This is a genomic window from Micromonospora sp. NPDC005194, from assembly GCF_040608335.1.
Classification (GTDB): domain Bacteria; phylum Actinomycetota; class Actinomycetes; order Mycobacteriales; family Micromonosporaceae; genus Micromonospora.
Map to the genome: position 1 here is coordinate 1 of NZ_JBEXIA010000045.1, position 46692 is coordinate 46692.

General features: G+C 71.1%; 34 protein-coding genes and 2 pseudogenes. 22 read left to right on the forward strand and 14 right to left on the reverse strand.

The features are described 5' to 3' along the window. Window positions 1-352: pseudogene (locus ABZU53_RS27795) on the reverse strand (SAM-dependent methyltransferase); the annotation flags it as partial. A 262-nt stretch (window positions 353-614) separates the two neighbouring features. On the opposite strand from ABZU53_RS27795, the gene groES reads away from it, so the two are divergent. From groES to ABZU53_RS27810, 3 genes are all read left to right on the forward strand, one after another. After that, window positions 615-929 carry a co-chaperone GroES gene (groES, locus tag ABZU53_RS27800; RefSeq protein WP_030330046.1) on the forward strand — a complete coding sequence of 105 codons (315 nt, stop codon included), beginning with the start codon at window positions 615-617 and terminating at the stop codon, window positions 927-929. 70 nt (window positions 930-999) lie between these two features. Beyond that, a complete protein-coding gene (gene groL / locus ABZU53_RS27805) occupies window positions 1000-2640 on the forward strand; it encodes a chaperonin GroEL (RefSeq protein WP_355068452.1) in 1641 nt (546 codons plus the stop codon). A 125-nt stretch (window positions 2641-2765) separates the two neighbouring features. After that, entirely contained in the window at window positions 2766-4442 is a 1677-nt protein-coding gene (locus tag ABZU53_RS27810; protein ID WP_355068454.1) for a molybdopterin-dependent oxidoreductase, read from the forward strand. 175 nt (window positions 4443-4617) lie between these two features. On the opposite strand, the gene ABZU53_RS27815 is transcribed toward ABZU53_RS27810, so the two are convergent. Then, on the reverse strand, window positions 4618-5001 hold the full coding sequence (locus ABZU53_RS27815) for a WhiB family transcriptional regulator (RefSeq protein ID WP_234589302.1): 384 nt from the start codon (window positions 4999-5001) through the stop codon (window positions 4618-4620). A 255-nt stretch (window positions 5002-5256) separates the two neighbouring features. Here ABZU53_RS27815 and ABZU53_RS27820 point away from each other — a divergent pair, with 255 nt between their 5' ends. Beyond that, complete coding sequence (locus ABZU53_RS27820) at window positions 5257-6075, forward strand: response regulator transcription factor (RefSeq protein WP_355068456.1); 819 nt, start codon at window positions 5257-5259, stop codon at window positions 6073-6075. Window positions 6076-6112: 37 nt separating this feature from the next. On the opposite strand, the gene ABZU53_RS27825 is transcribed toward ABZU53_RS27820, so the two are convergent. Further along, window positions 6113-6532, reverse strand: coding sequence for a DUF5319 domain-containing protein (locus ABZU53_RS27825; RefSeq protein WP_354855353.1), 420 nt, complete (start codon window positions 6530-6532; stop codon window positions 6113-6115). Between the two features lie 186 nt (window positions 6533-6718). Here ABZU53_RS27825 and guaB point away from each other — a divergent pair, with 186 nt between their 5' ends. Then, window positions 6719-8281: an IMP dehydrogenase gene (gene guaB / locus ABZU53_RS27830; protein WP_354855354.1), complete on the forward strand. Its 1563-nt coding sequence runs from the start codon at window positions 6719-6721 to the stop codon at window positions 8279-8281. A gap of 27 nt (window positions 8282-8308) precedes the next feature. After that, the gene (locus tag ABZU53_RS27835; RefSeq protein WP_354855355.1) at window positions 8309-9427 is read left to right on the forward strand and encodes a GuaB3 family IMP dehydrogenase-related protein; all 1119 of its coding nucleotides are present in this window, start codon (window positions 8309-8311) and stop codon (window positions 9425-9427) included. A 90-nt stretch (window positions 9428-9517) separates the two neighbouring features. Here the strand turns inward: ABZU53_RS27835 and ABZU53_RS27840 are convergent, their stop codons facing one another. The 3 genes from ABZU53_RS27840 to ABZU53_RS27850 all read right to left on the reverse strand — a co-directional run bounded on the left by ABZU53_RS27840 (window position 9518) and on the right by ABZU53_RS27850 (window position 14170). Then, window positions 9518-10825: a carbohydrate-binding protein gene (locus ABZU53_RS27840; RefSeq protein ID WP_355068458.1), complete on the reverse strand. Its 1308-nt coding sequence runs from the start codon at window positions 10823-10825 to the stop codon at window positions 9518-9520. Next, window positions 10777-12834, reverse strand: a complete 2058-nt coding sequence (locus ABZU53_RS27845) for a ThuA domain-containing protein (RefSeq protein ID WP_355068460.1) — start codon at window positions 12832-12834, stop codon at window positions 10777-10779. Before ABZU53_RS27845 ends, ABZU53_RS27840 begins: the two co-directional genes overlap by 49 nt. Before the next feature lie 214 nt (window positions 12835-13048). Next, complete coding sequence (locus tag ABZU53_RS27850) at window positions 13049-14170, reverse strand: sugar phosphate isomerase/epimerase (RefSeq protein WP_354855357.1); 1122 nt, start codon at window positions 14168-14170, stop codon at window positions 13049-13051. A gap of 393 nt (window positions 14171-14563) precedes the next feature. On the opposite strand from ABZU53_RS27850, the gene ABZU53_RS27855 reads away from it, so the two are divergent. After that, complete coding sequence (locus ABZU53_RS27855; RefSeq protein ID WP_354855358.1) at window positions 14564-15985, forward strand: M1 family metallopeptidase; 1422 nt, start codon at window positions 14564-14566, stop codon at window positions 15983-15985. 107 nt (window positions 15986-16092) lie between these two features. Beyond that, entirely contained in the window at window positions 16093-17553 is a 1461-nt protein-coding gene (locus tag ABZU53_RS27860; RefSeq protein ID WP_355068462.1) for a M1 family metallopeptidase, read from the forward strand. 48 nt (window positions 17554-17601) lie between these two features. On the opposite strand, the gene ABZU53_RS27865 is transcribed toward ABZU53_RS27860, so the two are convergent. Then, entirely contained in the window at window positions 17602-18726 is a 1125-nt protein-coding gene (locus tag ABZU53_RS27865) for an LCP family protein (protein ID WP_355068464.1), read from the reverse strand. Window positions 18727-18871: 145 nt separating this feature from the next. On the opposite strand from ABZU53_RS27865, the gene ABZU53_RS27870 reads away from it, so the two are divergent. Beyond that, window positions 18872-20569 (forward strand): GMC family oxidoreductase, encoded by a 1698-nt coding sequence (locus tag ABZU53_RS27870; protein ID WP_355068465.1) that lies wholly within the window; start codon window positions 18872-18874, stop codon window positions 20567-20569. A 7-nt stretch (window positions 20570-20576) separates the two neighbouring features. Here the strand turns inward: ABZU53_RS27870 and ABZU53_RS27875 are convergent, their stop codons facing one another. Together ABZU53_RS27875 and ABZU53_RS27880 are read right to left on the reverse strand one after the other, a co-directional pair. Continuing rightward, complete coding sequence (locus tag ABZU53_RS27875) at window positions 20577-25154, reverse strand: caspase family protein (protein WP_355068467.1); 4578 nt, start codon at window positions 25152-25154, stop codon at window positions 20577-20579. A 4-nt stretch (window positions 25155-25158) separates the two neighbouring features. Then, window positions 25159-25437, reverse strand: coding sequence for a hypothetical protein (locus ABZU53_RS27880; RefSeq protein WP_355068469.1), 279 nt, complete (start codon window positions 25435-25437; stop codon window positions 25159-25161). A 126-nt stretch (window positions 25438-25563) separates the two neighbouring features. Here ABZU53_RS27880 and guaA point away from each other — a divergent pair, with 126 nt between their 5' ends. Further along, window positions 25564-27120: a glutamine-hydrolyzing GMP synthase gene (guaA, locus tag ABZU53_RS27885; protein ID WP_354855362.1), complete on the forward strand. Its 1557-nt coding sequence runs from the start codon at window positions 25564-25566 to the stop codon at window positions 27118-27120. A gap of 7 nt (window positions 27121-27127) precedes the next feature. Here the strand turns inward: guaA and ABZU53_RS27890 are convergent, their stop codons facing one another. Beyond that, window positions 27128-27484, reverse strand: coding sequence for a PspC domain-containing protein (locus tag ABZU53_RS27890; protein WP_354855363.1), 357 nt, complete (start codon window positions 27482-27484; stop codon window positions 27128-27130). 144 nt (window positions 27485-27628) lie between these two features. On the opposite strand from ABZU53_RS27890, the gene ABZU53_RS27895 reads away from it, so the two are divergent. The 3 genes from ABZU53_RS27895 to ABZU53_RS27905 all read left to right on the forward strand — a co-directional run bounded on the left by ABZU53_RS27895 (window position 27629) and on the right by ABZU53_RS27905 (window position 30895). After that, window positions 27629-28579: an NUDIX domain-containing protein gene (locus tag ABZU53_RS27895; RefSeq protein ID WP_354855364.1), complete on the forward strand. Its 951-nt coding sequence runs from the start codon at window positions 27629-27631 to the stop codon at window positions 28577-28579. A 139-nt stretch (window positions 28580-28718) separates the two neighbouring features. Then, window positions 28719-29609 (forward strand): NUDIX domain-containing protein, encoded by an 891-nt coding sequence (locus tag ABZU53_RS27900; RefSeq protein ID WP_354855365.1) that lies wholly within the window; start codon window positions 28719-28721, stop codon window positions 29607-29609. A 347-nt stretch (window positions 29610-29956) separates the two neighbouring features. Then, a complete protein-coding gene (locus ABZU53_RS27905) occupies window positions 29957-30895 on the forward strand; it encodes a CDP-alcohol phosphatidyltransferase family protein (RefSeq protein ID WP_355068476.1) in 939 nt (312 codons plus the stop codon). Window positions 30896-30959: 64 nt separating this feature from the next. Here the strand turns inward: ABZU53_RS27905 and ABZU53_RS27910 are convergent, their stop codons facing one another. The 3 genes and pseudogenes from ABZU53_RS27910 to ABZU53_RS27920 all read right to left on the reverse strand — a co-directional run bounded on the left by ABZU53_RS27910 (window position 30960) and on the right by ABZU53_RS27920 (window position 35022). After that, a complete protein-coding gene (locus ABZU53_RS27910; RefSeq protein WP_354855367.1) occupies window positions 30960-32213 on the reverse strand; it encodes a phosphatidylserine decarboxylase in 1254 nt (417 codons plus the stop codon). Between the two features lie 650 nt (window positions 32214-32863). Then, window positions 32864-33049 (reverse strand): annotated as a pseudogene (locus ABZU53_RS27915) (hypothetical protein); the annotation flags it as partial. Next, entirely contained in the window at window positions 33046-35022 is a 1977-nt protein-coding gene (locus ABZU53_RS27920) for a PspC domain-containing protein (protein ID WP_355068470.1), read from the reverse strand. The pseudogene ABZU53_RS27915 and the gene ABZU53_RS27920, both read right to left, overlap by 4 nt. 159 nt (window positions 35023-35181) lie before the next feature. On the opposite strand from ABZU53_RS27920, the gene ABZU53_RS27925 reads away from it, so the two are divergent. From ABZU53_RS27925 to ABZU53_RS27960, 8 genes are all read left to right on the forward strand, one after another. After that, window positions 35182-36447: a PspC domain-containing protein gene (locus ABZU53_RS27925; protein ID WP_354855369.1), complete on the forward strand. Its 1266-nt coding sequence runs from the start codon at window positions 35182-35184 to the stop codon at window positions 36445-36447. A gap of 2 nt (window positions 36448-36449) precedes the next feature. Continuing rightward, the gene (locus tag ABZU53_RS27930; protein WP_354855393.1) at window positions 36450-37136 is read left to right on the forward strand and encodes a response regulator transcription factor; all 687 of its coding nucleotides are present in this window, start codon (window positions 36450-36452) and stop codon (window positions 37134-37136) included. A gap of 190 nt (window positions 37137-37326) precedes the next feature. Beyond that, window positions 37327-38490, forward strand: a complete 1164-nt coding sequence (locus ABZU53_RS27935) for a thioester domain-containing protein (protein WP_354855370.1) — start codon at window positions 37327-37329, stop codon at window positions 38488-38490. A gap of 666 nt (window positions 38491-39156) precedes the next feature. After that, on the forward strand, window positions 39157-40797 hold the full coding sequence (locus tag ABZU53_RS27940; protein ID WP_355068471.1) for an ABC transporter substrate-binding protein: 1641 nt from the start codon (window positions 39157-39159) through the stop codon (window positions 40795-40797). A 149-nt stretch (window positions 40798-40946) separates the two neighbouring features. Continuing rightward, window positions 40947-41873: an ABC transporter permease gene (locus ABZU53_RS27945; protein WP_354855372.1), complete on the forward strand. Its 927-nt coding sequence runs from the start codon at window positions 40947-40949 to the stop codon at window positions 41871-41873. After that, window positions 41866-42825 carry an ABC transporter permease gene (locus ABZU53_RS27950; RefSeq protein WP_355068473.1) on the forward strand — a complete coding sequence of 320 codons (960 nt, stop codon included), beginning with the start codon at window positions 41866-41868 and terminating at the stop codon, window positions 42823-42825. The genes ABZU53_RS27945 and ABZU53_RS27950 overlap by 8 nt, the downstream gene beginning before the upstream one ends. A gap of 25 nt (window positions 42826-42850) precedes the next feature. Then, window positions 42851-43879 (forward strand): ABC transporter ATP-binding protein, encoded by a 1029-nt coding sequence (locus ABZU53_RS27955; protein ID WP_354855394.1) that lies wholly within the window; start codon window positions 42851-42853, stop codon window positions 43877-43879. Further along, complete coding sequence (locus ABZU53_RS27960; RefSeq protein ID WP_354855374.1) at window positions 43872-44885, forward strand: dipeptide ABC transporter ATP-binding protein; 1014 nt, start codon at window positions 43872-43874, stop codon at window positions 44883-44885. The genes ABZU53_RS27955 and ABZU53_RS27960 overlap by 8 nt, the downstream gene beginning before the upstream one ends. Window positions 44886-45019: 134 nt before the next feature. On the opposite strand, the gene ABZU53_RS27965 is transcribed toward ABZU53_RS27960, so the two are convergent. Next, the gene (locus tag ABZU53_RS27965) at window positions 45020-45409 is read right to left on the reverse strand and encodes a chorismate mutase (protein WP_354855375.1); all 390 of its coding nucleotides are present in this window, start codon (window positions 45407-45409) and stop codon (window positions 45020-45022) included. A 313-nt stretch (window positions 45410-45722) separates the two neighbouring features. Between ABZU53_RS27965 and ABZU53_RS27970 the strand changes: the two genes are divergently transcribed. Further along, window positions 45723-46692: UvrD-helicase domain-containing protein (locus ABZU53_RS27970; RefSeq protein ID WP_355068474.1), on the forward strand; the 970-nt coding region annotated here is incomplete at its 3' end.

The window sequence follows — 46692 nt, forward strand, 5'->3', positions numbered from 1 at the left end:
CGCGGGCGGCGGCGAGCGCGTCGGCGCCGAGGCCGCAGCCGAGGTCGGCCAGCGTGCGCACGCCGGCCGCGCGCAGCCGCTCGGCGCGGCGGTCGGCGACGACCCGGCGGGTGGCCTGCTCCAGCCCGGCGCGGGTGAGGAACATCCCGGCGGCAGCCGGGCCGAACTTGCCGACCGCCCGGTGGCGCAGCTCGGCCTGGGTGAGCGCCGCCGCGGCCAGCGCGGGCGGCACCCCGCCGGCGCGTAACGCCGACGCCGCCGCCAGTGGATCACCGCCGGCCAGCCCGGCCGCCGCCGTGAGCGCGGCCGACCCCTCGGGGGTACGCAGCGCCGCCAGCTGATCGAGATCCACCCCACCATTCTCCCGGCCGAGGCGGAAATACCGGCTGGCGGGGCGCGACGCGCTGGCACTCTCCTTGACGGAGTGCTAGCCACGGAATAACCTGCGATTAGCACTCTCACCCTGAGGGTGCCAGCTTCCGGGTCTCGCGACCCGGGTGCGCACGCCAGGCGGACCGGCACCCGCGACGACGGCCCCGCCCGGTGGCATGAGGCAGATTGACGCTGGTCAGCCCCGCTGGCCGGCAACGAAACCAGTAGTACCCCAGGAGGGTATGCCCGTGACTACCGCGACCAAGGTTGCGATCAAGCCGCTCGAGGACCGCATCGTGGTCCAGGCGAACGAGGCTGAGACCACCACGGCGTCGGGCATCGTGATCCCCGACACCGCCAAGGAGAAGCCGCAGGAGGGCACCGTCCTCGCTGTGGGTCCGGGGCGCGTCGACGACAACGGCAACCGGGTTCCGGTTGACGTGCAGGTCGGCGACACCGTCCTCTACTCGAAGTACGGCGGCACCGAGGTCAAGTACGCCGGCGAGGAGTACCTGGTGCTCTCCGCCCGCGACGTCCTCGCGGTCATCGAGAAGTAAGCAACCGATCAGTGTCGCTGCCCCGGTCCGGCTCGCCGGGCCGGGGCAGCTTCGCTTCGAAGGGACATACATGGCGAAGATCCTGAGCTTCTCGGACGACGCCCGGCACCTGCTGGAGCACGGTGTCAACGCCCTCGCAGACGCGGTCAAGGTCACCCTCGGCCCGCGCGGGCGCAACGTCGTCCTGGACAAGAAATTCGGTGCGCCGACGATCACCAACGATGGTGTGACCATCGCCAAGGAGATCGAGCTCACCAACCCCTACGAGAACCTCGGCGCGCAGCTGGTCAAGGAGGTGGCGACCAAGACCAACGACGTCGCCGGCGACGGGACCACCACCGCGACCGTGCTGGCGCAGGCGATGGTCCGTGAGGGCCTGCGCAACGTGACCGCCGGGACCAACCCGGCCGGCCTCAAGCGGGGCATCGACGCGGCGGCCACCAAGATCTCCGAGGCGCTGCTCGGCCGCGCCGTCGAGGTCGCTGACAAGAAGTCGATCGCGAACGTGGCGACGATCTCGGCGCAGGACGCCACCATCGGCGAGCTGATCGCCGAGGCGATGGAGCGGGTCGGCCGCGACGGTGTCATCACCGTCGAGGAGGGCTCGATGCTCACCACCGAGCTGGACGTGACCGAGGGTCTCCAGTTCGACAAGGGCTTCATCTCGCCGAACTTCGTCACCGACCTGGAGGGTCAGGAGTCCGTCCTGGAGGACGCGTACATCCTGGTCACCACCCAGAAGATCTCGGCGATCGAGGAGCTGCTGCCGCTGCTGGAGAAGGTCCTGCAGAACAGCAAGCCGCTGCTGATCATCGCCGAGGACGTGGACGGTCAGGCGCTCTCCACCCTGGTGGTCAACTCGCTGCGCAAGACCCTCAAGGTCTGCGCGGTCAAGGCCCCGGGCTTCGGCGACCGGCGCAAGGCCATGCTCCAGGACATCGCGATCTCCACCGGCGCCGAGCTGGTCGCTCCGGAGCTGGGCTACAAGCTCGACCAGGTCGGCCTGGAGGTGCTCGGCAGCGCCCGGCGCGTCGTGGTCGACAAGGAGAACACCACGATCGTCGACGGCGGCGGCCAGAAGGCCGACGTCGACGACCGGGTCTCCCAGATCCGCAAGGAGATCGAGGCCTCCGACTCCGACTGGGACCGGGAGAAGCTGGCCGAGCGGCTGGCGAAGCTCTCCGGCGGCATCGCCGTGATCAAGGTGGGTGCGGCGACCGAGGTCGAGATGAAGGAGCGCAAGCACCGCATCGAGGACGCCATCGCGGCGACCAAGGCCGCGGTCGAGGAGGGCACCGTGCCCGGCGGCGGCGCCGCCCTGGTGCAGATCCTTCCCGTGCTCGACGACGACCTGGGCTTCACCGGCGAGGAGAAGGTCGGCGTCTCGATCGTGCGCAAGGCGCTGGTCGAGCCGCTGCGCTGGATCGCGCAGAACGCCGGCCACGACGGCTACGTCGTGACGCAGAAGGTCGCCGACATGCAGTGGGGCCACGGCCTCGACGCCGCCACCGGCGAGTACGGCGACCTGGTCAAGGCCGGCATCATCGACCCGGTGAAGGTGACCCGCAACGCGGTCACCAACGCCGCCTCGATCGCCGGTCTGCTGCTCACCACCGAGAGCCTCGTGGTGGAGAAGCCGGAGCAGGCCGAGCCGGCCGCCGCCGGTGGGCACGGCCACGGCCACGGTCACCAGCACGGCCCGGGCTTCTGACCCGGTAGCGACACCCGCCCCGGGGCACACCGTCGTACGGCGGTGTGCCCCGGTTCGTCTCCGCGATCATTACCAAGCGCTGACATGGTTGGCGACCCGGCGGATTGATCGCGCACACTGGGCCGATGAGCACCACGTCGCGGCGGTACGCCGCGCTGGCCGGAGTGACCGCCGCCGCCGTCGCGATCGGGATCGCGGAGCCGGTGGCGGTGCTGACGGGCCCCCGGTCGGCGCCACTGGTCGCGGTGGGTGGGGTGGTCGTCGACGCCGTCCCCGAGCCGCTCAAGCAGTTCGCCATCGACGTCTTCGGCACCGCCGACAAGATCGCCCTGCTGATCGGAACGGCCCTGCTGCTGGGCGCCTTCGCCGCGCTGCTCGGAATGGTGGCGGTCCGCCGGCTGGCCCTGGGCCTGGCGGGGATCGCGGCGTTCGGCGTCGTCGGTGTGGCCGCTGCGCTGACCCGCCCCGGCGCGGACGTCTTCGACGCGCTGCCGTCGCTGGTCGGTGGGGGACTCGGCGCCCTGGTGCTCTGGCTGTTCATCGCCGGCCCGTTCGAGCTGGACCCCTGGCCCTGGACCTCACCCGCCACCTCCCGCCCGGCAACCCCGCCGGCTGCCGGTCCTGGTGAATGGCCGGTGTCGCCCGCCGGGCCGCCGGAGGGCCTGCCGGTCCCGGTGACCCCCGCCGCCCCGCCGGTGCCGGTGACCCCGGCCGCGCCGGCCGCGACTGTCGATCCGGAGTCGCGCCGACGGTTCCTGACCGGCACCGGCGTGCTACTCGGCACGGCCGCCGTGGCCGGACTCGGCGGGCGCTGGCTGGCCGGGCGGCGCGGCGTGTCCGCCGCCCGGGACGCGATCCGGCTGCCCGCGCCGGTCGCCCCCGCACCGGCCGTGCCGGCGGGCGCGGACCTGTCGCTGGCCCAGCTCGCGCCGTACGTCACCCCGAATCTCGGGTTCTACCGGATCGACACCGCCCTGGTGGTGCCGCAGGTGGACCCGGAGACCTGGCGGCTGCGCATCCATGGCCGGGTGGGCACCGAGCGCACCTACAGCTACGCCGATCTGCTGGCCCGGCCGTTGGTCGAGCGGTACGTCACGCTGGCCTGCGTCTCGAACGAGGTCGGTGGGGACCTGATCGGCAACGCCCGCTGGCTGGGCGTACCCCTGCGGGAGCTGCTGGACGAGGTGCAGCCGGAGGAGGACGCCGACCAGGTCGTCGGCCGGTCGGTCGACGGTTGGACCTGTGGCACCCCCACCGCCGCGCTCCGCGACGGACGCGACGCGCTGCTGGCGATCGGCATGAACGGCGAGCCGCTGCCGGTCGAGCACGGGTTCCCGGTCCGGATGGTGGTGCCGGGCCTCTACGGCTACGTGTCGGCCTGCAAGTGGGTGACCGAGCTGGAGCTGACCCGGTTCGCCGACTTCGACGCGTACTGGGTGCCGCGTGGTTGGTCCGCCCAGGGCCCGATCAAGACCCAGTCGCGCATCGACGCGCCGCGACGGCGCAACCGGTTGACCGCCGGTCCGGTGACGGTGGCCGGTGTGGCCTGGGCGCAGCACCGGGGCGTTCGCCGGGTCGAGGTACGCGTCGACGACGGCCCCTGGCAGGAGGCGCAGCTGGCCCCGACGGTGTCGGTGGACACCTGGGTGCAGTGGTCCTGGCGCTGGGACGCCACGCCGGGCGAGCACCGGCTCCAGGTCCGGGCAACGGACGCGACAGGCGAAACCCAGACCGAGCGTACGCAGAGCGTCGCCCCGGACGGCGCCACCGGCTGGCACACCGTCCCAGTCAACGTCCACTAACCCCCACCCTGCCCCGCCCCCATCCGCCTGACCCCTGGTGATCATGAAGTTATTGCCCCGATCGACGGCGTGTCGGGGCAATAACTTCATGATCGACGGGGGAGGGGGCAGGCGCGCGGAACCGCGCTCCCGCTGGGCGGGGGCGCGGTTCGCGGTGTTCGGGGTGGGTGCCGGGTCAGGCGACGTTGCGCTGGGCCGGGACCGTCGACTTGTGCGGGCGGCCCAGTCGCGCCTCCAGGCGGGCGACGTCGACCCGGATCTGCCGGCGGTCGGCCAGGTCCTCCCAGCCGACGGCGAGCAGGCGCAGCCGCTCCGACTCGCTGAAGCCGCCCCAGACGCCGTACGGCTCGCGGACCGACAGGGCGTGCGCGGCGCACTCGGCGCGGACCGGGCAGGCCCGGCAGACCGACTTGGCGGCGGACTCCCTGCGCAGCCGGGAGGAGCCCCGCTCCCCGTCCGGGTGGAAGAACTGGGCGCTGTCCCGGCCCCGGCAGGCACCGAGCCGCTGCCAGTCCCAGAGATCGACGATGGGTCCGGGCAGTCTACGTACGTTCGACATCAGCACCCCTCCTCCCGCGCGGCACCGCGAGACTCTTGTGGCCGGCTTCCGGGCGGCGGGCCGCGCAGGCGCACCGTTCCCGGCCTGGACCTCCCGGTACCCGGGCTGCCGCCGGCTCACACGTATGTGATCCAAAACGTCTGGCAACTCGCGGCTTTTGCCCTATCTGTCGGAAAAGTTCAGATGATTGCCGGGAACCCCCTCCCCAGCCGACGCCGTCATGGTCTGCTCGTGTGCGGAGAGGAGACCACCACAGTGCGTACCGTTCTTGTGTGCGTTCGGACACCGCTCGCGGCTCAGCACCTCACTTCTGCTGCCGCGCGGCTGGGGTTGTCCGCGATCGTCCGTACCGCCGTCTCCGATCCCGAGGTGATGCTGCGACTCGCCGAGCGCCCGGCCGACGTGGTCCTGGCCGACACGGCTCTCACCCGGCCGGACAGCGCGGGTTTCGTCCGCCGGGTGCTGGCCCGCGCGCCGCAGGCCGCGGTCCTGCTGCTCGGCGCCGAGGAGTCCGAGGCCGCCGCCGCCACCATCAGCGCCGGCGCCCGGGGTCTCATCCAGAACGCCGACCACGACCTGACCAGCGCGGTCGCCAAGGCCCTGCTGCTGCTCACCGCACCCGGCCGAGCCTCCCGGCAGCGGGTCACCGACCCGGCCCGGGACACCGCGGCGGTCGGTGGGTCGGGCCGCTCCGCGCCATCGGTACGCGGCTCCGCCGAACCCGGCTGGACGGCCGCGCCCGGCGACGGGTCGCCGGGCATGCCGTCGGTGCCGGTGCAGCGGGGTGACGACGAGGTCGAGTCGGCGACCGACGGGTCGGCAGCCGGCCAGACCGATCCGACCCGGCCCGCCCCGAGCGCCCGCCCCAACCGGGCGTCGATCGGGCTCACCGAACGGGAACTCCAGGTGCTGCTGGGCATGGCCGAGGGCAAGAGCAACGCGGAGATCGGCCGGGAACTGTTCGTGTCCGAGGACACCGTCAAGACCCATGCGCGACGGCTGTTCCGCAAGCTCGGCGCCCGGGACCGCGCCCACGCGGTCGCCGCCGGCTTTCGTGCCGGCCTGGTCTCCTGACCCACGCGGCCCCGCCCCCGGCGGGGTCAGCCAGCGGTCACTCGCCGGTGGTGGCGGTGCCCGGTTCGTCCTCGGTGCCCTCGGTCAGGGTGTCGTGCACCCCGTCGGCGTAACCACGGGCGTAGTCCCAGGTCACGTAGTGGTCCGGGTCCGGGTCGTACGCCGGCTCGTGCACCCGGGGCCGCCCCGAGTTGAGCAGGTGCCGCAGGTTGCCCCGCAGCAGGTCCCAGTCGAAGTAGTGCGGTTCCCGGCAGTCCTCGCATTCGATGACCAGCCCGCGCACCCCGATTGGCGCCAGCAGGGCCTGGTAGATCTCCAGGTCGGCGAGGTCCTCCAGCACATCCTGCCGCTCGACGTCGGTCAGCGGATCCGGCGTCGCGTCGTCGCCCGGGTCGTCCAGGCCTGCGGTCGGGTCGGCCGGGTCGCCGTTGAACGGGTCGATGGGCTCGTCGTGCACCCCCTCACCGTAGACCCAACGCGGCGCGAACGTCCGCCCCCCGGCACCGCGCCCACGCGGCCGCCGCCGACGGAGGTCGCCCAGGTCACTGGGTACGATAGGACGACGTGCCGGCACCGTGGCGTGCTCCGGTGCCCGCCCGCGCCACCTCGCTGAAGCCCATCCGAGCAGCTCAGGAGAGCAATCGTGGAAAATTCGCCCAGCACCGATCTTCCGGCCGGCGTCGAGCACGCCGATCTGGGCGGCCACCTGCCCGAGCTGCCCGCCGGCTCGGCCCGGGTCGTTCCGCTCGGGCTCACCTTCGATGACGTGCTGCTCCAGCCGGGCGAGTCGGACGTCGTCCCCAGCCGGGTCAACACCCGGACGAAGCTCACCCGCGGCATCGAACTGACCGTTCCGCTGCTCTCCAGCGCCATGGACACGGTCACCGAGGCGCGCATGGCGATCGCCATGGCCCGCCAGGGTGGCATCGGCGTGCTGCACCGCAACCTCTCCGTGGAGGACCAGGCCCTCCAGGTCGACCTGGTCAAGCGCTCCGAGTCCGGCATGATCACCAACCCGGTGACCGCCAGCCCGGACGACACCCTGCGCGAGGTCGACGAGCTGTGCGGGCGCTACCGCATCTCGGGTGTCCCGGTGGTGGACGGCGATGGCCAGCTGGTCGGCATCGTCACCAACCGCGACATGCGTTTCGTCTCCGAACCGAGCACCCCGGTCCGCGAGATCATGACCCGGACGCCGCTGGTCACCGCCACGGTCGGGGTGAGCAAGGACGACGCGCTGGCGCTGCTGCGTCGCCACAAGGTCGAGAAGCTGCCGATCGTGGACGACTCGGGTCGGCTGCGCGGGCTGATCACCGTGAAGGACTTCACCAAGAGCGAGCAGTACCCGAACGCCACCAAGGACGACGCGGGCCGGCTGCGGGTGGCCGCCGCCGTCGGTGTCGGCGAGGACTCGTACAAGCGGGCCCGCACGCTCGTCGACGCCGGCGTCGACGTGCTGATCGTGGACACGGCGCACGGGCACCAGCGGGCCGTGCTGGACATGGTCCGCCAGCTCAAGAAGGACGTCACGATCGACATCGTGGGCGGCAACGTGGCCACGTACGCCGGTGCGCGCGCGCTGGTCGAGGCCGGCGCCGACGGCATCAAGGTGGGTGTCGGCCCGGGCGCGATCTGCACGACCCGGATCGTGGCCGGAGTCGGCGTCCCGCAGATCACCGCGATCATGGAGGCGGCCCGTGCCGCCCGCCCGGCCGGCGTCCCGGTGATCGGCGACGGCGGCATCCAGTATTCGGGCGACATCGCCAAGGCCCTGGTCGCCGGCGCCGACACGGTGATGCTCGGCAGCCTGCTGGCCGGCTGCGAGGAGAGCCCCGGCGAGCTGATCTTCATCAACGGCAAGCAGTACAAGGCGTACCGCGGGATGGGCTCGCTCGGCGCGATGCAGTCCCGGGGGCAGGCCAAGTCGTACTCGAAGGACCGGTACTTCCAGCAGGACGTGCTCGCCGAGGACAAGCTGGTCCCCGAGGGTGTCGAGGGGCAGGTGCCCTACCGGGGCCCGCTGTCCGCGGTCGCCCACCAGCTCACCGGCGGGCTGCGGGCCGCGATGGGGTACGTCGGCGCGGAGAGCATCCCCGAGCTGCACCGGCGTGGCCAGCTGATCCGGATCACGGCGGCGGGGCTCAAGGAGAGCCACCCGCACGACATCCAGATGACCGTCGAGGCGCCCAACTACCACTCCCGCTGACCATCCCCCAACAACCTGGAGTCCCCCATGCGTGACGTGGTCGAGATCGGGCTGGGCAAGACCGCGCAGCGCGGTTACCACCTGGACGACATCGCCATCGTGCCGAGCCGCCGGACCCGGGACGTCGACGACGTCTCGACCGCGTGGCAGCTCGACGCGTACCCGTTCGGCATCCCCTGTGTCGGGCACCCCTCGGACGCCACGATGAGCCCGTCCTCGGCGGTCCGGCTCGGTCAGCTCGGCGGTCTCGGCGTGCTCAACGTCGAGGGGCTGTGGACCCGCTACGAGAACCCGACGAAGGTGCTGGAGGAGCTGGCCGGCCTCGACGAGGACGCCCGCGCCACCAAGCGGCTCCAGGAGGTGTACGCCGAGCCGATCCGCCCGGACCTGATCGCCGAGCGGGTCCGCGAGCTGCGCGCCGGAGGCGGCACGGTGGCGGTGCGGGTCTCCCCGCAGCACACCCTGGCGCTGGCCCCGGTCATCCTGGACGCCGGAGTGGACATCCTGGTCATCCAGGGCACCATCGTGTCGGCCGAGCACGTGTCGACGACCGACGAGCCGCTGAACCTCAAGGAGTTCATCGCCGACCTCGACCTGCCGGTCATCGTCGGCGGCTGCACCGACTACAAGACGGCCCTGCACCTGATGCGTACCGGCGCGGCCGGCGTGATCGTCGGCATCGGCGGCGACGAGTGGTCGACGACCGAGTCGGTGCTGGGCATCCGGGTGCCGATGGCCACCGCGATCGCCGACGCCGCGGCGGCCCGTCGGGACTACCTCGACGAGACCGGCGGCCGGTACGTGCACCTGATCGCCGACGGCGACATCCAGACCTCCGGTGACATCGCCAAGGCCCTCGGCTGTGGCGCGGACGCGGTGATGCTCGGCGAGCCGTTGTCGCTCTGCGACGAGGCGCCCGCCGGCGGCGCCTGGTGGCACTCGGCGGCCAGCCACCCGTCGCTGCCCCGCGGCGCGTTCGAGGTCGCCGGTGAGCCGCTCGGGTCGATGGAGCAGCTGCTCTTCGGCCCGGCGGACGAGGCCGACGGTCAGCTCAACCTGTTCGGTGGGCTGCGCCGGGCGATGGCCAAGTGCGGCTACCGCGACCTCAAGGAGTTCCAGAAGGTCGGCCTGGTCCTCGACCGCTGACCTGCCGTTCAGACGCCGGAAGGCCGGCCCCGCCACGTTGCGGGGCCGGCCTCCGTCGTACCGGGGGCGTGCCGGGGGTGGGCCGGCGCGTCAGCCCTCGGTGAACTCGACCCAGTTCAGGTTGCCCAGGCCGCTGGTCGGACCGCCCGGTACGGCGGCGTAGACCAGGTAGAGCCGGTGCGCCCCGGCCGGCTGGTCCACCGGCACCGTCGTGCTGGTGAAGGCCGCGTTGCCGGTGGTCGCGTTCAGCGTCGCCGTGGCGACGAGCGGGCCGGTGGGCGAGTCGAGCCGCAGCTCCACCGCCGCCCGGGGAGTGCCGGCGGTGGCCGCCGAGCCGCCGGAGTGCCGCAGGGTCACGCTGGACACCCCACCCAGGTTGATCGGGTCGAAGGCGATGTGGTCGCCCGGGTCGATCCCGCTGACGTGCTGCCCGCCGCCGGTGTCACCCGTGGTGGCGACCTCGACGCCCTGCTTCACCTGGGCGTACGCGGCCTGCTGCCGGGGTGTCTGGATGATCGCCTGGCCGACCGTGGTGAGGGGGGCCTGGCCGCCGCCACCGAGGTCGGTGTACGAGGCGCTGATCCCGCCGTACAGGTACCCGCCGGCGTGGTCACCGCCGTCGGCCGGGGTGGCGAGGGTGCCGGTGCAGCCGGTGGTGGAGCTGTCCGGGTGGCCGTGGCTGTCGTGGCCGAGGACGAAGGTCACGGTGACCCGTGCGCAGTCCACCGGCCCGTCCTCCGGGTCGGTCACCGTGACGGTGAACGGCACGCTCTCGCCCCAGGTGAAGAAGCTGCCGCTCACCGGGGAGGTGACGGTCACCGTGGGCGCGGTGTTGCCGACCACGATCTCCTTGGTGAGCACCGCGGTCTTCCCGCTGGAGTCGGTCACCGTCAGCTTCGCGGTGTACGTCCCGTTCGCGGTGTAGGTGAACGACGGGCTCGGGTCGGCCGAGTCGACAGTGCCGTCGCTGGTGAAGTCCCAGGCGTACGAGATGGAGTCGCCCGGGTCCGGGTCGTAGCTGCCGGCCGAGGAGAACCGCACCGTCAACGGTGCCGTCCCGGAGGTCGGGGTGGCGTCGAGCTTCGCCACCGGCGACCGCTTGCCCTTGACGTAGCGGATCACCGAGAGCTGGGCGTCGGGGTTGGCCCGGAAGAAGCCGTCGCCGTACTCCAGCAGGTAGAGCGAGCCGTCGGGGCCGAACTCCATGTCCATCGGGTTGTCGAACACGACGCCCGGCAGGAACTGCTCCACGCCGGTCAGGGTGCCCTTGCCGTCGGTGCGCATCATGAAGATCTTGTCGCGGGTGAACTCACCGAAGACCACCGCGTTCTGGTAGTACTCGGGGAACTTCACCTCGGAGGTCGACGCCGGGTCGTACGAGTAGATCGGGCCGCCCATCGGGCCGACGCCGCCGGTGCCGATGACCGGCCATGTGAAGTCGCAGCCGACCGGCGGGGTCTCCAGGTACGACCCGGCACACGGGTGCGCCCGTCGAAGGTGTACCAGAACTGCGGCTGCTGGACCTTCGGCAGCACCCGCAGGCCGGTGTTGCGGGGTGAGTCGTTGACCGGGGCGCCGCAGTTGAACGGGGCGCCGGAGGTCCGGGTGACGAAGTCGTAGTCGATGTACGGCAGGCTGGGCGAGTAGCAGTACGGCCAGCCGTAGTTGCCGGCCTTGTTGGTGGCGAACCAGCGGCCGGTGCCGTCCGGGCCGCGGGTGGCGCTGGGTACGCGGGAGTCCGGCGAGTAGTCGCCCACGTAGACCATGCCCTTGGCGTCCACGTCGTACCGGAACGGGTTGCGCAGCCCCATCAGGAAGATCTCCGGCCGCGTCTTCCCGGCGGTGTCCTGCTCCTCGGGGAAGAGGTTGCCCTTGGGAACGGTGTACGTGCCGTTGGCCCGCACCTTGATCCGCAGCAGCTTGCCGCGCAGGTCGTTGGTGTTGGCGGCGGAGCGCTGCGCGTCGTAGCCGGGGCCCTGGGTCGGCGACTCGTTGATCGGGGTGTAGCCGTCGGAGCCGCCGGCGTTGGTGTCGTCCCCGGTGATCAGGTAGAGCAGCCCCTTGCCGTCGAACTTGACCTCACCGGCCACGTGGCAGCAGATGCCACGGTCGGTGTCGACCCGGAGGATCTGCTGCTCGGTGCTCATGTCCAGGTGCGGGGTGGGGGAGTCCACCAGCTTGACCCGGGAGAGCTGGTTGTAGCCCTTGAACCTGTCCCACACGGTCGGGTCGGTGGAGGTGACCGGCGCGTCGCCCTCGTTGACGCCGGGGGTGGCCGGGTTGTCGACCGGGGTGTTCAGCTTCGGCGCGTAGTAGATGTAGACCCACCTGTTGGTCGCGAAGTCCGGGTCGATCGCCACCGACTGGAGGCCGTCCTCGTCGTGTTGGTACACGTCGACGGTGGTGATCACCGGGCTGGCGCCGGTGGCCGGGTCGTAGAACCGGACCTCGCCGCCGCGGGTGTTGTGCAGCACCCGGCCGTCCGGCAGCACGGCCAGCGACATCGGCTCGCCTGGGTCGTCGTTGAGGGTGACCTTCTCGTAGTTGCCGAGCACGGTGGCGCCGCAGTCGCCCTCGACCACACCGGCGGACCACCGGATGCCGCCGAGCAGGTGCTCACGGAACTTCGCCGAGCGGTACGTCTCGATGCTGTGCCCGAGGCCCGTGTAGAAGGAGCGGCCGCCCTGATAGTCCTTGCACCAGGTGACCGGGTGGTCGTACCCCATCGTGCCGCCGGTGTAGGTCTTCTCGTCCACGGTGGCCAGCACGTGCGCGGCGCCCCGGACGTTGCGGTCGAAGTTGTACCACTCCTCGGTGAGGGTGAGCGTGCGGGGCAGCGTCTCGGACGCCGGGTGGGCGCGGTCGGCCACGTCCACCACGCCGCGGCCGACCGGCGAGGCGGCGGCCGCCTTCGCGCCGACGAGGTTCTGGTAGAAGGCCCAGTCCGGCTCGGTCTCCGCCGCCGCGTGGACGCCCACGTAGCCGCCGCCCGCCTTGACGTACGCCTCGAAGGCCGCCTCCTGGCTGGCGTTGAGTACGTCGCCGGTGGTGTTGAGGAAGACCACCGCACGGTACTTCGCCAGCTCGGCGGCGGTGAACACGGCGGCGTCGCGGCTCACCGTGACGGTGAAGTGGTTCGCCTTGGCCAACTGCTGGATGGTGTCGACACCGTCGGTAATGGACGCCCGGCGCTCACCGGCGGTCTTGGTGAACACCAGCACCCGGTAGGTCTGCGGAGCGCGCACGGCGGCGCGGAGCGCGGCCGGCCCGTTCTCGACCACGGACGGCGCGATCGGGGGCGCGTCGTCGGCTGGTGCGGCGGTGGCGGGAACGGCGGAGGTGAGGGGGATGGTCAGGATGAGTCCAGCGGCGACGGCGAACCATCGTCGTCCGGTCGGTCGGGTCATCGTTCCTCCGGTGGTCGGCAGGCGCGTGGCATCCCCGGCCTGTTCGGGCCGGCAGCGCGACTGCGGTGGGGGATGGACCGGGCGCGTCCCGTCGCCGTACGGGAGGCGCGGGTGCGCAGGGCCGGTGCTCGACCGGCCCGTCACCACCTGCCGGCGGCTGGGCCGGCGGGGTGGGACGCGGCCGGCGTCGGACGGACGCCGGCCGCGCCGGAGGTCACTTCTTGAGGTAGATGGTCAGGTCCGACATGTTGCGGTAGCTGAGCGCCGCGAAGTCCAGCGACTGGGCCCGGTTGGCGGTGCCGCCGGGGGCGGTGTCCATCTCCCAGTTGGCGTGGTGGAAGTCCCGCTCGCCGATGGTCTGGAAGAACTGCTGGAAGTTGATGTCGCCCTCGCCGAGCGGGGTCATCTGGTGACCGTTGGGCACGCTGGTGTCCCGGTCGCCGTCCTTGGCGTGGAAGAGCGGGAACCGGGTGGTCCGGTCGGCCACGTTGAGGATCGGGTCGAACAGATCGGTCACCTCGCGTCCGGCCGGGTCGACGTACTTCTGGTGCTTGTAGCGGGCCACGTAGCCCCAGTAGATGTCGAACTCGAAGAAGACGTACCGGGGGTCGGTCCTGCCGAAGAAGTACTCCAGCCGCCGGATGCCCGACGAGCGGGTCGGGCGGCCCTGCGCGTCCAGCGGCCCGGAGTCGAGCAGGAAGCTGTACGCGACGTCGTGGTTGTGCGTGTAGAGGCGCATGCCCCGGGCGTGCGCCTGCCGGCCCAGCTCGTTCCAGGTGTCGGCGGCGGCGTCCCAGTCGGCCTTGTACGCGCTGTTGGTCGGGTCGCTTCCGGTGCCGATGTTCTTCATGCCGAGTTCCTCGGCGATGTCCAGCTGCTGCTGGAACGTGGCCGCCTGGATCGAGGCGTGCGTGCCGTTGGCGACCAGGCCGTTGTCGTCGAGGATCTTGCGAATCTCGGTCGGGGTGATCTGCCGGCCCAGGATCTCGGTGTTCTGGGTGTAGCCGGCGAACTCGATCTCCTTGTACCCGATCTCGGCGAGCCGGGCGAGGACACGCTCGAAGCCGTACGGCACGCCGCTGTCGTCGGGGGCGGCGGTGATCCGGTCCCGGACGCTGTAGAGGATGATGCCGCGGTTCTTCGACGGAATCAGCGGCTCGACCCGCAGCTTGCTCTTGCCCTTGTCCTTGGGGTGGGCGAGCGCGGGGGTGCCGGTGGCGAGGACCGGCAGGCCGGCGGCGCCGAGCGCGGCGGCGGCTCCGGCCGACGCGGCAAGCAGGGAGCGGCGGCTGAGCCGACCGGCAGATGAGGCGTTGGGTGCGGTGTGATCTGGCATTGTTCCACCTTTCGCGACGGTGGTGGCCGTCGATGACGATCAGCAGAGGTGCGACGAGGGGTCAGGTCGCGGGCGCCGCCGAGCGCCCGATCCGCGTCCCGGTGAAGCCGAGGGCGTGCCCGGGTACCGCGAGTCGAAGGGGCAGTTTCCACGCCGTCGCTGCGGCGTGGTGGTGCGGGACGCCGGTCCCGTCCATGGACACGATCGGCTTGAATGTTCCGAGCGCGTTACATCTTGGAGACAGACACTAACGTCGGTCGAAGCCAAAAGAAAGCATCGATCCGCACGAACTTTTGTTTGTTTAAGCGAAAGTAACCGATGATCGTCAATATGCGCGTCGGGTCCGATGACGCTGGCTACGCTCGTCGTGACCGAGGGACGAAGGAGTCGTGCATGGTCCTGACCGGACGCACACCGTCCCGCCGGCTGGCCGCCGCCCTCACGGTGCTGAGCTGCGCCGTCACGCTGACCGCCGCCGGGTGCACGGGCGACGACGACGGCGGGTTCCGACCCGGCGCCGCGGACGTCGGCGACCCGTACGTGCCGGGCCATGGCAACGGCGGTTACGACGTCACGCACTACGGGCTGGACGTCCGCTACGACCCGAAGACCGACCGGCTCACCGGTCGGGCGACCATCACGGCGACGGCCACCCAGGATCTGTCCCGGTTCAACCTGGACCTGGTCGGCCTGGACGTCGGCGCGGTCACCGTCGCCGACGAGCGCGCCAAGCACCGCCGCGATGACGGCGAGCTGGTGGTCACCCCGCGCGACCGGCTTCCGCGCGGCCGGACCTTCACCGTGGCGGTCGACTACGCGGGAGTGCCCACCGCCGTGACCGACGGCGAGCTGGGCAGCGGCGGCTTCCTGCACACCGACGACGGGGCGATCGCTCTCGGTCAGCCCGACTCCGCGGCCACCTGGTTCCCGGTCAACGACCACCCGTCGGACAAGGCCAGCTACGACATCGCGGTGACCGTCCCGGACGGACTGTCCGCGCTGAGCAACGGGGTGCCCGGGCCGAAGAGCAGCGCCGACGGGTGGACCACCTGGCGCTGGTCGGAGCGCACCCCGATGGCGAGCTACCTGAGCACCCTCGTAATCGGAAACTATCGGGTGGTCAATGGCGAGCACGCCGGACGACCGCTGGTCACCGCGGTCGCGGCGAGCCTGCCGGCGAACGGTGGGGCGGCCGGCTCCCTGGCCCGCACCGGCGAGATCGTGGACTTCCTGGCCAGCCGCTTCGGCCCGTACCCGTTCGACTCGTACGGCGGGATCGTGGTCGCCGACGACCGGATCGGGTACGCGTTGGAGACCCAGTCCCGGCCGGTCTACGGGCCCGCCTTCTTCACCGACGACCATCCCAACCCCGGCGTGGTGGCACACGAGCTGGCCCACCAGTGGTTCGGCGACAGCGTTTCCCTGCACCGGTGGAGCGACATCTGGCTCAACGAGGGCTTCGCCAGCTACGCCGAGTGGCTGTGGGAGGAGCACGACGGCGGTCGGACCGCGCAGCGCAACTTCGAGCTGCAGTACGCGTCGACCGACTGGTCCCAGCCGTCGGTCGAGCCGGGACGGGAGCGGATGTTCGGCACCGCCGTCTACAAGCGCGGCGCGCTCGCCGTGCACGCGCTGCGCCGGACTGTCGGTGACGACACCTTCTTCCGCATCCTGCGTACCTGGACCACCGAGCGGGCGGGCGGCACCGCCACCACCTCGGACTTCGTGGCGCTGGCCGAGCGGGTGGCCGACCGGCAGCTACGGCCGCTCCTCGACGCGTGGCTGGTGGGCGGAGCGGCACCGACCCTGCCGTGACGGCCTCGTGATCATCTGTCGATAGGCTGCCGCCTGCGATCAGGCAGGAGCGCCGGTCGCGCGGGGTGGCCAGGCCCCCCGCACCGGGTGTACGGGGAGGGTTCGTGATGCGGGGAACGCGGCGCAGGCTGCGGGTGGGTGCCGGTCTGCTGGTGACCGGGGCGCTCGTGCTGTCCGGATGCGACTCGTCCACGAAGGAGGCTGCGGCCCCGACGCCGAGCGCGTCCCCGACGCCGTCGCGGACCTTCACCGCCGGGGCGGCCGGGCTCGGGGACGCGTACTTCCCGACGTACGGCAACGGCGGGTACGACGTCGGGAAGTACACCGTGAAGGTGCGCTACGACCCGGCGAAGGACCGGCTGACCGGTACGGCAACCGTGCAGGCCACGGCGACGGCGGACCTGTCGACGTTCAACCTCGACCTGGCCGGTCTGACCGTCAAGACGGTCACCGTGGACGGCGCGCCGGCCACCTACACCCGGGACAAGAACGAGCTGGTGATCAAGCCGGCGGCCGGCCTGATCACGGGCAACGGTTTCGTCGCGGAGATCGTGTACGAGGGGGTGCCGAAGCCGCTGAAGAACGAGGTGCTCGGCGAGGGCGGGTTCCTGCACACCGCCGACGGCGCGATCGCGCTGGGCCAGCCGGAGTCGGCGAGCACCTGGTTCCCGGTCAACGACCACCCCTCCGACAAGGCGGCGTACGACTTCGAGGTCACCGTCCCGCAGGGCCTGACCGCCGTCAGCAACGGCGTGCCGGGCGGCAACACCACCACGGACGGCTGGACCACCTGGAAGTGGTCGGAGAAGTCGCCCATGGCCAGCTACCTGAGCACCGTGGTGATCGGCAAGTTCCGGATCACCACCGGCCAGCACAAGGGGAAGCCGGTCTACAGCGCCGTCACCACCAAGGTGGCCAAGGGCGCGTCGGACGCGTCGATCGCGCAGACCGTCAAGGTGGCCGACTACCTGGAGAGCGTCTTCGGGCCGTATCCGTTCGACGCGTACGGCGGCGTGGTCGTCTCGGACAGCCGGATCGGGTACGCGCTGGAGACGCAGAGCCGCCCGGTCTACTCCGCCGGCTTCTTCCGGCGTGGCGAGAACACCGAGGTGGTCGCCCACGAGCTGGCCCACCAGTGGTTCGGCGACAGCGTGGCGCTGGCCAAGTGGGAGGACATCTGGCTCAACGAGGGCTTCGCGACGTACGCGGAGTGGCTGTGGGCCGAGCACACCAAGCAGTACACCGCGAAGCAGGCGTTCGACATCCGCTACGAGCGGGTGCCGGCCGCGGTGTGGAAGACCCCGCCGGGCAAGCCGGGGGTGAAGGACCTGTTCAGCGAGTCGGTCTATCAGCGTGGCGGGATGACCCTGCACGCGCTGCGGGTGGCCGTCGGCGACAAGGCGTTCTTCCAGATCGTCAAGACCTGGGCGGCGGAGAAGCGCAACGGGACCGCCACCACCGCCGAGTTCGTGGCCCTCGCCGAGCGGATCTCCGGCAAGCAGCTCGACGCTCTCTTCGAGGCGTGGCTCAACGGCACCAAGAAGCCCGCCCAACCCAAGAAGCTCTAGGAAGGTGCCCCGGGGGCCTCGGTCGAGCCGAGGGCCCCGGGGCGCGGGTCAGGTCTTGACGACCAGCTTGGGGTGGGCCGCGAGGTACGCGTCCGCGCGGCCGGCCCGGAGTTCGGTGATGAACTTCCGGCCCTCGCTGGTGAGTTGTTCGCCCTGGTAGGCGCTGCCCTTGCCGACACCTGAGCCGGGCAGGCCGACCAGGACGAACTTGTTCTCCGGCACCCCGCTGAGCGCGTACGCCAGGTCGACGATCCGGTTGCCGCCCACGTAGATCAGGGTGTCGCCCAGCGCGGCGACCACCTGGTCGACGCGCTCCGGCTGCCGGGCCAGGCCCTCATCGAGGATCTTGCGGGTCAGCGCTCGGACGAGCTGCTGCTGGTGGCGCTGGCGGGCGTAGTCGCCGCCGGTGATGTAGCGCTGCCGCGCGTAGTCCAGGGCCTGCCACCCGTTGAGGTGCTGCTCGCCCTTCTCGTAGACCTGCTGCGGCCCGGTGTACCCGCCGGGGGCGCTGTCCCGGTACTTGCCGTCCGGCTTGCGGTGCAGGGAGGCGACCCGCTGGTCGACGTAGATGTCCACCCCGCCGAGGGCGTTCACGAGCCGGTCGAAACCGGCGAAGGTGAGCACCGCCCCGGCGTCGATCCGCAGCCCGGTGTATCCGCTCACCGTGCTGCGCAGCAGCTCGTACCCCTGGGCGGTGCTCGGCTGCTTGGGCTTGCCGGGCACCCGGCTGCCGAAGCTCATCGAGTGGGTGAGCTTGGTCTTGCCACCCTTGTAGCCGGCCTTCGGGAACGCCGGAATGTCCACCAGCAGGTCGCGGGGGAGCGAGAAGAGGTACGCCCGGCCCAGCCCCTTCGGCACGTGCAGCACCAGCACGGCATCGGAGTGCGGCTCCCAGCCGGGAACGCTGACCCGGGTGTCCACCCCGACGAGCAGCAGCGTCAGCGGGCCAGTGATTTTCGCGCCCGGAGGCGGGCCGCTCGGGCTGGGCGTGGGGGTGGGCGTGCCGACCGACGACGGGCTCGGCGAGCCGGCCACCGGAGTGCCGGCGGGCGAGTCGCCGCCGGTCAGGCGGGTGATCACCACAGTGCCGCCGGCGATCAGCGCGACGACGGCGAGGGCGGCCAGCCCGAGCACCAGCCACCGCCGGCGCGGCTCCATCGACCCCAAGATCATCTTCGTTTCCTTCCACCCGTATCCGGCACAACGCTCCGACGGGTGCTCCGGGTTGCGGCCGGGAGGCGCCGGGTCGGTCGGCCGGTGCATGATCGCGCGAAAACTGCCGCTGGCGCGAGCGCTACTGACGGGTAATGATGCGTCCATGCGGTACGACGTGGTCGTCATCGGGTCCGGCTTCGGCGGCAGCGTCACGGCGCTCCGCCTGGCCGAGAAGGGTTACTCGGTAGGCGTCCTGGAGGCCGGCCGCCGCTTCGCCGACGACGAGTTCCCGCAGACGTCCTGGCGGGCCCGCCGGTTCCTGTGGGCGCCGAAGCTGGGCTGCTACGGCATCCAGCGGCTCACCCTGCTCCGCCCCGCCGAGCGGCGATCTGGCGGCGGCGTACTCGTGCTCTCCGGCGCGGGAGTGGGCGGTGGCTCGCTCGTCTACGCGAACACCCTCTACGAGCCGCTGCCGGCGTTCTACACCGACCCGCAGTGGCGCGACATCACCGACTGGCGCGACGAGCTGGCCCGCCACTTCGACCAGGCGAAGCGGATGCTCGGCGTCACCACGTACCCGATGGACACCGGCGCGGACCGCGCCATGCGGGCGGTGGCCGACCGGATGGGGGTGGGCCACACCTTCCACGCCACCCCCGTCGGCGTGCACATCGGCCGCCCCGGCCAGCGCGTCGCCGACCCGTACTTCGGTGGCGTCGGCCCGGAGCGCACCGGCTGCCTGCACTGCGGCTCGTGCATGACCGGCTGCCGGCACGGGGCCAAGAACACGTTGGTCAAGAACTACCTGTGGCTCGCCGAGCGGCTGGGCGCCACCGTGCACCCGCTGACCACGGTGACGGCCGTCCGGCCGGCCGCCGACGGAGGGTACGAGGTGCACACCGAGCGCACCGGTGCCTGGCTGCGCCGACGGCGGCAGGTGATCCACGCCGACCAGGTGGTCTTCGCCGCCGGGGCGCTCGGCACCCAACGGCTGCTGCACGGCATGAAGACCGACGGCGCCCTGCCCCGGCTCTCACCCCGCCTCGGTGAGCTGACCCGGACCAACTCGGAGGCGATCCTGGGCGCCTCGGTGGACCACCGGCGGGCCCGGTCCGAGCGGCTGGACTTCACCGAGGGGGTGGCGATCACCAGCTCGTTCCACCCGGACCCGCAGACCCACATCGAGCCGGTCCGCTACGGGCGCGGCTCCAACGCCATGGGGCTGCTCCAGTCGCTGCTGGTCGACGGCGGCCCGCACCGCGTTCGGCGCTGGCTGGGCAGCATCGTCCGGCAGCCGGGGCTGGCCGCCCGGATGCTGTCCGTGCGCGGCTGGTCGGAGCGGACGGTGATCGCCCTGGTGATGCAGTCGGTGGACAACTCGCTGACCACCCGCTGGCGGCGCGGCGTGTTCGGTCGCCGGCTGGTCACCGGGCCCGGCCACGGCACCCCGAGCCCGACCTGGATTCCGGCCGGCAACACCGCGACCCGGCTGCTCGCCGAGGAGATCGGCGGTACGCCGGGCGGCTCGCTCACCGAGCCGTTCGACATCCCGATCACCGCGCACATCCTGGGCGGCGCGGTGATCGGCGCCACCGAGGCCGACGGGGTGATCGACCCCTGGCACCGGGTGTACGGCCACCCGGGGCTGCACGTGGTGGACGGCGCGGCCGTGTCGGCGAACCTGGGCGTGAACCCGTCCCTGACGATCACCGCACAGGCGGAACGGTCGATGTCCTTCTGGCCCAACCGGGGCGAGGAGGACCCCCGCCCGGCGCTCGGGGATCCGTACCGGCGACTCGACGCGGTGCCGCCCAGACGGCCGGCGGTGCCGCCGGACGCCCCCGCCGCGCTACGCCCCTGATCCCGAGCTAATTTATGTCGGCACTGAGGAGCCGCCGCACCTCCAGCCAGCCGCGCTCGTCGATCTTGACGCGGGGTGCGGCGAGCCACTGCGTCGCGCGGTCGGCAAGATCGTCCGGGTCGACGGCGAACGGACGGCACAGGGCGGCAATCTCCGCCGGCTCGGTGGGCGGTGGTTCCAGCTGCTGGGTGCCGAGCACAAGCAGGTCGTCGAAGGCGATCGGTCGGCTGAGGGTCGACGCCAGCTCGTCGAGCAACGTAACGTCCTCGCCCGCCGCGACGAGCAGCGCGCGGACCTCGGCGGTGACGTCCTGCATCGACCTGCCGGTGAGGGCGGACATGCGGAGCGCCCGCACGGCCCAGTTGAGACCATTGCGGGGGTAGTCATCCCAGGGAGACATCTCGAAGAATCGCTGGAGGAGGGCGCTCGGCATCAGGTCCGCGAGATCGGCGGGAAGTTGTACCGGCAGATGGAAGCTCCGCGTCAGGCCCTCATACCGGCGCAGGGCAGTGAGCGCCTGCCCGAGCGTGCAACCCTCCACGAGGGCGAGTGCGACTACCATGTCGATGGTGACGAGGGCATCGGAAAGCTGCTGCTCCAGCAGGTCGGCATGTCGTCTGAGCTGGCCTCTGGACTCCGGCCTAAGGTGAGCTGTCGCGGTCAGCCGCTCGCCCGCGACGCCCGCCTCGACGAAGAGGTTGAGGGCGCGAGACAAGTCGTCCCATTCGGATTCGTCCAGTATTGCCAACAGCGCTTTTAGATTGTTGACCGTGTGGTCGATAGAGCGCCCGTGATAGTTCTGCGCCAGCGCCGGGCAGGCCGCGACGGCCGCCATGACCGGCGACCAGTCCTCGACGGGAGGCTCCACTCGGAGGCCGGCCGCGGCGAGTTCTGCCACAAGTCGCTCGCAGTCTGGTCCATGCTCTCCCAATGCCCGATAGGCGGCAAAGGCGATATTGGCGGCCGGAACGGTGGTGGAATGGAACGGGCTGATGCTGTCGAAGTCGTGGGACGCCGCCAGCATCGCGAAGCGACTCAGTGGCGGAGGGATAAAGGTGTAGCCCGGCAGGATTGTCGGCTTCTGGTCGCCGTAAAGGATGCGACGCGCTCCTTGATTCAGTTCCCTGAGGGAGGGTGCGGCCCTCAGCGAGGCGAGAGTTTTTGTCACGGCCGCCCGGTCGAGCACCGGAACCGGGAGCCAGCTAACCGCAGGGGCGATGCGAGTGGCTGGCCAGCCGGGCACCTCGTCCTCTGCCGCTTGTGTGCTGATCACAGCCAAGGTCAAATCGCGGAGGAGGATCGGCAGGTTCCGAAGTGGCGAGTTGGCCAACGCTTGCCAGCTCTCCGCGTGACGCTTGGGAGACAAGGCGGCCGCCGCCGTGGTGAGGCTGAGCGACACCGGCTGCTCAAGCAGTGCCACGGCCCATCCATAGACCGCGACCGCACCCAGCGTGACCTGCAGATCCTCGGCCAGGGCCTGCAGGTCACCAAGGACTGCTTCCGGCCACTTCATGGAGCGATCGTGACCTCTCCGTCGCAACTCGGGTTCGAAGTCGGCCGGGCGGCGGCGGGTTACACTGAGGAGAGCAGCCAGCCGATCGTCGAATGGCGGTATCCCCGGAGGCGGGCTGGTTCGTTCACCGTCCACGTTCATGTTGGCGCGGGCCACGTCCAGGACGTTGCGTGCGTCGCCATGTTGATGCAGCAGGGCTGGGTCCCGTACATGCAGGCCGTCGCGCGCCGGCACCAGTGACAGGGCCTTGGTGCGAGATGCCACGGAGTCGGGAACCTCCCGGTAGCCGAGCACTGGGCGCACGATCAGCGGCCGGTCGCGCAGCGCCTGCCAGGCCAGCCGTGCTGCGGGAATGTCGGTGCTGAACAGGCTCAACAGCCAGTTGCCCGACACGTCCGCCCAGCCGCCCACCCGGGTGGCGGCCTCCTGAACGCGCACGCTCACCGCCCGTCGGTCGTAGCCCAGCAGTGTCCGACGGTCCACGCTCAGGTTCGGCTGAGCCCACCCGCCGAGCGAGACCGTGCAGCCCGGCAAGCGGATGGATCGCCCGTCGTCGATAGGGATACCGCTGACCAGGATCTCACCCGGACCCTCGTGGAAGAAGACGGCGAGATCCGGGGCCCGGAAACAGGGCGTCACCTCATCGCCGTTCCGGTCGTACAGCCGGTCCGCGTGCCACCTGCGATCCTCGAAGAGCACCGGGATGGTCGGCGCCCGGACGGTCCGGTTCAGCGCCTCCGCCAGGTCGAAGTCCTGAAACTCGGGATTGAGGAACAGGCGAATGACCGTTCCACCCCCGGTGGGCTCGACCTGGCCGCCGTCGCTGATGTGGAACAGGTCCGACCCACCACGGATCCGGACCCGGATCGGCGCCTGAAGACCCAACCGACGATCGACCCGGGTCGTCCGGACCTCCAACTCATCGGCGATCATGAAATAGCTGAGCACTCCGATGCCGAACTGCGAGATCGGCTGGAACTCCGCGCCGCCGTCGGTGGCCCACTCGGCGGACTCCTGGATGAACTCCGGGAGGTCCCGGAACCGACGCCCCGCCTTCGCGAATGCCTCCCGCATCTCGTGGTGCGACATACCGATGCCGTTGTCACGGCATTCGAGATATCGGCGTCCACCGTCGACACCCATCCGAAACTTGATCACCGGACTCCAGTCGTGCTCGTCGCCCTGGAGATGCTGGAGCCGACGCTCCCGGTAACGGCAGGCGTCGACGGCGTTCTGGTACAGCTCACGGACGGCGAGCGACGGGTCCTGGTAGAGGTTGGTGCCCATCAGGAGGTGCCGCGTCTCCGAGGTGGAGACCCGGAAGGTCACGTGCGGCAGACGGAACGAGGCGCGCTCGGGTTGCAGCCGGCTCGCGGCGATCAGATGCGGCGTCTTGGTCTGGTGCAGTGGACCACCCGGCTGGCGGTGCGTCAGCAGGATCTCGTTCGTTTCCACCACGAGCTGCCGGATCGCCAGGTCGATCGGCGCGCTCCGGGTCCAGAGGCTCAGATCCAGGAGGTTTTGCACCCGGTGCCAGCGCGCCTCCTGAAGCCCCGCCAGGGCATCGGCGATGGGCAGACCGTCGTGCGCCAGATGTATGCCGCTGGCCGGCTCGAAGAACCGGGTGTCAAGGCTCAGACGCCATAGCAGTTGCAGGGCGGCGGCCAGCCGTCGGCCGTTGACGCTGGACCGGACCGGTTCCAGGTCGATCTCCAGCTCGGTCGGGTCCAGGTCCGTCAGGCTGCGGGACGGGTCGAGGGCGTAGCGCACCGCGTCGATGAGGTAGTCCACCGTCCGGCCAACACCGGCCGCCGGCAGATCGGGCTTGATCCCCCGGACGATGTCTGCGGTGCCTCCCCGGAGCCTGCCGGTGGTGTCGAGGGCGCACTCCCGTACTGCGGCGAGGTGAGCGGCCCACTGTCGGAGTGACGACGCAGGGTCGTCGCCCTGATCGATGGCCCTGCGCAACCCAGGCTCGGCGGAGAGTACGCACTCCACCGACCAACACGAGTCCGACCGGGCCAGCAGGCTCAGCTCGGCGTTGCGAACGGCCGCGTCGACGACCGCGACCATCCCGACCAGCACCAGCCGTTCGAACGGGGTGGCGAGGATCGCGGGGGCGAGTTCCCGCAGGGTGCGGGCGAGTCGATCGACGAGGCCGGGTTGCAGCCAAGGACTCGTCGGACGGCCGGCCAAGACTGACTCGGCTGACGCCTCCGCCTCCAGCCCGTCGGCAATCTTCAGTAGACGCTCGACCTGCGCGGGCGACGGCTCCGGACGGCCGGGCGGCGCCTCGCCCAGGATGTCAGGAAGCTCGTTACGAAGCAGCCGGCTCCAGCGGTCCTCGGCGAGCAGGGCAGGGCTGAACGCGAACAGTGGGAACGCGGCAGTGTCCGGGTTGACGTTGCTGACCACCTCTAGGCGCTGAACGGGTAGGCCCTCCTGGCCGCAGATCAGCGTCATCCGGTCCTGCACGAGGGCAGCGGCCCGGGCGAGGCGCACCTCCGGTGGGAGGCTGGGCAGCAGTTCCACGAGCCCTCGGGTGAACACGCTGCACCCGTCGGCCCCCGCGACGCTGTAGGCCAGGTCTGTGGCCTGGGTCGCGAAGACGAAGGTGGTCGCGGTGCTGGACGGCAAGGGTGGCTGGTGCGTGCCCTCGACCGGCTCGCCGTCCCGGCATGCGTCGATCAGGAAGGTGACCGAGCGGGCCGGGCTGACCTTGATCTCCTCGTCGAACCGGACCGGCACCAGATAGCTGCGTTGATCCGGAAGACGCGGGTTAGCAGACGAGGGCACCAGATAGCTGATCCCGTCGAAGTAGCGGCCGTGCCCGCTGAAATAGATGATCAGGTCATCATCGACGTCGCAGTCGATCAGAAACTCAGCGATCGCTGTGCGGATGGTGTCGGAGCCGACCTCGGCGTCTTCGGCCAGGATCACCTTCGACACGGTTACCCCGCTGTCGCCAAGACCGCGTTTGAGCCTCTGCACGTCCGCTTTGACGGCTGGACTGATGGCATCGCTGTAACCGCCCGTGTAGTGAGCAATACCGACAAGGAGCGCCCGACGCATTCCGTCACTCGGCTCGCTTGAAGAGCACCCGGACGCCCCCGGTAATGCCGACGGTGGCGCTGCCGAGCAGCTTCACACCGCCTTCGCCGGTCAACTCGACGGTCAGTTCGACCTCGTCCATCCGCCAGCGACGTCGACTGCCGTCGGTGGGGTCGGGGTCGTCCGGCAGGAGAACCTGCAACTCCTCGAGTGCCGCCCGCACCCGCTCGGCGTTGACGGTGATCGTCTTCAACTGCCGGTCGACAAGGCCCTTGCTGTGTTCGTCTATCACCCAGGCATCCACGGTGGCGAGGGTAGTGGTCGCTTTCAACCCTCGATGGTGCCGTCGTCAACGTTGACCGATGCGTACCTTTCTCGCCGCTCTCACCCGACGGCGGATCAGCCTTGACGGCCGGTAGGCTTTGTGCACATGAGCCTGCCTCGCCCTGTCCTCGTGGTGGACTTCGGAGCCCAGTACGCCCAGCTCATCGCGCGCCGGGTCCGCGAGGCGAAGGTCTACTCCGAGATCGTGCCGCACTCGATGCCGGTCGCCGAGATGCTGGCGAAGAACCCGGCCGCGATCATCCTCTCCGGCGGTCCGGCCAGCGTGTACGCGCCGGACGCCCCGCAGATCGACGCCGGCGTGTTCACGGCCGACGTGCCGGTCTTCGGCATCTGCTACGGCTTCCAGGCGATGGCCCAGGCGCTCGGCGGCACCGTCGCGCGGACGGGCAACCGCGAGTACGGCGGCACGCCGCTGCGCCCCCGCCTCCTCGAGCCGGGTGTGCTGCTGCGCGACCTGCCGGCGGACCTGCCGGTCTGGATGAGCCACGGAGACTGCGTCACCGAGGCCCCCGAGGGCTTCACGGTCACCGCCGAGTCGGCGGGCGCGCCGGTGGCGGCCTTCGAGGACGTGGCCGGGCGCCGGGCCGGCGTGCAGTTCCACCCGGAGGTCGGGCACACCGCGCACGGTCAGGAGATGCTGACCCGCTTCCTGTACGACATCGCCGGCATCGAGCCGACCTGGACGCCCGAGAACATCATCGACGAGCAGGTCGCCCGGATCCGCGCCCAGGTCGGTGACAAGGAGGTCATCTGCGGCCTCTCCGGCGGGGTGGACTCGGCGGTCGCCGCCGCGCTGGTGCACAGGGCGGTCGGTGACCAGCTCACCTGCGTGTTCGTCGACCACGGTCTGCTGCGCGCGGGCGAGGCCGAGCAGGTCGAGAAGGACTACGTGGCGGCCACCGGCATCAAGCTGAAGGTGGTCGACGCCGCCGACCGGTTCCTCGGCGCGCTGGCCGGGGTGACCGATCCGGAGCAGAAGCGCAAGATCATTGGCCGGGAGTTCATCCGGGTCTTCGAGGCCGCCGCCCGCGAGATCGCCTCGCACGGCGACGTGGAGTTCCTGGTCCAGGGCACCCTCTACCCGGACGTGGTGGAGTCCGGCGGCGGCACCGGCACCGCCAACATCAAGAGTCACCACAACGTCGGCGGCCTGCCGGAGGACCTGAAGTTCGCCCTGGTCGAGCCGCTGCGCACCCTGTTCAAGGACGAGGTCCGGGCGCTCGGCCTCCAGCTGGGCCTGCCCGAGGCGATGGTCTGGCGGCACCCGTTCCCCGGCCCCGGCCTGGCCATCCGGATCATCGGCGCCGTCGACCGCGAGCGCCTCGACCTGCTGCGCCGCGCCGATCTGATCGCCCGCGAGGAGCTGACCGCCGCGGGCCTGGACCGGGGTGTCTGGCAGTTCCCCGTGGTCCTGCTCGCCGACGTGCGCAGCGTCGGCGTGCAGGGTGACGGGCGCAGCTACGGGCATCCCGTGGTGCTGCGCCCGGTCTCCAGCGAGGACGCGATGACCGCCGACTGGTCCCGGCTGCCCTACGACGTGGTGGCCCGGATCTCCACCCGGATCACCAACGAGGTCGCCGAGGTCAACCGTGTGGTGCTGGACGTGACCAGCAAGCCGCCGGGCACCATCGAGTGGGAGTGACCGCGGCTCACGCGGCCGGCGGCGTGTGGGACGGGGTCGTCGGCGGGTAGGGCGGCGTCGGCGCGTACCCCGGCTGCGGTCCGCCGGGCGCGGGCCCGGCGGTGGGCTGCGGCGCGGCGCCCGCCGGGTGCGGCCAGGCCGGCGCGCCGGTGGGCTCCTCGGGCATCAGGAACCACATGATGGGGTACGCGAACAGCGCGAGCCCGCCGGTGAGCAGGCCGGTGACCGCGAAGGCCACGCGGACCAGTGTGGGGTCGACGTCGAAGTAGCGGCCGAGGCCGCTGGCGACCCCCGCCACCATGCGGTCGGTGGTGGGTCGCCGGAGCTGCTTGTACGGGGCGTGCGGTGCGGCGGTGGATGTCATGTCTCCACGGTCCGCGCCGGTGCCCGGCCCGCCCTCGGTGACCGCCCGGATCCTTACCCTGACCGATCCCTGAGCGGGTAGCAAAGAGTCAGGAATCCGACTCTTTTCCGTCCCGGTAACCCGTCCCGGGGAGAATTTGGTCCCGTGACCACCTTGCTGGAGCCGCTTCGCAGGATCGCGGCATACGCAGTTTGTGCTGATTCAGACGGCCGAGTGTTGCTGGTCCGCGCATCGGAGCGCTCCGGCACCCCCGGCACCTGGTCGCTGCCGGGCGGAGCGGTCGACCACGGTGAGGACCCGAACCACACAGTCGTCCGCGAGACCGCCGCCGAGACGGGCCTCTCGGTCGCCGTCTCGGGCCTGGCCGACGTGCTCGCCGACATGCGGGCGCTGCCCGAGCGCGGCATCACCATCCACACCGACCGGCTGATCTACCGGGTGGCGGTGCGGGGCGGCACCCTCGCCGACCGGGTCGGCGAACGCCCCACCGACCTGGCCCGGTGGTACACGCTCGACGAGGCCCGCGAGTTGCCGCTGCGCTCGTTCACGGCCCGCGCCCTCGGCCTGCCCGCCTCCTCGGCCGACGTGGTGCCCGACGAGGTGCCCGAGTTCCCCTCCTTCTACGCGGTGCCCGGCCCGGACGGGCTGCACCGTGCGCAGCGCTTCGCCGCGTACGCCGTGTGCACCGACCCGGCCGGTCGGGTGCTGCTCACCCGGATCTCCGACGGCTACCCGGGCGCCGGCTGCTGGCACCTGCCCGGCGGCGGCACCGACTACGGCGAGCAGCCCGGCGCGGCGCTCATCCGGGAGCTGGTGGAGGAGACCGGCCAGTCCGGCCGCCTCGTCGAGCTGCTGGGTGTGGCGAGCCACCGCGACGCCGCCTCGCTCGGCCCGGAGGGCTACCCGATCGACTGGCACGGCGTCCGCGCCTTCTACCGGGTCGTCGTCGACGAGCCCAACGCGCCGACGATCACCGACGTCGGTGGCTCCACCTGCGAGGCCCGTTGGTTCGCCCGCGAGGAACTGGGCGCCCTCCCGACCGACCGCCTGACCGAGGTGACCGCAGAAGCAGTCCAAGCAGCCCAACTGACCTAACCCCCACCCCACCCCACCCCGCCCCCGGCCTCCCTCGTCGCGGCGATCATGAAGTTATTGTCGGGACACGCCGGGATGGACGGCGATAACTTCATGATCACCGGCCTGAAGGCGGGTGCGGGGGAGCGGGGGCCTGGTTGTGGAGCTGGTGCGGCGGGTTGCGGCTTATGGTCTGTTGTCGGCCTCGGGGCGAGTTCTGGTTGTTCGGGGGGCTGTGGGGGCGGTGTGGTCGCTGCCTGGGGGGCCGGTCGCGCACGCCGAGCATCCTGAGCGTGCGGCCGTGCGCGCGGTGGGCGAGCAGACCGGGCTGACCGTGTCGGTGGGCCGGTTGCGGGCCGTGGTCGCTGACGTCAGCACCCTCGCGCAGGACGGCGTCTCGCTGCACACCGACCGGTTGCTGTTCGAGATGACCGTTGACGGCGATGCGCCGGGCGACACCGGAGACGGCACGATCGAGGCCCGCTGGGTCAGCCCAGAGGACGCGGCCCGGCTGCCGTTGACGCCGTTCAGCGCCGAACTGCTCGGACTGCCGGTCACCCCGCTCCCGGCCGACGCGCACCCGTCCGCCGAGCCGCTCCCGCCGCCGCACCCGGATCGCCGGCTGCGCTTCGGGGCGTACGGGCTGGTCACCGACCCGGCCGGGCGGGTCCTGCTCACCCAGATCGCCGACGGCTATCCCGGGGCCGGCAAGTGGCACCTGCCCGGCGGTGGCACCGATCACGGTGAGCAGCCGACCACCGGGCTGCTCCGTGAGCTGGTCGAGGAGGGCGGTCAGGTGGGCCGGGTCGTGGAGCTGCTCGGCGTGGACAACCTGCACAACCCGGCCGCGCTCGGCCCGGAGGGCCGTCCGCTGGACTGGCACGGCGTTCGGGTGATCTATCGGGTGCTCGTGGACGTACCCACTGACGCGGTGGTGACCGAGTCCGCCGGTGGCTCGACCGCCCGGGCGGGCTGGTTCACCATCGCCGAGACCGCTGACCTGCTGCTGACCGGCATCGCTGCCTCGGCAATCGGACAGCTGGGTCGATAGCACCCGGCTCGGCGAGCCGAGATGGTGACCCTCCGGTACAGTCAGAGACGGGAATGGTGGAGGAAACGGGCGATGAGGCCCGGGATGGGAATAACAAGGCGGTTCGCGCGGTTTGCACCAGATATAAGTACCGCCGGCAGCTATCGCCAAGCCACGTTCCCCTATGCGATGGTGTACTCCGCAAAACGGCTGCCGGGCCACGCAAGGTCCGGCACGAGACAGCCGGACATCCGCCCCAAACGGCGGCAAGCCGATCCGGTGATGGAGGAAACGTGCCGAGAGCCCCATGGCGCCGGCGTCGTACGACTGACAGTCCGCGCCCCGCAGGGCGTCGCTGGGCGGGCCCGTTGCGCCGCAGCAGCACGTTCGCCCGCCAGGTGCTGCTGGTCCGGGTGGGTCGCCGTGACGGCGACCTGCGGACCACCGACGTGACACTGCCCGAGCACCGGTACGCCGACCGCCAGCGCCGCCGTTACGGCCTGGACCGGCTCGGCCGTCCGTCGCTCGGCGTCAACCGGGCCGAGGTCGAGGCGGTCATGCCGGTCAGCCCGGCGCTGCCGCCGATGGCGCACGCCGACGAGGCGTCGTCCCGGTCGATCCCACTGCTGCCCGGCGAGCGCACCGTCGCCCGCCGGATGAAGTTCGGCCTGGTCAACGCCTGCACCCTGGCCAGCCTCATGCTCGGCATGCTGGCCATCTTCCTCGCCATGCAGGGCGAGGTGCGCATCGCCGCCCTCTGCCTGATCGCCTGCGTCGGCTTCGACGGCCTCGACGGCGCGTTGGCGCGCCGGCTCGGCGTCGCCAGCCCGTTCGGCGCTCAGATGGACTCGCTGGCCGACATGTGCTCGTTCGGCCTCGCCGCGCCGGTGGTGGTCTACGCCTCGCTCGCCGGCTCCGTGTCGACGGCTGCGGCCGCGGTGGCCTGCGCCCTGGTCGCGGCGTGTGCGGCGATCCGGCTGGCCCGCTTCAACGTCTCGCCGAAGGACGGCCGCTTCTTCTGCGGTGTCCCCACCACCATGGCCGCGGCCGTGCTCGCCGTGACCGTGGCGATCGGCCTGCCGGTGCCCGGCCTGGTGCTGGTCGCCGGGGTGGCACTGCTCGCCTTCGCGATGGTGTCCAGCTTCCCGTACGCCAAGCTCGCGCGCCTGGTGAAGCTGCCGCCGTGGCTCTGGCTGGCCCCGGTGCTCGGCGCACTCGTCGACATCCGGCTCACGTTCGCCCTGATCGTGGTGGGCTACCTGGTCAGCGGGCCGGTGCTCTGGCTGCGCCAACGTCGTACCGCCTGATCCGACACACGACACACGAAAAGGGGCGCCGCGGACAGCGGCGCCCCTTTTTCGCGTCTTGGCGTCAGCGCCAGCGGGCGATGACTGTGGAGCCGCCGACCACCTTGTCGCCCGGCCCCACCAGCGGGTCCGCGGCCTCGGCCGGCAGGTAGACGTCGGTCCGCGAGCCGAACCGGATGAGCCCGAAGCGCTCCCCCTTCGCCAGCAGCGCGCCGATCGGCGCGCGCTGCACGATGCGGCGGGCGATCAGGCCGGTCCGCTGCGCGACCACCACCGTGCCACGGCTGGTGTCCAGGACGGTGTACGCGGCGACGTTGTGCTCGGCGTCCGGCTTCATCGCGTTGACGAAGCCGCCGTCGGCGACGAAGTAGTCCACGACCTTGCCGGCGACCGGAGCCCGGTTGACGTGCACGTCCAGCACGGAGAGGAAGACCGCGACGCGCAGCCACTCACCGTCGCCGAAACGCTCGTCGTGCAGGCGCTGCACCGACAGGACCTTGCCGTCCGCGCTGGCCACCACGGCGTTCGGGTCCTCCGGGACGTCCCGCTGGGGATCGCGGAAGAACGCGGCGACCGGCCCGGCGGCCAGCGCCGGCAGCAGCCACAACTTGGACGACGGACGCGCCACCCGGGCCAGCGCCGCCAGACCCAGTGTGATGCCCGCCGCGGCCACCCCGTTGGAGTCGATGTGCATTCCCCGGGTCAGCGGCACGCTCGACGGCCGGTACGCCGGGGCCAACCGGTCGGCCGTGGCCGGGCTGGCCGGGGTGAACCGGAGCCGGTAGACCCGTACCGGCGGTGTGTTCCGCAGCACCAGGTCCCCACCGACGCCGTAGAGGGCGTCCTGGCGGGCCAGCTCGCTGGCCGCGCCGGTCGTCCGGCCCGGCGTCGCGGTGGTCGCCACGCTCAGCACCCCGCCCTCGGTCAGGTACTTGGACAACCCGTCGATGCCGCTCCGGGTCTCCTCGGCGGTGCCGATGAACGCCTCGCCGGCGATGACCACGGCGGCGGCCTCGGCGTCGGCGAGCGAGTCGACCACGCGTACGCGGTCGGCGACCCACCGGCCCTGGGCGGTGACGTGCTCGCGGAGCACGGGGGCGCCGGACGAGTCGGCGGGCACCACGGTGAGCTGGTCACCGGGGAGCAACGCCTCGATGGCCGCGGCCAGCACCGCGGACTCCGGGCTCGCGCCGACCAGCAGGGCGGCCTTCGGGTCGTTCATCCGGGCCAGCTCGGTGACGAGGGTACGGGCGGCTCGCTCGCCGATGCGGACCGGACCGGACCGGCCGGTGGTACGCACGGCGGGGGACTGCGTCATGTCGGGCGGGCTCCTGACGGGGTAGAGACGGGAATCGCGGCGGGGCCGCCATGGCGGGGACGGGCCGGCCGGCGGAGGCGAGATCTCCACCGGTCAGCATATGCGCCTGCCCGCGCCGGCCGCACCGCCGTGGAGGTGGTGCGGGCCGCCGCGGGCAGGTGGCCGGGTCAGGATTCCCGCCGTCGGCCCTCCCGCTCGTCCGCCGGATCGTCGCCGGTCGCCGTGCTCGGGTGGTCGGGCCGGGGCTGCTCGTCGGCCCCGTCGCCGGGCCGGTCGGAGACCGGCGCCGCCTGCGACTCCGACGCGACGTGCGCCAGCCAGGCGGGGTGGATGGCGTCCGCCGACGCCTCCGGTGCCCGGATCTCGGCGGTCGACGCCTCCGGCAGACGCATCTCGGCGGTCGGCGCCTCCGGTGCCCGCAGAGCCACGGTGGGTGCCTCTGGCGCCGGTCCCGGCAGGGGAGCGTCCCAGGTGGAGTGTTCGGCGGTCCAGGCCGGAAGGCCCGCGCCGGAGGTCGGGGCGGGCACCCCGGAGGTCGGCACGCCGGGCTCGGCGGCGCCCGTGACCGGCCCGGACGCCGAGGTCGGCGTGCCGGGCTGCTGGGCCGCGATGGTGGCCGGGTCGGCGACGTCGTTCGGCTCCGGGCGGCCGGAGCGGCCGGAGCGCAACGCGCCGACCAGACCGAAGATCCCGATCAGGATCAGCGCGCCGGCCAGGAACCAGCCGACCGGCGGCAGCGCGAGCCCGAGCAGTTGGGCGAGCAGCCACCAGGCCGACAACGCCAGGAACACCAGCCCGAAGGCGAACGAGAGCAGGTCCGTACGGTGAGCCTTCACCGGGTCACCTCCAGGTTGCCGGCATTGACGTGGATGTACAGGCGCAGCTTCCCGCCGCCGGGACCGTCCGCGCCCAGGTCGGTGGACTCCCGCAGGCGGCCGTCGATCCCGCCGGAACGGTTGCCGAAGATGGTGGCGTCGCCGGCGTTGACGTCGGCCACGGTGGTCACGTCCACGTTCGGCGGTACGACAACCGTCGCCTGCCCGAAGTTGATCGCGACGGTCACCTCGCTGTCCTGCTTCGTGAAGTCGATGCCCCGCAGGTCGAGCACGGCGTCACCGAAGCTGTTCTCGTACCGGTTGGCGAGGTCGCGGTAGTCGGTGGGCGCCCAGGTGACCGCGCCGTCCACGCCACGGATGCGGTCGTAGGACTCGGCGACCGTGGCGGTTCCCAGAGCCGCGGCGGTCACCAGGCCGAGCGCGATCAGCCAGCGGGCCCGCCCGAACCAGGTGCCGACCAGCAGCCCCAGCCCGATCGTGGCCAACGCGGCCGCGAAGTACGCCGAGGCGCCGACGGCGAAGACGTCCAGCAGGTCGAGCAGGGCGACCACGCCGAGGGCCAGGAAGATCAGCGAGAAGGTCACCGCGCCGAGCGGTGAACGCTCCCGGGGCCGCTTCGGCGGCTTCGGTGGTTTGGGCGGCGGATACGCGGCCGGGGCCGGCGCGGCGTACGGGCCGTGTGGCGCGAACGGTGGGCGGTACCCGCCCGGCGTCGCCGCGGTCGGGTAACCGGACGGACCGGCGGGCACTGCGGTCACCGGCGCCGACGGCCAGCCGGCGGTGGGGGTGACCTCGGTGGCCGTGCCGCTGCCCGGCCAGCCCTGCTCGGGTGCCGGCCAGGTGGCCTCCTGCGGCCCCGTCGTGGCGCCGGCCGGCTGCCCGGACACCGGCCCCGCCCCGGACGACAGCGCCGCCCCGGACACCGGCTGCGCGCCGACGAACGGCTGCGTGGCGGTGGCCGGCTGGGTGCCGTGGACGGGCGCGGGTGCGCTCGGCGTCTCACCCGGCGCCGCGGCGGCGTACGCCGGAGCGCCACCGGCCAACGGCGCGGTCGCCAGCGGCCCGGTGGACGGCGCCGCGCCGTACGTCGGAGCGGGCCAGGCGACCGGCGGGACCGGCCCGGGTGGCGTACCGGTCGGGTTGGGCGGCACCGGTCCACCCGGGGCGCCGGGCTGTGGTCCACGACTGTCCCGGTTGAGCAGCAACGCGCCGCCGATCAGGATGGCCGCGCCGAGCAGCACCGCGCGGAAGGCGTCGGTGACGATGTAGCCGAAGCTGGCCGCCACCAGGATGCCCAGCACGATCACGGTCACCGGGGACATGCTGGAACGGCCGCGCCCCAGCATCGACTCCACCGGGGATGCCGTGTCGCCCTCGTTCGGGATGATCAGCCAGGCGGCGACGTACACCAGGATGCCGATGCCGCCGAAGAACCCGAGCACCGCGAGCAGCACCCGCCAGAGCACCGGATCGGTGTTGGTGGCTCGTCCGATCGCCGCGCAGACCCCGGCCAGGTAACGGCCGTCGCGCGGTCGGACCAGCCCGTACCGCGAGGTGAAGCCGGTGCCGCCCAGCGGCCCCACGGACGGCCCCGGCCCACCGGGCCCTCCAGGCGTACCCGCGCCCCCGCCGGGCCCGTAGCCCGCACCGGTCGTACCGCCACCGGGCCCGTAGCCCGCGCCGGGCGTACCGGCGGGCCCGTAGCCTGCGCCCGGCGCGAAGCCGGCGCCGGGCGCGTAGCCCGCGGCGGGTCCCTGGCCCGTGCCGGGCGTGTAGCCGGCGCCGGGCGTGTAGCTCGCGCTCGGAGGCTCGTACGCGCCCGGTGTCGGTTCGGCGGTCGGGCCGGTGTCGGCGGGCGGGCCGAACGTGGTGGGCTCGGTCCAGCCGGCGGGCGTCCCGGCTGGTGCGGGCGGTGCTGAACCGCCCGGCTGTGCCGACCCGGGGCGGGGCGGCGGGGCAGCTTCCTCGGTCATGCCTCGATCCTGCTGCCCGCGTCGCCCGAACGGCCTCAGGACCCGACCCTGACCCCACCCTGAGATCCGGGCGGCCGGAATGTCGGGGGCGTCCCCGTGGTCGGCGGACGCCGCAGCGTGTGACGATCGGACTCACCGACCTCCGGACAGCCCACCACCGTGACCAGGGAGCCTGCGATCAGCACCGTGACCCCGCCTCCGCGCCTGTACCGCGCCCCCGAGCATCGGATGGCCGCTGGCGTCGCCGCCGGTATCGCCGACCATCTCGGCATCTCGGTGCTGCGCGTGCGGGTGGCGTTCATGGTGCTGCTCGGGCTGAGCGGGCTCGGACTGCTGCTCTACGCGGCCTTCTGGGCGGTGGTGCCGCTGCGCCCCGGTGACACCGCGGTGCCGCCCCGGCGCGACGTGGCCCAGCTCCTGCCGTTCGTCGGGATCGGGCTCGGTGTCCTGCTGATCCAGGTGATGGTCTTCGACTCGGTCGGCGCGGCGGGCACCGCCGGTTGGCTGGTGGCCATCATCGCGGTCGGCGCCGGGGTCATCTGGCACCAGTCGGCGCCCGAGCGGCGACGGCGCTGGGGCGACACGATGCCGGTCCCGTGGCTCGGGGCGGTCGTGGAGGAGAGCGACCGGCGGGCCTTCGTCCTCCGGTTCATCGGCGGCGGGGTGCTGGTCGCGGTCGGCATCATCGGTGTCGCGGCGGTCTACTCGCCGGCACAGAACTTCGACGCGGTGATCAACGGGGTGATCTTCGCGCTGGTCGGGTTGGCCGGGGTCGGGGTGGTCACCGCGCCGGTGCTCTGGCGGACGTACAGCCAGCTCCGCGCGGAGCGCGAGGGGCGCATCCGCGAGCAGGAGCGGGCCGAGCTGGCCGCGATGGTGCACGACCAGGTGCTGCACACGCTGGCGCTGATCCAGCGCAACGCCAGCGACGTCAAGACGGTGCAGCGGCTGGCCCGGGGGCAGGAGCGTTCGCTGCGCAACTGGCTCTACAAGCCCACGGCGTCACCGAGCGAGCGCTTCGCGGCCGCCCTGGAGCAGGCCGCCGCCGAGGTCGAGGACACCTTCGCGATCACGGTGGAGACCGTGGTGGTGGGCGACCGGGAGACTGACGAGAAGGTCGGCGCGCTGGTCGCCGCCGCGCGGGAGGCGCTGGTGAACGCGGCCCGGCACGCCGGCGTGCAGACCGTGTCGCTCTACGCCGAGGTGGAGCCCGATCAGGTCAGCGTCTTCGTCCGGGACCGGGGCAAGGGCTTCGATCCGGATACGGTGGAGGACCACCGGCACGGCGTACGCGGTTCGATCATCGGACGGATGAAGCGGCACGGCGGACGGGCCGAGATCCGGTCCGGCCCGGGGGAGGGGACCGAGGTCCGGTTGATCCTGCCGATCTCCCGGGACTCGTCCGCAGCGGAGAGGAACAAATGACCATGGCCGAGCAGCCGATGGAGCACCTCGACCCGGCGACCAGCCGCCCGGAACGCCTGCGGGTTTTCCTGGTCGACGACCACGCGATGTTCCGTGCCGGGGTGCGTGCCGAGCTGGGCGCCCATGTCGAGGTGGTGGGTGAGGCGAGCACGGTGGCCGAGGCGGTCACCCGGATCGCCGCCACCGTCCCGGACGTGGTGCTGCTCGACGTACACATGCCCGACGGCGGTGGCCGCGCCGTGCTGGAGGCGATGCGGCGCAGCCATCCGCAGGTCAAGTTCCTGGCGCTGAGCGTCTCCGACGCGGCGGAGGACGTGATCGGGTTGATCCGGGCCGGCGCCCGGGGGTATGTCACCAAGACCATCTCCCCGGACGAGCTGACCGCGGCGATCCGTCGGGTCGCCGACGGTGACGCGGTGTTCAGCCCCCGGCTCGCCGGGTTCGTGCTGGACGCCTTCGCGGCCCGGCCGGACGCCCCGGTGGCCGACCCCGAGTTGGACCAGCTCACCAACCGGGAGCGGGAGGTGCTGCGCCTGCTCGCCCGGGGGTACGCGTACAAGGAGATCGCCAAGGAGCTGTTCATCTCCATCAAGACGGTGGAGACGCACGTGTCGAACGTGCTGCGCAAGCTCCAGATGTCCAACCGCTACGAACTGTCCCGCTGGGCGGCGGACCGCCGGCTCGTGTGATCTATTCCTCCGCCCCGGCATTTCGGGCAGATGCCACGGATGCCGCCGGGCGGGGCTGACAAACGATCACCCGTCGTCCCATACTGCCCCGGTCCCGTTTCCGCGCGTGGGTGTTGGCATCCCGCGGAGGCGGCGGCTTACGCGTGCCCGCGGTAGCGGGTCACCCCTGGGGGAGAGGTACACAATCTTGATGTTGGGACAACGAGGACGACACTGGGCGCGGGTCGCGTTGGCGGCCGTCGCCGGCGGCGCGCTGGCGCTCGGCGTGGCGGGTGCCGCAGCCGCTGCTCCGGCCACCGGTGTGGCCAAGGTGGTCGATGGCACCGAGGTCACCCTGAAGCTCGACGGCAAGACGCGCACCACGTCTGCGCTCGCTCTGAAGATCGACGGCAAGCTGGTGCCGGCGTTCTGCATCGACTACCACACCAGCGTGAAGCTCGACGGCAAGTACGAGGAGGGCAGCTGGGACGAGTCCGAGGTGCGGAACCTCGGCAAGGTCCAGTGGGTGCTCACCCACGGCTACCCGAACGCCGACTCCACCGCGCTTCTCGCCGCCGCCGGCGTGGAGACGAAGGTCGGTAAGAAGCAGCTGGAGACGCTGCTCTACTTCGGCACCCAGACCGCCGTCTGGCACTTCAGCGACGGCATCGAGCTGGGCGCCTGGGAGAAGGACCTGCAGGCCCGCAACCAGTACGAGGTGATCACGAAGGTCCGTGACTACCTCATCAAGAACGCCACCGACCAGCCGGAGCCGCGTGCCGAGCTGTCCGTCGACCCGGCCAGCGCCACCGCGACGGTCGGCGGCAAGGCCGGTCCGTTCACGGTGAAGGGCCCGGCGGGCGCCATCACCGTGGCGGCCACCGGCGGCACCGCCGTCGACGCCGAGGGCAAGCCGGTCACCACGACCACCAACGGCGGGCAGTTCTGGCTGGCCGCTGAGGCCGCTGGCGCGGTCAACGTGACCCTGACCGCGCAGGACTCGGTCTCCTTCGGCCGGGTGTTCCTGTTCACCGGCGCCAAGAAGGCGCAGAAGCTGATCCTCGGCGGCAGCACCGGCGCCACCGTCACCACCCAGGCGGCGGCCACCTTCACCGCCGTCCCCACGACGCCGCCGACCACCCCGACGGCGACCCCGAGCGCGTCGGCCTCGCCGACCACCCCGTCGGCCACGCCGTCGGACTCGGCGCAGCCGGCCAGCCCGGCCCCGTCCACCTCGCCGGCGAGCAACGGTGGCGGCCTGCCGCTGACCGGTTCGCCGATCGCGGCGGCGGCGACCGCCGGTCTGCTGCTGCTCGCCGCGGGTGCGGTGGCCGTCCTCCTGGTGCGTCGTCGCAAGGTCCGCTTCACCGCCTGATCCATCCCCGCCACACCACCGGCCCCGGCCCCGCCTCCAGGCGGCGCCGGGGCCGGTGTCGTCGCAGCCGCCGCGGTCGCTCTTCGGTGATCAGAAAACCGTCCGCGGCACCCTCGTCCACCCAGCCGGCCATGGTGCCCGTGCAGCCGACGTTGACCTCGTCCGGACGGGTAAAGAAAGTCGAGCCCGCGTTAGACGTCGGACCGCGTGGTCGTCAAGCGAAAAAGCTCACATAAGCCGAGCCTGAGCGGGGCGCGAGCGTCCCAGCAGGTCAGGTACTTCCAGGTCGGAGACACCTGGACTGACCGTTTTGTGATCATTTTTCAAGTATCGGCAACGTGGCGGACAACTAACGGCTTGATAACGGCACCTTCACGAAAGCGGCCAGTGGGTGTCACAGTGGCAGCACCTCACCCTCGGTGTGTGGCACTCCGCACGGCCCACGACCACGGCCTCCGCTGTTTTCCCGGCGGGTTCGTGGCTGTGCCGCCTGCGCAGAGTCGCGCCTCGTCGGGTGAGGGAGCCCGGCGGATCGGAACATCAGGGGTGTCCCCAACTTCCCTGTGGTCCCGGCGACCCCCGCCCCGGGGTGGTCGGGCGGTGTCACCCCCAAAACGTGCGTGAAACCCACGACGGAACCAGGTTAGAAAGAGGAGGCCCCTCGGAATGAGAGTCTCGAAGCGGGCGACGAGCGCGATCGCGCTCAGCGCGGCTGCCGCGCTTGTCGCGAGCGGTTGCTCGAGCGGTGACGGCGACGGCGACGCCGCCGCCAGCAAGGATGGCGCGATCGTCATCCACGGCGTCCAGCCGGAGAACCCGCTGGTTCCGTCGAACACCACGGAGACCGGCGGTGGCAAGGTCATCGACTGGCTGTGGACCGGCCTGGTCGAGTACCCCAACGACGGTGGGGCCCCGCGCAACGCGCTGGCCGAGTCCATCGACACCAAGGACTCCAAGGTCTTCACGATCAAGATCAAGAAGGGTACCAAGTTCCACGACGGTACCGAGGTGAAGGCGAAGAACTTCGTCGACGCCTGGAACTGGGCGGCGTACTCGCCGAACGGCGCGCAGAACGGCTCCTTCTTCTCGGACATCGCGGGCTTCGACAAGACCTACACCGAGGACCCGGACGGCCCGGACGGCCCGCAGAAGGCCCCGACCCCGACGGCCGACAAGCTCTCCGGCCTGAAGGTCATCGACGAGCAGACCTTCGAGGTCACCCTCGCCGCCCCGACCGCGGTCTTCCCGACCAAGCTCGGCTACAGCGCGTTCATGCCGCTGCCGGACGTGTTCTTCACCATGAAGCCCGAGGAGTTCGGCAAGAAGCCGATCGGCAACGGCCCGGTGAAGTTCGTGTCGTGGCAGGACAACGTCCTCATCAAGCTGACTCGTTTCGACGACTACAGCCTGCGCGACAAGATGAAGATCAAGGACGTCGACGTCAAGCTGTACCAGGACGAGACGGCGGCCTACGCCGATCTGCTGGCCAACAACCTTGACTTCATGGAGGTTGTCCCCACCTCGGCGCTCGCCGGCGACAAGTGGAAGACCGACCTCGGCGACCGCGGCCTGAACACCGTCACGCCGTCGACCGCGTTCATCGCGTTCCCGATCTACGACAAGCGCTTCCAGAACCCGAAGCTGCGTCGCGCGGTGTCGCTGTCGATCAACCGGCAGGAGATCTCGGACAAGATCTTCTTCGGTACCCGCAAGCCGGCCGACAGCTGGGCGAACCCGCTGACCCCGGGCGCCAAGCCGGGTAACTGCACCGCCTGCAAGTTCGACCCGACCACGGCCAAGCAGCTGCTGACCGAGGCCGGCGGCTTCACCGGTGAGATGGTCTTCTACTACAACTCGGACTCCAGCCACAAGGACTGGATGGACGCGGTTGCGCAGCAGGTCAAGACCAACCTCGGCATCGACGCGCGGGCCGAGGGCATCCCGACCTTCGCGGTGTTCCGCCAGAACATCAACGCCCACAAGATGACCGGCCCGTACCGTGCCGCCTGGCAGCAGGACTACCCGGACGTGGAGAACTGGGTCAACCCGCTCTACGTCAAGGGTGGCTCGTCCAACGACGGCCTGTACAGCAACCCCCAGGTCGACACCCTGGCCAAGCAGGCCAGCGCCGCGCCGAGCCTGGAGGCCTCGCACGAGGCGTTCGCCAAGGCCGTCGAGGTTGTCGACCAGGACGTCCCGAGCATCCCGGTCTACTTCTACGGCCAGCAGTCCGGCCACTCGGAGAAGATCAAGAAGCTCGAGCTGAACAACGTCGGCGAACTCGACATCACCTCGGTCGAGCTCTGATCCGAACGGTCTGACCCCGGGTCGGGCTCGCCACATCCGGTGAGCCCGACCCGGGGCCGTTCCGCGAGTGGGTGCCACAGCACTCCACTCGCCACGTTGTCACCACCGTGTCGGCCGTCCGACGCGCCCCCTGTCTGGAGGACCACCCCATGGGCCGTTATCTGTTGAGACGGCTGCTCCAACTCGTGCCGGTCTTCATCGGCTCGACCTTCCTGATCTACTGGCTCGTCTGGTCCGTCCCGGGCGACCCGTTCGCCGGCAAGTGCGGCGAGCGCCGCTGCCCGGACCAGTACGTCGCGTACATGACCGAGAAGTACCACCTGGACCAGAACGTCTTCGTGCAGTACGGCAACTACATGAAGAACCTGCTCCAGGGCGACTTCGGCCAGACGTTCTCGCAGCGCGACATCGGCGGCATCATCGCCACGGCGTACCCGAACACGCTCAAGCTGGCCCTGGTCGCGCTCGCCATCGAGGCCGTGATCGGCCTCGGCGCCGGCATCCTGACCGGTCTGCGCCGCAACGGCTTCCTGGACAACCTGGTCCTCGTCTCGACCCTCTTCCTGCTCGCGCTGCCGGTGTTCGTCGTCGGCTTCGTGCTGCAGTGGCTGCTGGGTGTGCAGTGGGGCATCGTCAAGCCGACCGTCTCGTCCGAGATGCGATTCTCCGAGCTGATCGTGCCGGGCTTCGTGCTCGGTAGCGCGTCGGTGGCGTACATCGCCCGGGTGGCCCGAACGAGCATCGCGGAGAACCGCCGTGCCGACTACGTGCGCACCGCCATCGCCAAGGGCCTGCCGATGCGCCGGGTCGTGGGTGTGCACCTGCTGCGCAACTCGCTCATTCCGGTCGTCACCCTGCTCGGCACCGACCTCGGCGCCCTGATGGGCGGCGCGATCGTCACCGAGGGCATCTTCGGCATCAACGGAATCGGCCGCGAGGTCTACCGCGCGATCGTCACCAAGGAAAGCGCTACCGTGGTTGGCATCGTGGTCGTACTGGTGGTCGTCTATCTGCTGATGAACCTGTTGGTCGACCTGCTCTACGCCGCCCTGGACCCGAGGATCCGTTATGAGTGACCCAAGCACCGCATCGATTGTCAGCACCCCTCCCGCACAGGTGACGGACACCCCGGCCACCTCCGGGCCGCAGGGCAACGAGAAGCCGCGTGGTCTGCTCGGTGACGCCTGGCGGGACCTGCGCCGTAAGCCGCTGTTCTGGATCTCGACGACGATCATCGTCATCTTCCTGTTGATGGCGGCCTTCCCGTCGCTGTTCGCCCCGGGCGACGCGGTCAACGGATCGCTGTCGCGCAGCCTCAACAAGGCGTCCGGCAACGCGTGGTTCGGGTACGACCTGCAGGGCCGGGACGTCTACGCCCGGGTCATCTACGGCGCGCGTGCCTCCATCGTGGTCGCCGTGCTCTCCGTGGTCGGCACCCTGCTGATCGGTGGTGCCATGGGCATCATCTCCGGATACCTCGGTGGCTGGGTCGACACGATTCTCAGCCGGGTCGCGGACGTGTTCTTCGGAGTGCCGTTCGTGCTCGGCGCGATCGTCATCCTGACCACGTTCAACGGTTCGGGCAGCAGCAACAGCAAGGCCGAGATCATGGGCCTGGTGATCATCTCGCTGATCGTGCTGAGCTGGCCGGTCGTGATGCGGTTGATGCGTTCCTCGGTGCTCTCCACCAAGGAGGCCGACTACATCGTGGCGGCGCGTGCGCTGGGTGCCGGCAGCGGCCGGATCATCCTCAAGCACCTGCTGCCGAACTGCCTGGCCCCACTGCTGGTCTACGGCACGATCATGGTCGGCTCGTTCATCGGCGCCGAGGCAACCCTGTCGTTCCTGGGTGTCGGCCTGAAGTCGCCGGTGGTGTCCTGGGGCATCATGATCAGCGAGGGTAAGGATTTCATCCGGGTCGCGCCGGGGCTCGTGTTCTTCCCCGCCGCATTCCTCGTCGCCGCGGTGCTGAGCTTCGTGATGCTCGGTGAAGCGGTCCGCGAGGCTCTCGATCCGAAACTCCGCTAGGGGAGATCCAGTGTCCGACATTCTCGTGTCTGAGCAGTCCGCGCCGGGATCCGGCGGGTCCGGGCGCCCCTCCGGCCGGCTGCTCGAGGTCGACGACCTGCGGGTGGAGTTCCGTACCCGGGACGGCGTCGCAAAGGTCATCAACGGGGTCACGTACCACGTCGACGCGGGGGAGACCCTCGCCGTGCTCGGCGAGTCCGGCTCCGGTAAGAGCGTCACGGCGCAGACGATCATGGGCATCCTCGACACGCCCCCCGGCTTCGTCACCGGTGGGCGGGTCCGCTTCCACGGAAAGGACATGCTCCGCATGTCCGCCGAGGAGCGCCGCCGTATCCGCGGTGAGGGCATCGCGATGATCTTCCAGGACGCGCTCTCCGCCCTGAACCCGGTCTTCACCGTCGGGTTCCAGATCGCCGAACAGTTCCGGGTTCGGCGGGGTCTGGGTCGCGCGGAGGCCAAGAAGCGCGCGATCGAGATGCTCGACCAGGTCAAGATCCCGAACGCCAAGGGCCGGTTCAACAACTATCCGCACCAGTTCTCCGGCGGTATGCGGCAGCGCGCGATGATCGCGATGTCGCTGGCGCTCGACCCCGAGGTGCTGATCGCGGACGAGCCGACCACCGCGCTCGACGTGACCGTGCAGGCCCAGATCATGGACCTGCTCGCGGAGCTCCAGCGTGAGCGGCAGATGGGCATGATCCTGATCACCCACGACCTCGGCGTGGTCGCCGACGTCGCCGATCGGATCGCCGTCATGTACGCGGGCCGGATCGTCGAGGAAGCCGACGTGTACGACCTGTACGCCAAGCCGGCGCACCCGTACACGCTGGGTCTGATCGACTCGATCCCGCGTCTGGACGAGAAGGGGCAGCAGCTCCGGACGATCAAGGGCCTCCCGCCGAACCTGATGAACATCCCGCCGGGCTGCCCGTTCAACCCGCGCTGCCCGATGGCGCAGCCGGTGTGCCGGGAGAAGGTCCCCCCGCTGCTCCAGGTGGGCCCCGCCCGGGCCAGCGCCTGCCACTTCGCCGAGGAGCTGGTGAACCGTGTCTGAGAACATCCTCGAGGTCCGTGACCTGGTCAAGCACTACCCCGTCACTCAGGGTGTGGTGTTCAAGAAGACCGTCGGTCAGGTCAAGGCCGTCGACGGGGTCTCGTTCGGTCTGCGGGCCGGCGAGACGCTCGGTGTCGTCGGCGAGTCCGGCTGCGGCAAGTCGACCCTCGCCCGGGTTCTGATGAACCTGGAGAAGCCGACCGCCGGCAGCGTGGTCTACAAGGGCCAGGACATCTCCAAGCTCTCCGGTGGGGCGCTGCGTCGACTGCGTCGGCAGATCCAGCTGGTCATGCAGGACCCGTACACCTCGCTGAACCCGCGGATGACGGTCGGTGACCTGATCGGGGAGCCGTTCGAGATCCACCCGGAGGTGGCGCCCCGGGGCAGCCGTCGGGCCAAGGTCCGCGAGCTGCTCGACCTGGTCGGGCTCAACCCGGAGCACATCAACCGGTACCCGCACCAGTTCTCCGGCGGTCAGCGTCAGCGCATCGGCATCGCCCGCGCGCTCGCGCTGCGGCCCGAGGTGATCGTCTGCGACGAGCCGGTCTCGGCGTTGGACGTCTCCATCCAGGCCCAGGTGATGAACCTGCTGGAGAAGCTGCAGACCGAGCTGGGGCTGTCGTACATCTTCATCGCCCACGACCTGTCGGTGGTCCGCCACCTGTCGGACCGGGTGGCGGTGATGTACCTCGGCAAGATCGTTGAGATCGGCACCGAGGACGAGATCTACGAGCGGCCGACCCACCCGTACACCCAGGCGCTGCTCTCGGCGGTGCCGGTTCCGGACCCGACCCAGCGGAACAACAAGACGATCATCCGGCTCACGGGTGACGTGCCGTCGCCGATCAGCCCGCCCTCGGGCTGCCGGTTCCGGACCCGCTGCTGGAAGGCGCAGGAGGTCTGCGCCGAGCAGGTCCCGCTGCTGGAGATCCGGCGCGACTCGGACCACCCGAGCGCCTGCCACTTCGCGGAGCGGCGCGAGATCGTCGCCACCCACGAGGTGTGAGTCACCGGAACCGCCTGCCGACGTCACCACGACGGACGGCAGGCGGTTTCGTCTGTCCGGAGCCCTCTGAGCGGTTCGCCACGCTCCCGCACCGCCGGTCGGTGACGACCGCACCGGCGGCCCACCGAGGCGCCTCAGAGCGGCCCGCGGCCCGCGCGCAGCAGCAGCAGCGCCAGTTGGGTGCCGTCGGCGCCGAGCGCGAGCCGGAAGCGCTCCAGGATGTCCCGTTCGCGGGAGAGCACCAGGCGGGTTCCACCGGAGGCCATCCGGGTCGCCCCGACCTCCTGTGACAGCGCGGCCCGCTCCTGCCAGAGCGCGATCAACGCGTGGTCGATCTCGTCGATCCGTTCTCTGATCTGCACGATCCGCGCAGCGGCGGTCGGCTCCACGGTGCCGGTCCGTGCCTCGGACGGGTCGCCGGTCCGCACCGAAGGCACCACCTCCGGCACGCTCCCGCTCGCCGACGGCTGTCCCGCCTCCGGTCCGGCCGGGCCACCGTTCTGCTCCACCACGTCTGTCATCATCGGGTACCTCTCGCGCTGTGGTGCCCGGTGCCCGGAACCCGGGACGAAAAAGCCCCGGACTCCAGGAGCCCGGGGCTTTTCGCAGGTCTGTCGATCAGGCGCGACCTACGGCAGCCGGACTCCCGGTGCCGTAGTAAAAGTAGTAGCGCGCAGCGATCACGCCGTCGAGTATGCCCACGCCGGTGGCCGGCGCGCAAGGATTCCGGCGCAAAAGGGCGGCCCGGCCGTGTGCTCCAGGCGCAGGCACGGCGACCCGGCCTGGCGGACGGCGCGGTCGGGAAGTGTCCGGCTGGCGGCATAGACTTGGTGCGCGATGCATCCTCTCTTCGACATTCCCGCGTCCCCGCCCGCGCCGGAGTCCGCGCCGGCCCGTCCGCACCGGCCCGGGTCGGCCTCCGTCCGCCTCGATCCGCAACAGCTCCTCGCCGGGCTGAACGGGCCGCAGCGCGACGCCGTCAGCCACGCCGGTTCCCCGTTGCTGATCGTGGCCGGCGCGGGGTCGGGCAAGACCCGGGTGCTCACCCACCGGATCGCCTACCTGCTCGCCGCACGGGACGTGCATCCCGGTGAGATCATCGCCATCACCTTCACCAACAAGGCGGCCGGCGAGATGAAGGAGCGGGTCGCCGCGCTGGTCGGCCCACGGGCCCGACTGATGTGGGTGTCGACGTTCCACTCGGCGTGCGTCCGCATCCTGCGCGCCGAACACGAGCACGTCGGCCTCAAATCGACGTTCTCGATCTACGACGCGGACGACTCCCGCCGACTGATGCAGCTGGTCACCCGCGAGCTGGATCTCGACCCGAAGCGCTACCCGGCGCGTGGTCTGGCCGCCCAGGTCTCCAACCTCAAGAACGAGCTGGTCGACCCGGAGCAGTTCGCCGCGCGGGCCAGCGGGCCCAACGAGCGGGCGCTCGCCGAGGCGTACACGCTGTACCAGCGCCGGCTGCGCGAGGCGCACGCGCTGGACTTCGACGACCTGATCATGACGACGGTGCACCTGCTCCAGTCCCACCCGCACGTCGCGGAGAGCTATCGGCGGCGGTTCCGGCACGTGCTGGTGGACGAGTACCAGGACACCAACCACGCCCAGTACGTCCTGATCAAGGAGCTGGTCTCCGGCACCGACGGGCTGGAGCCGGCCGAGCTGTGCGTGGTCGGTGACGCCGACCAGTCGATCTACGCGTTCCGGGGCGCGACGATCCGCAACATCCTGGAGTTCGAGCGGGACTTCACCGACGCGCGGACGATCCTGCTGGAGCAGAACTACCGCTCCACCCAGA

What these genes read in the sequence shown, in the direction of transcription:
- groES (WP_030330046.1), top strand. Translation starts at nt 615, where the DNA reads ATGCCCGTGACTACCGCGACCAAGGTTGCGATCAAGCCGCTCGAGGAC.
- groL (WP_355068452.1), top strand. Translation starts at nt 1,000, where the DNA reads ATGGCGAAGATCCTGAGCTTCTCGGACGACGCCCGGCACCTGCTGGAG.
- ABZU53_RS27810 (WP_355068454.1), top strand. Translation starts at nt 2,766, where the DNA reads ATGAGCACCACGTCGCGGCGGTACGCCGCGCTGGCCGGAGTGACCGCC.
- ABZU53_RS27815 (WP_234589302.1), bottom strand. Translation starts at nt 5,001, where the DNA reads ATGTCGAACGTACGTAGACTGCCCGGACCCATCGTCGATCTCTGGGAC.
- ABZU53_RS27835 (WP_354855355.1), top strand. Translation starts at nt 8,309, where the DNA reads ATGCGTGACGTGGTCGAGATCGGGCTGGGCAAGACCGCGCAGCGCGGT.
- ABZU53_RS27840 (WP_355068458.1), bottom strand. Translation starts at nt 10,825, where the DNA reads ATGGGCGGCCCGATCTACTCGTACGACCCGGCGTCGACCTCCGAGGTG.
- ABZU53_RS27845 (WP_355068460.1), bottom strand. Translation starts at nt 12,834, where the DNA reads ATGACCCGACCGACCGGACGACGATGGTTCGCCGTCGCCGCTGGACTC.
- ABZU53_RS27850 (WP_354855357.1), bottom strand. Translation starts at nt 14,170, where the DNA reads ATGCCAGATCACACCGCACCCAACGCCTCATCTGCCGGTCGGCTCAGC.
- ABZU53_RS27855 (WP_354855358.1), top strand. Translation starts at nt 14,564, where the DNA reads ATGGTCCTGACCGGACGCACACCGTCCCGCCGGCTGGCCGCCGCCCTC.
- ABZU53_RS27860 (WP_355068462.1), top strand. Translation starts at nt 16,093, where the DNA reads ATGCGGGGAACGCGGCGCAGGCTGCGGGTGGGTGCCGGTCTGCTGGTG.
- ABZU53_RS27865 (WP_355068464.1), bottom strand. Translation starts at nt 18,726, where the DNA reads ATGATCTTGGGGTCGATGGAGCCGCGCCGGCGGTGGCTGGTGCTCGGG.
- ABZU53_RS27870 (WP_355068465.1), top strand. Translation starts at nt 18,872, where the DNA reads ATGCGGTACGACGTGGTCGTCATCGGGTCCGGCTTCGGCGGCAGCGTC.
- ABZU53_RS27875 (WP_355068467.1), bottom strand. Translation starts at nt 25,154, where the DNA reads ATGCGTCGGGCGCTCCTTGTCGGTATTGCTCACTACACGGGCGGTTAC.
- guaA (WP_354855362.1), top strand. Translation starts at nt 25,564, where the DNA reads ATGAGCCTGCCTCGCCCTGTCCTCGTGGTGGACTTCGGAGCCCAGTAC.
- ABZU53_RS27890 (WP_354855363.1), bottom strand. Translation starts at nt 27,484, where the DNA reads ATGACATCCACCGCCGCACCGCACGCCCCGTACAAGCAGCTCCGGCGA.
- ABZU53_RS27910 (WP_354855367.1), bottom strand. Translation starts at nt 32,213, where the DNA reads ATGACGCAGTCCCCCGCCGTGCGTACCACCGGCCGGTCCGGTCCGGTC.
- ABZU53_RS27920 (WP_355068470.1), bottom strand. Translation starts at nt 35,022, where the DNA reads ATGACCGAGGAAGCTGCCCCGCCGCCCCGCCCCGGGTCGGCACAGCCG.
- ABZU53_RS27930 (WP_354855393.1), top strand. Translation starts at nt 36,450, where the DNA reads ATGGCCGAGCAGCCGATGGAGCACCTCGACCCGGCGACCAGCCGCCCG.
- ABZU53_RS27935 (WP_354855370.1), top strand. Translation starts at nt 37,327, where the DNA reads ATGTTGGGACAACGAGGACGACACTGGGCGCGGGTCGCGTTGGCGGCC.
- ABZU53_RS27940 (WP_355068471.1), top strand. Translation starts at nt 39,157, where the DNA reads ATGAGAGTCTCGAAGCGGGCGACGAGCGCGATCGCGCTCAGCGCGGCT.
- ABZU53_RS27945 (WP_354855372.1), top strand. Translation starts at nt 40,947, where the DNA reads ATGGGCCGTTATCTGTTGAGACGGCTGCTCCAACTCGTGCCGGTCTTC.
- ABZU53_RS27950 (WP_355068473.1), top strand. Translation starts at nt 41,866, where the DNA reads ATGAGTGACCCAAGCACCGCATCGATTGTCAGCACCCCTCCCGCACAG.
- ABZU53_RS27965 (WP_354855375.1), bottom strand. Translation starts at nt 45,409, where the DNA reads ATGATGACAGACGTGGTGGAGCAGAACGGTGGCCCGGCCGGACCGGAG.